At 43.8% G+C, this 50,255-nt stretch carries 48 protein-coding genes and 4 pseudogenes; 17 read left to right on the forward strand and 35 right to left on the reverse strand.

Annotated features, from left to right (window positions below; genetic code table 11):
* Positions 1-336, forward strand: a pseudogene (locus tag NCCP2222_RS12635) (hypothetical protein); the annotation flags it as partial.
* 168 nt (positions 337-504) lie between these two features.
* On the opposite strand, the gene NCCP2222_RS12640 reads toward NCCP2222_RS12635, so the two are convergent.
* A complete protein-coding gene (locus tag NCCP2222_RS12640; RefSeq protein WP_248512709.1) occupies positions 505-945 on the reverse strand; it encodes a hypothetical protein in 441 nt (146 codons plus the stop codon).
* A 290-nt stretch (positions 946-1,235) separates the two neighbouring features.
* Here NCCP2222_RS12640 and NCCP2222_RS12645 point away from each other — a divergent pair, with 290 nt between their 5' ends.
* A complete protein-coding gene (locus tag NCCP2222_RS12645; protein ID WP_248512710.1) occupies positions 1,236-1,655 on the forward strand; it encodes a hypothetical protein in 420 nt (139 codons plus the stop codon).
* 54 nt (positions 1,656-1,709) lie between these two features.
* Here NCCP2222_RS12645 and NCCP2222_RS12650 read toward each other — a convergent pair whose 3' ends face one another.
* Both NCCP2222_RS12650 and NCCP2222_RS12655 read right to left on the reverse strand, forming a co-directional pair.
* Complete coding sequence (locus tag NCCP2222_RS12650; RefSeq protein ID WP_248512711.1) at positions 1,710-2,348, reverse strand: FusB/FusC family EF-G-binding protein; 639 nt, start codon at positions 2,346-2,348, stop codon at positions 1,710-1,712.
* Positions 2,349-2,681: 333 nt separating this feature from the next.
* On the reverse strand, positions 2,682-3,122 hold the full coding sequence (locus NCCP2222_RS12655; protein ID WP_248512712.1) for a DUF4362 domain-containing protein: 441 nt from the start codon (positions 3,120-3,122) through the stop codon (positions 2,682-2,684).
* Positions 3,123-3,260: 138 nt separating this feature from the next.
* On the opposite strand from NCCP2222_RS12655, the gene NCCP2222_RS12660 reads away from it, so the two are divergent.
* Positions 3,261-3,713, forward strand: a complete 453-nt coding sequence (locus NCCP2222_RS12660) for a hypothetical protein (RefSeq protein ID WP_248512713.1) — start codon at positions 3,261-3,263, stop codon at positions 3,711-3,713.
* 95 nt (positions 3,714-3,808) lie between these two features.
* On the opposite strand, the gene NCCP2222_RS12665 is transcribed toward NCCP2222_RS12660, so the two are convergent.
* The 3 genes from NCCP2222_RS12665 to NCCP2222_RS12675 are packed head-to-tail and all read right to left on the reverse strand — an operon-like array spanning position 3,809 to position 6,183.
* Positions 3,809-4,405 carry a histidine phosphatase family protein gene (locus tag NCCP2222_RS12665; RefSeq protein WP_248512714.1) on the reverse strand — a complete coding sequence of 199 codons (597 nt, stop codon included), beginning with the start codon at positions 4,403-4,405 and terminating at the stop codon, positions 3,809-3,811.
* Positions 4,406-4,445: 40 nt separating this feature from the next.
* A complete protein-coding gene (locus tag NCCP2222_RS12670) occupies positions 4,446-5,222 on the reverse strand; it encodes a GNAT family N-acetyltransferase (protein WP_248512715.1) in 777 nt (258 codons plus the stop codon).
* Between the two features lie 40 nt (positions 5,223-5,262).
* On the reverse strand, positions 5,263-6,183 hold the full coding sequence (locus tag NCCP2222_RS12675; RefSeq protein ID WP_248512716.1) for a hypothetical protein: 921 nt from the start codon (positions 6,181-6,183) through the stop codon (positions 5,263-5,265).
* A 542-nt stretch (positions 6,184-6,725) separates the two neighbouring features.
* Between NCCP2222_RS12675 and NCCP2222_RS12680 the strand changes: the two genes are divergently transcribed.
* Genes NCCP2222_RS12680 through tatC form a run of 4 tightly spaced genes read left to right on the forward strand, consistent with a single transcriptional unit; the run spans position 6,726 to position 10,368 of the window.
* Positions 6,726-7,475 carry a gluconate 2-dehydrogenase subunit 3 family protein gene (locus tag NCCP2222_RS12680; protein ID WP_248512717.1) on the forward strand — a complete coding sequence of 250 codons (750 nt, stop codon included), beginning with the start codon at positions 6,726-6,728 and terminating at the stop codon, positions 7,473-7,475.
* A gap of 20 nt (positions 7,476-7,495) precedes the next feature.
* A complete protein-coding gene (locus NCCP2222_RS12685; RefSeq protein WP_248512718.1) occupies positions 7,496-9,208 on the forward strand; it encodes a GMC family oxidoreductase in 1,713 nt (570 codons plus the stop codon).
* 51 nt (positions 9,209-9,259) lie between these two features.
* Entirely contained in the window at positions 9,260-9,466 is a 207-nt protein-coding gene (gene tatA / locus NCCP2222_RS12690; protein WP_248512719.1) for a twin-arginine translocase TatA/TatE family subunit, read from the forward strand.
* A gap of 8 nt (positions 9,467-9,474) precedes the next feature.
* Positions 9,475-10,368 carry a twin-arginine translocase subunit TatC gene (tatC, locus tag NCCP2222_RS12695; protein WP_248512720.1) on the forward strand — a complete coding sequence of 298 codons (894 nt, stop codon included), beginning with the start codon at positions 9,475-9,477 and terminating at the stop codon, positions 10,366-10,368.
* 369 nt (positions 10,369-10,737) lie between these two features.
* Here the strand turns inward: tatC and NCCP2222_RS12700 are convergent, their stop codons facing one another.
* The 4 genes from NCCP2222_RS12700 to NCCP2222_RS12715 form a co-directional block, all read right to left on the reverse strand.
* Positions 10,738-11,043, reverse strand: a complete 306-nt coding sequence (locus NCCP2222_RS12700; RefSeq protein WP_248512721.1) for a DUF2628 domain-containing protein — start codon at positions 11,041-11,043, stop codon at positions 10,738-10,740.
* A 330-nt stretch (positions 11,044-11,373) separates the two neighbouring features.
* A complete protein-coding gene (locus NCCP2222_RS12705) occupies positions 11,374-11,748 on the reverse strand; it encodes a YbgA family protein (RefSeq protein ID WP_248512722.1) in 375 nt (124 codons plus the stop codon).
* A 35-nt stretch (positions 11,749-11,783) separates the two neighbouring features.
* Positions 11,784-12,317: a hypothetical protein gene (locus NCCP2222_RS12710; RefSeq protein WP_248512723.1), complete on the reverse strand. Its 534-nt coding sequence runs from the start codon at positions 12,315-12,317 to the stop codon at positions 11,784-11,786.
* Between the two features lie 28 nt (positions 12,318-12,345).
* Entirely contained in the window at positions 12,346-12,903 is a 558-nt protein-coding gene (locus tag NCCP2222_RS12715; protein WP_248512724.1) for a DUF4256 domain-containing protein, read from the reverse strand.
* A gap of 126 nt (positions 12,904-13,029) precedes the next feature.
* Between NCCP2222_RS12715 and NCCP2222_RS12720 the strand changes: the two genes are divergently transcribed.
* Positions 13,030-13,737 (forward strand): DNA alkylation repair protein, encoded by a 708-nt coding sequence (locus NCCP2222_RS12720; RefSeq protein WP_248512725.1) that lies wholly within the window; start codon positions 13,030-13,032, stop codon positions 13,735-13,737.
* 65 nt (positions 13,738-13,802) lie between these two features.
* Here NCCP2222_RS12720 and NCCP2222_RS12725 read toward each other — a convergent pair whose 3' ends face one another.
* On the reverse strand, positions 13,803-14,264 hold the full coding sequence (locus NCCP2222_RS12725) for an SRPBCC family protein (RefSeq protein WP_248512726.1): 462 nt from the start codon (positions 14,262-14,264) through the stop codon (positions 13,803-13,805).
* Positions 14,265-14,278: 14 nt separating this feature from the next.
* On the reverse strand, positions 14,279-15,958 hold the full coding sequence (locus NCCP2222_RS12730; protein WP_248512727.1) for an FAD-dependent oxidoreductase: 1,680 nt from the start codon (positions 15,956-15,958) through the stop codon (positions 14,279-14,281).
* A gap of 200 nt (positions 15,959-16,158) precedes the next feature.
* On the opposite strand from NCCP2222_RS12730, the gene NCCP2222_RS12735 reads away from it, so the two are divergent.
* Positions 16,159-16,752, forward strand: coding sequence for a TetR/AcrR family transcriptional regulator (locus NCCP2222_RS12735; protein WP_248512728.1), 594 nt, complete (start codon positions 16,159-16,161; stop codon positions 16,750-16,752).
* 54 nt (positions 16,753-16,806) lie between these two features.
* Here the strand turns inward: NCCP2222_RS12735 and NCCP2222_RS12740 are convergent, their stop codons facing one another.
* Positions 16,807-18,015, reverse strand: a complete 1,209-nt coding sequence (locus NCCP2222_RS12740; protein ID WP_248512729.1) for an MFS transporter — start codon at positions 18,013-18,015, stop codon at positions 16,807-16,809.
* A 371-nt stretch (positions 18,016-18,386) separates the two neighbouring features.
* Positions 18,387-18,923 (reverse strand): HXXEE domain-containing protein, encoded by a 537-nt coding sequence (locus NCCP2222_RS12745; RefSeq protein WP_248512730.1) that lies wholly within the window; start codon positions 18,921-18,923, stop codon positions 18,387-18,389.
* 386 nt (positions 18,924-19,309) lie between these two features.
* On the opposite strand from NCCP2222_RS12745, the gene hpaB reads away from it, so the two are divergent.
* Positions 19,310-20,761 carry a 4-hydroxyphenylacetate 3-monooxygenase, oxygenase component gene (hpaB, locus tag NCCP2222_RS12750; protein WP_248512731.1) on the forward strand — a complete coding sequence of 484 codons (1,452 nt, stop codon included), beginning with the start codon at positions 19,310-19,312 and terminating at the stop codon, positions 20,759-20,761.
* A gap of 159 nt (positions 20,762-20,920) precedes the next feature.
* On the opposite strand, the gene NCCP2222_RS12755 is transcribed toward hpaB, so the two are convergent.
* The 6 genes and pseudogenes from NCCP2222_RS12755 to NCCP2222_RS12780 form a co-directional block, all read right to left on the reverse strand.
* A complete protein-coding gene (locus NCCP2222_RS12755; RefSeq protein WP_248512732.1) occupies positions 20,921-22,189 on the reverse strand; it encodes a RidA family protein in 1,269 nt (422 codons plus the stop codon).
* Positions 22,190-22,467: 278 nt separating this feature from the next.
* Positions 22,468-23,179, reverse strand: a pseudogene (locus NCCP2222_RS12760) (MFS transporter); the annotation flags it as partial.
* Between the two features lie 241 nt (positions 23,180-23,420).
* Positions 23,421-24,821: a 23S rRNA (uracil(1939)-C(5))-methyltransferase RlmD gene (gene rlmD / locus NCCP2222_RS12765; protein ID WP_248512733.1), complete on the reverse strand. Its 1,401-nt coding sequence runs from the start codon at positions 24,819-24,821 to the stop codon at positions 23,421-23,423.
* 196 nt (positions 24,822-25,017) lie between these two features.
* Entirely contained in the window at positions 25,018-25,533 is a 516-nt protein-coding gene (locus NCCP2222_RS12770) for a GrpB family protein (RefSeq protein WP_248512734.1), read from the reverse strand.
* A 32-nt stretch (positions 25,534-25,565) separates the two neighbouring features.
* A complete protein-coding gene (locus NCCP2222_RS12775) occupies positions 25,566-26,429 on the reverse strand; it encodes a phosphotransferase family protein (RefSeq protein ID WP_248512735.1) in 864 nt (287 codons plus the stop codon).
* A gap of 121 nt (positions 26,430-26,550) precedes the next feature.
* Entirely contained in the window at positions 26,551-27,432 is an 882-nt protein-coding gene (locus NCCP2222_RS12780; RefSeq protein ID WP_248512862.1) for a LysR family transcriptional regulator, read from the reverse strand.
* Between the two features lie 132 nt (positions 27,433-27,564).
* On the opposite strand from NCCP2222_RS12780, the gene hutG reads away from it, so the two are divergent.
* Together hutG and gltS are read left to right on the forward strand one after the other, a co-directional pair.
* Positions 27,565-28,512: a formimidoylglutamase gene (hutG, locus tag NCCP2222_RS12785; protein WP_248512736.1), complete on the forward strand. Its 948-nt coding sequence runs from the start codon at positions 27,565-27,567 to the stop codon at positions 28,510-28,512.
* Between the two features lie 3 nt (positions 28,513-28,515).
* Positions 28,516-29,709, forward strand: a complete 1,194-nt coding sequence (gene gltS / locus NCCP2222_RS12790) for a sodium/glutamate symporter (protein WP_248512737.1) — start codon at positions 28,516-28,518, stop codon at positions 29,707-29,709.
* A gap of 105 nt (positions 29,710-29,814) precedes the next feature.
* On the opposite strand, the gene NCCP2222_RS12795 is transcribed toward gltS, so the two are convergent.
* The 10 genes and pseudogenes from NCCP2222_RS12795 to NCCP2222_RS12840 form a co-directional block, all read right to left on the reverse strand.
* Complete coding sequence (locus NCCP2222_RS12795; protein WP_248512738.1) at positions 29,815-30,405, reverse strand: hypothetical protein; 591 nt, start codon at positions 30,403-30,405, stop codon at positions 29,815-29,817.
* Positions 30,406-30,526: 121 nt separating this feature from the next.
* Positions 30,527-31,522: a tRNA dihydrouridine synthase gene (locus NCCP2222_RS12800; RefSeq protein WP_248512739.1), complete on the reverse strand. Its 996-nt coding sequence runs from the start codon at positions 31,520-31,522 to the stop codon at positions 30,527-30,529.
* Positions 31,523-31,713: 191 nt separating this feature from the next.
* Positions 31,714-32,778: an alanine/ornithine racemase family PLP-dependent enzyme gene (locus tag NCCP2222_RS12805; protein WP_248512740.1), complete on the reverse strand. Its 1,065-nt coding sequence runs from the start codon at positions 32,776-32,778 to the stop codon at positions 31,714-31,716.
* Between the two features lie 23 nt (positions 32,779-32,801).
* Entirely contained in the window at positions 32,802-34,211 is a 1,410-nt protein-coding gene (locus tag NCCP2222_RS12810; RefSeq protein WP_248512741.1) for an alanine/glycine:cation symporter family protein, read from the reverse strand.
* 926 nt (positions 34,212-35,137) lie between these two features.
* Positions 35,138-36,211: a S26 family signal peptidase gene (locus tag NCCP2222_RS12815; RefSeq protein ID WP_248512742.1), complete on the reverse strand. Its 1,074-nt coding sequence runs from the start codon at positions 36,209-36,211 to the stop codon at positions 35,138-35,140.
* Positions 36,204-36,710: a sigma-70 family RNA polymerase sigma factor gene (locus NCCP2222_RS12820; RefSeq protein ID WP_248512743.1), complete on the reverse strand. Its 507-nt coding sequence runs from the start codon at positions 36,708-36,710 to the stop codon at positions 36,204-36,206. Before NCCP2222_RS12820 ends, NCCP2222_RS12815 begins: the two co-directional genes overlap by 8 nt.
* 316 nt (positions 36,711-37,026) lie before the next feature.
* Positions 37,027-37,464, reverse strand: coding sequence for a VOC family protein (locus NCCP2222_RS12825; protein WP_248512744.1), 438 nt, complete (start codon positions 37,462-37,464; stop codon positions 37,027-37,029).
* Positions 37,465-37,664: 200 nt separating this feature from the next.
* A complete protein-coding gene (locus tag NCCP2222_RS12830; protein WP_248512745.1) occupies positions 37,665-38,066 on the reverse strand; it encodes a hypothetical protein in 402 nt (133 codons plus the stop codon).
* Positions 38,067-38,109: 43 nt separating this feature from the next.
* Positions 38,110-38,226, reverse strand: a pseudogene (locus NCCP2222_RS12835) (IS1595 family transposase); the annotation flags it as partial.
* A 76-nt stretch (positions 38,227-38,302) separates the two neighbouring features.
* Positions 38,303-39,064: a glucose 1-dehydrogenase gene (locus NCCP2222_RS12840; protein ID WP_248512746.1), complete on the reverse strand. Its 762-nt coding sequence runs from the start codon at positions 39,062-39,064 to the stop codon at positions 38,303-38,305.
* A gap of 251 nt (positions 39,065-39,315) precedes the next feature.
* On the opposite strand from NCCP2222_RS12840, the gene NCCP2222_RS12845 reads away from it, so the two are divergent.
* Complete coding sequence (locus NCCP2222_RS12845; RefSeq protein ID WP_248512747.1) at positions 39,316-39,843, forward strand: sigma-70 family RNA polymerase sigma factor; 528 nt, start codon at positions 39,316-39,318, stop codon at positions 39,841-39,843.
* Positions 39,836-41,170, forward strand: a complete 1,335-nt coding sequence (locus NCCP2222_RS12850; RefSeq protein WP_248512748.1) for a DUF4179 domain-containing protein — start codon at positions 39,836-39,838, stop codon at positions 41,168-41,170. The genes NCCP2222_RS12845 and NCCP2222_RS12850 overlap by 8 nt, the downstream gene beginning before the upstream one ends.
* Positions 41,171-41,330: 160 nt before the next feature.
* On the opposite strand, the gene NCCP2222_RS12855 is transcribed toward NCCP2222_RS12850, so the two are convergent.
* Together NCCP2222_RS12855 and NCCP2222_RS12860 are read right to left on the reverse strand one after the other, a co-directional pair.
* Positions 41,331-41,852 carry a GNAT family N-acetyltransferase gene (locus tag NCCP2222_RS12855; RefSeq protein ID WP_248512749.1) on the reverse strand — a complete coding sequence of 174 codons (522 nt, stop codon included), beginning with the start codon at positions 41,850-41,852 and terminating at the stop codon, positions 41,331-41,333.
* A gap of 423 nt (positions 41,853-42,275) precedes the next feature.
* A complete protein-coding gene (locus NCCP2222_RS12860; protein WP_248512750.1) occupies positions 42,276-43,634 on the reverse strand; it encodes an amidohydrolase family protein in 1,359 nt (452 codons plus the stop codon).
* A gap of 104 nt (positions 43,635-43,738) precedes the next feature.
* Here NCCP2222_RS12860 and NCCP2222_RS12865 point away from each other — a divergent pair, with 104 nt between their 5' ends.
* The 3 genes from NCCP2222_RS12865 (at position 43,739) to NCCP2222_RS12875 (ending at position 47,502) form a co-directional block, all read left to right on the forward strand.
* Complete coding sequence (locus tag NCCP2222_RS12865) at positions 43,739-44,638, forward strand: helix-turn-helix domain-containing protein (RefSeq protein ID WP_248512751.1); 900 nt, start codon at positions 43,739-43,741, stop codon at positions 44,636-44,638.
* Positions 44,639-45,371: 733 nt separating this feature from the next.
* Positions 45,372-45,896: a sigma-70 family RNA polymerase sigma factor gene (locus NCCP2222_RS12870; RefSeq protein ID WP_248512752.1), complete on the forward strand. Its 525-nt coding sequence runs from the start codon at positions 45,372-45,374 to the stop codon at positions 45,894-45,896.
* The gene (locus NCCP2222_RS12875) at positions 45,889-47,502 is read left to right on the forward strand and encodes a hypothetical protein (protein ID WP_248512753.1); all 1,614 of its coding nucleotides are present in this window, start codon (positions 45,889-45,891) and stop codon (positions 47,500-47,502) included. Before NCCP2222_RS12870 ends, NCCP2222_RS12875 begins: the two co-directional genes overlap by 8 nt.
* A 330-nt stretch (positions 47,503-47,832) precedes the next feature.
* On the opposite strand, the gene NCCP2222_RS12880 is transcribed toward NCCP2222_RS12875, so the two are convergent.
* From NCCP2222_RS12880 to NCCP2222_RS12890, 3 genes and pseudogenes are all read right to left on the reverse strand, one after another.
* Entirely contained in the window at positions 47,833-48,096 is a 264-nt protein-coding gene (locus tag NCCP2222_RS12880) for a DUF7662 domain-containing protein (RefSeq protein ID WP_248512754.1), read from the reverse strand.
* 284 nt (positions 48,097-48,380) lie between these two features.
* Positions 48,381-49,256: an NERD domain-containing protein gene (locus NCCP2222_RS12885; RefSeq protein ID WP_248512755.1), complete on the reverse strand. Its 876-nt coding sequence runs from the start codon at positions 49,254-49,256 to the stop codon at positions 48,381-48,383.
* Positions 49,257-49,419: 163 nt separating this feature from the next.
* Positions 49,420-50,255 (reverse strand): annotated as a pseudogene (locus tag NCCP2222_RS12890) (hypothetical protein); the annotation flags it as partial.

Raw genomic sequence — 50,255 nt, forward strand, 5'->3', positions numbered from 1 at the left:
GCTGAAAAACCGGCTGCTGACGAAAACGCTGCTGAAACTCCAGCTACAGACGAAGTCGTTGCCGAAGAACCAGCTGCTGAGGAGGATGCAACTGAAACACCAGCTAACGAGGAAGCTACTGATGACAAACCGGCTGCTGACGAAAATGCTGCTGAAACTCCAGCTACAGACGAGGCCGCTGATGACAGCGTAACCGAAGCACCTGTGGATACTGAAGATACAGTTGAAGTTCCAAGTGCAGAAACTGTCCAAACAACGGTATGGGACAAGTTAGTTGGATATTACCAGCAAGTTGTTTCTGCATACAGCTCACTATTTGGTTTTTTGAAAAAGTAAGTTTGTGAACCAACACAATTGAATAGCAATACTTCCACCAGGGATTTGATGAGAAATTCCTGTCTCACCGGATAACCTCCGGATTGTAAAATATCTACATTGATTGACCATCGAATAAGCCCTTGGAAACTTCACTGTGAAGCATTCCAAGGGCTTTTTTCTACTGTCTTATTTCAGAAGCACATTAAAAATCAGCCCCATGGAGGCCATGAAGAACAGCATGATTGATGCGCCCATAATCAGCAAATATTTAAGTCGCAATTGAAACAAGCCTTTATGGTCCCGCACAGAGTTAGTTTGCCGAAACCAGCGCTTTTTCCCGCATTCATCACAATAAAAGTGATAGCGTGTTTTATGGACAGTGGCAGAAGCCGGGCCTGCATTGACCGTGGTTCTCAGCTCTTTTTTCATTGTGAAGTGAAATTTCCAATTTGTGTCCGATAGTTTAATTGCCTTCTTATGTGGACAGTCAACGGACTCGAATTCATATTGAAATTCGTCATACCAATCCGCACTTCTCAGTTCCTTTTGATAGCGCTTGGAGATGAAGACGATCATGGTGACTAACAGTACGACGAGAATGCCGATGACGATTAATAGCAATTTCAAACAGACGCCTCCTTTTATTGATAGGAAATCGGCCTAAGAAGATACTCTCTAGGCTATCATACACGCTATTTAGCTTCAAGTAATCTTTTAGGCTTGTTCTATCAAATAATGAAAAGATGCCTCTTTCACTGGTATGGTTACCGGTTTATCCCGTTATCAATTATTTGATCGGGTTTATCATCATTTAATAAGTACTGAACCTTCACGTGAGAGCTTCCTGCTCTTTGAAAAAAATTATCCCTATGATTATACTTACTATGTTAGGAATCCAAAATCTAGGAGTGTAACCGATGGTAAAACGACAGAAGCAAGGATATCATAACGTGTTCCTTATCACTCTTGCATCAGTTATCGGAATACTTCTCTTCCTCGCGCTATATATAAATCTTCAGTACTCTCAGCCCCTTTTACTCGATTTCAGCAATCAAAACCGAGATGAGAAAAATCATCTTGCAGCGAATCAATTTTTGGATAAAGGAAACGACAGAATCAAGGTCATCGGTGCAACAGGGGAGAAATTTTTTGAATTGCAACGGGAGAGTTCCGGCATTGAAGTGGCTGAATACAATCAGCAGAATGATTTGATAAGAGAACTAACCTGCGGCGGCTTCTCCTCTTCAGATATTGATTATGGCGGCAGAATGATTCTTTTAGAAAAATGCGGAGAATCCGGTTCAGAAACCATTCTTCTTGGTACGCTTCCTTATTAATCAATTATAAAAACCCCCGCCACACAGGACATGTGTGGCAAGGGGCTCTCTAGCTTACTTTATATTCTCCACAAACGTTTCGATCTTCTCCAGCGACTGTACATGCTGGTTGCAATCTTCCGCGTCTTGGCAAATGTAATTCCCTTTTTTCGTATAGGTACCGATGCTATCGCCTTTTGTTTTCGTCATAAACATACAAACAGGTGTGAGCCGGTTACAAATGGAACAAATTTGTTTGGTCCTTGTTTCTTCATATGTGCCTGCCAGTCCAACCAGGCCCTTTGAAGTTGGCACAATCATATATCTCTTTTTCGTTCCGATATCGTCAAAACTAATAAATGTCATTCGTCGAAAGTTCAATTTTTCCTTTGGCAGCTTCATCTTCTTCACTTTCGGGAAAAGCTTTTTCAGCTTTTGCTCCGAAGGCTCCTGAAATGGAATGATAGATTTCTCCAACTCCATCAAGTACTGTTCGGCTGTCTCTTTATCTGCGACTTGTACCATTTTGTTGAGAATCTCCCGTTGCGCATCCGTCAACATCGGAAACGATTCGACCACTTTTTCAACCGAAAGTGTTTCCATCGCGTCGATGACATGTGGGTCATTCACCGTTGCATGGCCATTCACCAAGTGGAGTACTTGCCGTTTAATTAAATTGAATTGATCATTTCGAATAAAGGGTTCTCTTTTCATTTCTGTCAGCTCCTCTGTTTTGATTGTTTCTAAAACAAAGCGCAAAGCCTTCCGTTCAGAAATGGAGAAACTCCCATCAAGCGATTAACCTATCGTTCGCCCCATGCAAAGAATCGCCTTTTCATCTTCTGGCTTTGCATGAGTCATTGTTGAAGCTGGCAATGCCATTTGTCTTGCCATCTTCACATCACCTCCCGATGATTCGCCCTGTCTCTTCCCAGGCTACATCCTCTATCATACTGCTATCTTTTTTCCGTGGCAAGAATGGAAATGTTCCATTTGAGAAAGAAGTTTGCCTATTAAAGAGCATTTACATAATGAGCTTTGATCGGCCTAGTGCTCATGGTCCAGCTCTTGCTCCTTTAGGATATTCAGCAAGGTAAAGCTGGAGTCTGAATCGCAGCCTTGCAGTGAATACATAAACAATTGCTGTCCTTCCTCACGCGTAAGCTCCGTACAGGACAAGCTCTCCTTAGCCGGCTTGTCCCCCCGTTCCTTATCCCTCGATCGGTCAATTTCCAAATCAAATTCCTCTCCTTCAAATGTCACATTGTACAGAATTGCTTTGCCTTCAAGGGTGAAATTCGCAATCCGCACGAAGGCAGATTCCTCCGCTTCAACCTTCTCCATGAATTCCTCAAAGTGAACAAAATTATAGATCGGTCCATGCATATTAATAACGTCTCCATTTTTGAGCGCCTTCTCACTGTCATATGAACAAGCCCCCAGCAAACAGACCCCAAGAAGCAGAAGCCCATAAAAGATTTTTTTCATTTGATTCCCCCAGTGTACTACGTAATTCTTCCACTTCACTTTATGCGTTCAGGCAGAAATTTATCCGATAAACATAATTAATGAATTTTCCTACCTTCAAAAGATGTATAATAAAGGAAATTAGAATTAGGAGGGCTTATGAGAAAGAAAATACTTTTGTTAGTATCTGTAGCTTTAATTATGACCAGTTGCAGTAATATTCTGGAACACCAAGCTGGCAACAGTATTAATAAATATTACAAAGCTCTTAAAGACCAAGATTATGAAGAAGCTTTTAAGCACCTATATTTGTTTGACAAAGATCCGTCAGAAGGAGAAACTTCACTGTCCAGTAATGAAGCGAAGGCCGTCTTTCTAAATAAAATAAAGAACTTGGAAAACGAAAACTATCGAGTAGTGGATTTTAAAATAAAGGATATTGAATATGAAGATGGGCACTCTTTCTGGCATGAGATCGTTATTACAATCGAACATAATGGCAGTGCTTTTGATTATAGTGAGAACGCCTTTTATCATGATGGAAAACTACAAATTAGCGGAGAAGATCCATTCATTCAATTTAGAGATGGTAAAATGGACACCTCACTGTAATTCATCCGCCTTTAAATAAGGGCAATCTCCTTGAAATAGGAAGATTACTGCTAGGGCACATACGCTTTTCGTATATACCCTTTTTGATTATGGAGTTATAACAAATGATCTTGTCGATTCAGGAACCGGACAAAGCGCATATCTTCTTGCTGCTCGAGTAAATGAATTCCGGTATCTCCCGTGGAAAATGCGAACTTGCCATTCGGTTGAAGGAGAAACGCTTTGATTAGATTGGATATAAGTCCTCCATGAGACACGATGGCAATCCGCCGCACATCCCGATATTCATATAAAACATGGTGGAGCATCCATTCCGCACGATAGCGGAACTCAAGTTCTGATTCTCCATCCTGAATCGGGATGTGGGCGGGCCTTCCCCCTTTAGGCAAAGGATGCGTAATTGCCGCTTCTTTTTTCGATAATCCCGCCAACACGCCATTGTTATATTCCTTGAGTTCATCATAATATTGGATCTCGCATCCAATCGTTTGCTGTAAAATCCGTGCGGTGGCACTTGCCCTTTTCAGCGGACTGGCGAGGATCAAATCCGGCGGAAGATTTTCCGCAAGATAGATAGCCATCTTTCCGGCTTGTTTCCTCCCCAATTCTGTCAATGGAAAATCGGCACGCCCTTCGTGTACACCGAGTAAATCGGCTTCTGATTGTCCATGTCGGATAATTACTAATTCCATCCCTGTCCCCCCATCATTCCTCTTCTTCCGAATGAAACCATTATTCCAACTCCGGTGATTGACAGCCATAACAGTACGCAAGGCGCCAAAAGCCGTGTTTCTCTAAAATCGGCTGGCTCGTCGGCCTGGCATCCACCGTGAGGAAGGGATATCCCCTCTCGAATGCCTTTTTAGCACGTACCGCCAGCAGCTCAGTATAATAGCCTCTTCCCCTATAGTCCGGGAGTGTGGACCCTCCCCATAAACTTGCAAAGGACGAGTTGTCCTCGAAATACATCCAAGCTGCACTAACGAGCCGATCTCCGTCGTAAATTCCGTAAATATACAGCGATTCCGGATCATGCTGTTTATCCCGCCATAGACGATTTCCTAGCTCCTCATGCGAGTCATTCCAAATGAAATCGATTAATGCAATCATCTCACGGATACCCTTCTCATCGACGATTTCTCTGAGATGCGAAGAAACGCTCCAACTGACAAAAGGATGATTCTCTTTGATTTCCATCACCATCAGAGCCTCCCGTGGCTCAACGGCAAAGTTCTCTTGTTCCAATAACTCGACCAAGTTCTCAGGCTTGTCATAGCTGTACACTTTCCACTCGAACCCAACACCCAGTTGCCGGAAATAGTCCATTTCCTCTTGAATGACACGCTTGGCATTCTCTTCATTCACGTTGGATGAAATGATGAAGCCTCTCTCTCCATTCAGCGATACATGCCGAACGACATGTTCTGTTTCTTCCCGGCGACTGCCTGGTGATTGTAAATTTTTTCGAAGTTCCTTATCAAATAAATCAAGCATTTCGGTTTGATTCACAATCTAACACCCCTCTCTCCCTAAAACCTATGCCAGTGGTTTAGTCCCCTAGCTCATATCGAAATAATTCCGTGCCGTCCAAAAATAATAGCTGCCTGCCACGATTGCTCGTAGCTTGCGGACGAAGCAGTGACCCGTTCGGCTTGCGGAACTGGACAAACCGTTTTGTCACATAGCGCGAGCCGTTTCGCTCCAATTCAAAGAATTGTTCTTGGTCGCCATAGCCGCCATTCATGAGCAGCTTATCCCCATGCATGGCAAAGTGGCTGGCACCTTCCACGTCGGGCATGTAATAGACGGACTGCCCCGCCTTGCGAACACCCAGTTCGAAATCCATATAATAATAAAACCAAACTTCCTCATCAGACACGACATTCATCGCATAGCAATCACTGATATGATGATCTCCTGAGGAATCATGGTGCTCCAACTGTCTACCCTCATCATCCCAGCGAATTAATCCATGCCTGCCGATCGGGGTATCCCAGCCAAAATTCCCATATACCCCTTCGTCAAAATAACTCGTCCAAATGGAATTGTCCGGGGCCACATACAAATCTTCAATTCCGTCGCCCAAGCAAAACGATCGGACACACTCACCTTCCATCGTAAATACGCGTGCATTCTCTTCGATATGATCTGCGCTATGATATTCCGACCGAGCCCCTGCAAGAAGGATGTGCCCATGATCTAGCTGTTGTATAAAGTGGTAATTCCAATGCTCGTTTGGCAGGTGAAGAACCTGTGTACCCGCCTCTTGCAATATAACAATCTTGTAGTCATATGCCTCCTCCGTAACCGTCTGCGGAAACATGCCTTGTTGGAGCGGCGGCTGTTCATTCGTCAATAACACACATGGCTCACCGCCTGGTCCGATGGAAATGGAGACAGGCATATATGATTGCATCTCTTCCGCCAAATCAGCAATCGGTATTAGAGAAATGATGTTGGTCTCTTTCATAGTTTGTCTCCCTTTCTCCTACTTTTGTTATCTCTCAAATTTATTTAAGTGTACCATAAGGACACCTTAGAAAGCCGTAGGTATCCCACAGAGCGAAGTCTCCACAACCCTATTATTCTTTTATTATCAATATTTTTATGTTTGCGAAGTAAGCAGGCAGGGTACATATATTTCGTTACTCTAAAAGCCTGAATTTAAAGTATTTCCAAATGGCTGGCAGTACTCCTTGCAAACGAATATTGGATGCAAGAGTTCTTATACATATTTACATAACGAAATGGTCGCATAGCGACTTCCCATTCCTCCGTTATCTTGGTCGCTACCATCTTGAAGGTGTGACTTATTATAATCGCGACTTTGTTGTAAGAGGCTAAATAGAAAAATTGATGCTGCATGTAACTTTATTCATCTTGCTAGCATGTATTTATTCACGCTATCAACTTCCATTTTCAAGAAGATTGATAGGGTGTTTAGATAAATTTTATCTTTTCGACTAATGCCGGAGAGGTAAACTACTATTTCAAATCAGAGGAGGAAGAGCAGTGACAGAAACGAAAAAAGGAGTTTCCAGACGGGATTTCTTAAAAACAACTGGGATTGCGGCCGGCACACTCGTTGGCGGAGGCTTGATCGGCGGGCTGGTCGGTTATAACGCCAAAAAGGGAAATTCAAATGTTGCCACCGCCCCTGCCGACAACGAGCACGATGCCGATATCAACCGAGGCTTGATGTTTTTTACGAAGCGGCATGATTTTGAAGTGCTTTCGCAGGCAACGGAACGGATTTTCCCTGAGGATGAATTAGGACCCGGTGCCATTGGATTAGGAGTGCCTTATTTCATTGACAATCAGCTGGCCGGCAACTATGGCAGCAATGCTAGAGAGTATATGCAAGGTCCTTTTTATGAAGGTGGGCCGACGCAAGGCTATCAGACTCGTCTGACGCGGGCAGAGCTTTTTATGAACGGCATTCAGACAATGGATCAGGAGGCCAATAAGCGCTTCGGCAAAAGTTTTGCTGATATTGAAGGCGAACAGATGGACGAAATATTGACGGATTTGCAAAAGGATAGCATTAAGATGAAAGGCGTCTCATCTGCGTTCTTCTTCAAGCTGCTTCGCAGTGCAACACTAGAAGGTGCCTATGCGGATCCTATTTACAACGGAAATGTAAACATGGAAGGCTGGAAAATGAAAGGCTTCCCTGGACACCAAATGTCCTACATCAATCAAATTGAAGATGAGAAATTCCATAAGATCGATCCAAAATCCATCAGCATCATGCAACATTAACGACTACAGGGGGCATTCGAATGGCTAAAACACTTGATAAAGTAGATGTGGTAACGGTAGGAGTCGGCTGGACAGGCGGGATTATCGCAGCGGAATGTGCGAAAGCTGGCATGAAAGTACGTGGACTGGAACGCGGGCAAAACCGAGGAACTGAAGATTATTCTTTGGTCCATGATGAATATCGCTATGCGATACGGTATGAATTAATGCAAGATCTCTCAAAAGAAACAATCACTTTCCGAAATAATGTGAAACAACGGGCACTTCCGATGCGGCAAATGGGTTCTTTCCTTCTCGGTGAAGGACTTGGCGGAGCCGGAACACATTGGAACGGCATGACCTATCGTTTCTTTCCATATGACTTTCAAATTAAGACAGAAACCGAAAAAAAATACGGCAAGAACAAACTATCAAGTGACTATTTAATCCAAGACTGGGGCATTACATACGATGAATTGGAACCGTACTATGATCGGTTCGAAAAAACAATGGGACTCTCAGGTGAAGACACCAACCCATTCTGGGGCAAACGGTCATCTGACTTTCCAACACCTCCCATGAAGAAAATGCCGCTACTCAAAAAGTTTGAGAAAGCGACAAAGGATCTCGGGTATCACCCATACATGGTTCCATCCGCAAACCTCTCAGAGCCTTATGAAAATCCGGACGGTTCCCAACTTAACGCATGCCAATATTGCGGATTCTGTGAACGGTTCGGCTGCGAATACGGAGCAAAGGCAAGCCCGGAAGTCACGGTCATCCCGGCGGCCCAAAAGACAGGCAACTACGATATTATCTTTAATGCGAATGTCGTAGAGATTTTGACTAAAGGCAATAAGACGACCGGTGTCCGCTATATCGACACACAAACCGGTGAAGAAGTTATTCAACCAGCCGATGTCGTCGTGCTGACGAGCTATATGATGAACAACGCAAAACTATTGATGGTTTCCAATATCGGAGATCAATATGATCCGGAGACCGGCAAAGGGACGCTTGGCAGAAACTATTGCTATCAAATTGAACCGGGTGCAACCGGCTTCTTCGACGAACAGATGAATACGTTCATGGGAGCCGGCGCGCTTGGCATGACAATCGACGATTTTAATGCCGACAATTTTGATCATAGCGATTTGGATTTCATTCACGGCGCCAGCATCTCCTTTGTCCAGTCTGGAAGCCGTCCGATCGGTACAAATCCCGTTCCATCTGATGTGCCGCTTTGGGGAGCTGAATTCAAAAAGGCTTCCATCGAAAACTTCACGCGAACGCTGGATGTATTCGGACAAGGCGCTTCCATGCCGCATAAACATAATTATTTGTCTCTTGACCCGACATACAAGGACAAATACGGCGTTCCGCTTTTGCAAATGACGTATAACTTCACTGAGCAGGATCGCAACTTGCACAAGTTCATCACGAAAAAGACAGTGGAAGTCATGGAAAAAATGGGAGCCAAAAAGACAGAAGGCGGCGGCCCATTGGCGGAATATGATATCGTGCCGTACCAGTCGACACACAACACCGGCGGAACTAGCATGGGAAATGATCCAAATACGAGCGTTGTGAACACGTACTTGCAGCATTGGGACGTGGAAAATCTGTTCGTTGTCGGCGCAGGGAATTTCAACCACAACAGTGGATACAATCCGACTGCGACGGTGGGTGCCCTTGCGTATCGAACGGCTGAGGGAATTCAGAAATACCGTCAAAAAGGCGGTTCGCTTGTTTAATTCCGCCTGCCATCCTTCAAAAAAATATAAAAAGAAGAAAGGTTGATCACTATGAATCTTGCAGCGATCGGAGTACCAGGTCTCATTATCATTCTCGTCATCGTCTTAATCCTGTTCGGACCGCGGAAATTGCCTGAAGTGGGATCCGCAGTCGGCAAGACACTGGCGGAATTCAAAAAGTCCGCAAAAGAAGTCATGGACGATGAAGAGAAAAACGACAACGGAGAAGTCAAAAAGATTACCAGTACTGAAAAGTAGGTGATAGCATGGATCCATACCGCGATCACAACAGACAAGTTCTCAGCCCATTAGACAAAAAACGGAAGGAAGACTCGGCACCCGTCGAGACTTCCGCTCCACCTAATGAACAGGCACCTATACCGCCTGCCGCTAAAAAAACACCTGCCGAACAACCGGAAACAAATGCGCAAGAACCTCTAACCGCATTCTTTGAAGAACCGACTTTCTTTGAACACTTAGGTGATTTACGCAAGCAGCTGATCAAAAGCGTCGCCGTGTTTCTGGTGTTTTTCATTGCCACCTTCAGTACGATCAATCTCTGGTTCCCCTACATCACGCGGGGCTATAAATTAATCGTATTGAGCCCAATGGAAGTCATTTCATTTTATACGACGATTTCCGCCGCATTAGCTTTTGGCCTGGCGATTCCGTTCCTTTGCCATTTCCTATGGCAGTTTGTGAAACCCGGACTGACGGAGAAGGAAGGACGATTCCTAAGTTTGTACTCCCCATTCATCCTATTGCTCTTTGTAGCGGGTCTCGCATTCGGATACTATATCGTCAATCCATTGAGTTACAATTTCTTAGTGAAACTCGGGAAAATGAATTTTGAAGTCATGATTTCAGCAAAAGAATACGCACGTTTTCTATTGCTGACAACCATGCCGATCGGATTGCTTTTTGAACTGCCCATCGTGGCACTCTTCTTATCATCCATCGGCATCCTGACATCCGACACGTTGAAGAAAGTCAGAAAGTGGTCCTACGTGGTTTTGGCGGTCGTCTCCGCCCTCATCACCCCACCTGACTTCTTCAGCCAACTCATCATTCTGATCCCAATGATCGGTCTCTACGAAGCCAGCATCTTCCTTGTCACCCGGACCGAAACCCGGCTGGCCTCTGCAGATTTGGCATCATAAAAGGAAAAGCGTTCAATGGCTATTAGCAGCCGTTGATCGCTTTTTTATTCGTATCGGCTATCAACAGATGATACCAATGTAACTTTTCAATGTCTGAAAACAATCAGTTAAAATTTTTAAACTTCTTAAAGAGAACAGCCCAACTGCTTTGAGACCTTTACAAAGAGTGTCCAATTCGAAATTGCAATTATATGTTTTTTTAATACTGCCACCCGTATAAACAAAAAACGATAGTGTAATCAAAAAAGGCTGACAGAAAACTATCATAGGTTTTCCATGCAGCCCTTTTTTATAAAATAAATAACTTATAAATACAAGTAGTACGATATGCTATGTAACTTGATACATAGAAATTTCTTTCAAGCTATATTAAGCGGCTAAAATTTGGTTGTTCACTAATACGGAACGTGATTGCTCATCAGCGGGATAATAACCTTTTTCAATAAGTTCTTTGATATAAATTTTATTATAGATGAAACAAAATACCAAACTAGTAACCCATGCCCCGATACCGAAAGTAAAAGAACCTAATACACAGGCAATAATAAACATAATAACAGCCCATTTTAAATCACCGCGAAATAGTGCTGGCAAAAACCCAAAGAAAAATGTCGTCCAGCTAAATCCTACTTTCACTCTCTTTGACAATCCTGCTTTGTTTGTCATTGTAATCATTCCATTCCCCCCTTTCTCTAACATGATAGGTAATTTCTCATAGTGTTTAAAAATACCATCCTGCCGAGCACTATATTAATTAGCACAGGCAGCAAACACTTAATCAGTCATCGCTGTAATATCATTCCAATGACTAAGTACATATTATCAACGAGATTAAAAAGTATCAATACTTATTTGTAATAGTAAATTTGATATAGTTATAGATTGTCTTTTGAAATTATCTGTTTGGTTAAGGCAGAGGACAAAATACCCCCTACACTGTACTTTAAGCATGCAAAAAACGCTACCCTACATACATTTAGCCTGTAAGTACACCTAATTAAACTGCTATCTTTCCACTAAAATCGTACTTTTCAGCAAATACTCAACCTTATACCTGAGGGCAAGCTGGCGTAAAAAAGAAAGCAATTCTTCGCTGCCCAATTGATCATCCATGAAAGCATCCAGCTTCGAACGGTATGCCTCCTTCTCTTCCTCAGTCGCATATTTCTTGAAGTAGCCCCACATATGCTGATACGCATTACAGACGGAGCCCTTTGTCGGATTGATCTTTCCCGCTTCCTCAATGAGTTGATCGACCCGCGCCATGTCCGTCCCCTGCTTCAATACTTCTCTTATTTCGTTATAATGCTTCTGGCTATGAAACATGACACGATATTTCTCCCGGCTCCATCGCTGCTGTCTCTTTGCTAGGTCGTTCATCCAATCACTCCTGAATCAATGAAAGTAAGAGCTTTCTATCTTCCATAGGATTCTAAATACGCCATTATATCATCAGATCCTAAACTATCACGATCTGTACTTACTGCATGTGCCACTAATAAAACTCGATTATTAACCGCGAAATAATCAACAGTCAAATCAAAATCGTCTGGACTGCCTATATCCACTTTCTCATCATTCGCCAAATAATAAGCGACGATGCTATGTTTTTCAAAACGGCCAAGCTCTTCTGTTGGTCTTGCAAATGCTACTGTAATGATTTGTTCAGCGGCCGGCCGTTCTGCTATTGAACTGGTAACCCCGTCTTCCCGAATGCCCCATTTCTTTGATTTGGAATATATGAGTCCGATCCTGTCTGAATTGGCCAACATGAAAAGCGTTCCCGTTTCATCTTTCAGCACAGCATACTTTTCTTGCTGTAAAATATCTTCTTTCGAAAAGCCCTCATCTTTTAAAACATAGACGACACTACCATATCTGTAATAGAAAAGACTCAACAATCCCAGGCTTATGAATAAAACAACTCCCCCAAGAAAAGCCCTTTTCATAATTTCCCCCTATCCATTCAGCCTTAATTTACACTCTCAATGAACCGCGGAAGCCCCTTGCAGCATAATAGGAGTCCGCCCCATTATGATAGACAAAGACCGTATCGTAGCGTCGATCACAAAATAGCGCCCCGCCCAGTTTTCGAATCATCGATGTTGTTTGTACCCAGCTTGATGTTTTTAAATCAAATGCCCCGAGTTCCTGCAGTTTCCGATATTCCGCTTCCGAAAGGATTTCGATTCCCATGGCAGCCGCCAGATCCATCGCACTGTTCTCCGGCTTATTCTTCTTCCGTGCTTCCAACGCCTTGCGATCATAACAAAGGCTTCTACGACCTGCTGGGCTTTCTTTTGAACAATCATAAAATATGATTTCACCTGACTCCGGGTCCTGCCCTACTACATCCGGCTCCCCGCCGGTTCTTTCCATTTCATAAAGAGAACCCAGTTTTTCTGAATTTGCTTTCAATCTCGCTTCGACCGCCGCCCACTCCAGCTCCTCATGACGCTCTTTGTTTTGTTCAAAACGGGTTTGCAATGTTTGAAGCAGTTCTCCAATTTCTTCAGCTGATAAATTATTTTTCATACGATATGCTCCTTCTTCTCTTATTACGTATCACTATTATGCTTGACGTGTACGCATTTCGCCATTCTTAATGTTAAGATAGTACATATAAAATCGGGAACAGCTGTTAGAAAGGGAGTGTGGGCATTGGACTTTGAAACTGTGATGCAGGAACTGGAAGCCCTCGGCAAGGAGCGTACGAAAAAAATATATCTATCCAACGGAGCGCACGAGCCTGTTTTCGGCGTAGCTACCGGGGCGATGAAACCGATCGCAAAGAAAATAAAAATCAATCAGCCATTAGCTGAAGAACTGTATGCGACCGGAAACTACGATGCCATGTACTTCGCTGGCATTATTGCAGACCCAAATGGTATGACGGAATCCGATTATAATCGCTGGATCGAAGGCGCGTATTTCTACATGCTTTCTGACTATGTCGTAGCGGTCACCTTATCTGAGTCAAAGATTGCCCAAGAAGTTGCAGACCGATGGATCGCAAGCGGCGATGAACTTCGCATGTCGGCTGGTTGGAGCTGTTACTGCTGGCTGTTAGGGAACCGGAAGGACCATGAATTTTCGGAGAGTAAAATTTCCAAGATGCTCGAGATCGTGAAAGATACGATTCACGATTCCCCTGAACGGACGAAATCATCTATGAATAACTTTCTCTATACAGTTGGCATTTCTTATGTACCCTTGCATGAAAAGGCACTCGAAAAGGCAAAGGATGTCGGTAGCGTGGAAATCAAACGGGAGAATAAAAAACCTAGCCTGCTGAATCCCTTTGAGAGTATCCAAAAAGATTTGGATAAAGGAAGGCTTGGTTTTAAGCGGAAGTATGTAAGATGTTAAGGTAAGAGCGGCCTTCCTGGAATATAGGAAGGCCGCTCTGGTTTTCTGTTCATTAAAAAGGCTTTTTACACTTGAACACCTTTCAGTTCAATGCTCGTAATCTCCTCCGCAATCGCTTTGGTGAGATCTTCCGCTGTTTTCGGAACAAAAGATTTCAAAATGGCATTGATCATTGGGCCCATTACCCCTTTTGCCGTGATGTCCAAGTTCCCGTGCATCTCCGTTTCGGAATCCGAAATGGCTACTGCTTTAAAATACCCTTCGCCTGCAAAGTTTTCATTGATTCCTGTTAAGTTAAAGGTAACGAGGGATGGCTCTTTCCATTCAGTAATGTCAATTTGCAGTTTTACTGTTTTTTGCATAATCCCGATGTCACCTTTGAATGTCCAGGTGGATTGTGTGTCACTTAAGATTTCATGCTCCATATACCCCGGGACGAGTGGCGCCCATCTATTCATATCACTGACGAAATGCCACACCTTTTCAATCGGGACATCTAGTTTGATCACATGAGTTCCGCTTGGCATATTATGTTCCTCCTTTACGGTTGTAGTACTTCTTCCAACTCGCTAATCTCGCGGGACGCCACATTGCCGACATGCTTTCCAGCCAAGTAGCCGAATGTCAATGCAGGTCCTATCGTTCCGCCTGCTCCTGGATAAGCGCCACCCAAAATGCCCATTGCTGCATTTCCAGCAGCGTACAGTCCCGGAATGGCTTCTCCGCGCAGACTCATTACTTGCCCATTTTCATTAATGCGCGGGCCGCCATTTGTACCTAAGGAGCCTGGATAGATCGGCAACGCGTAGAATGGTCCCTTTTCAATCGGGCCAAGCATTGCTTCCGGTCCTTGGAATCCTGTTGCAAATTTTTCAAAGTGCAGCGAGCCACGGTTAAAGTCAGGATCCTCCTGGTTTCGCGCATGCTCATTAAATCGCTCGACGGTCGCTTCCAATTGATCCGGATCCAATCCGATTTGTCCAGCGAGTTCCCGTATGCTGTCTGCCTGAGCAATCCAGTCTGGCGCTTTTTCGCCTGGCGCCATCGTTACGATTAGTGTGCGGTCTTTCAATTGTTGATCAAAAATCATATACACATTTGATTGATTTGGAAGCGACTGCGTATTTTGATCATATGTGTAGAATGACTTCGGTAGATCCATATAAGTCGAACCTTCATTCACAAAGCGCTTTCCGTGTTGATTCACAATAATTGAATTTGCCATCGTACGCGCCTGCGAATCGATTTGATTGTAAACTCTGCCCTCATATTCAACGGTAGGATCTACAAACGCCGGAGACCACCAAGCTTCACTCATGTTACCCAGTGCAGCTCCCGCTTCCATCGCCATGATTAATCCGTCCCCTTCGTTGTAGGCCGGTGTATGCGGATGCGTAATGGCACCTTTTAAGAATGAACGGACGAGCTCTTTGTTCCATTCGAAACCGCCAGAAGCGATCATGACACCTTTCCGTGCACCGATAAAGCAATTGGTTCCATCCTCTTTTTCTGCACGGACGCCGATGACGGCCCCTTCCTCATTCATCACGAGTTCTTTTCCAGGCGTTAACGTGAGTGTGACAATCTTCCGATCGAGCACCGCTTTAAAAAGACTTCCAGCCAGGGCCCGTCCCATTGTGGTAATGTTCTTCTCCATCCGGGAAGCGACAAGTGTAAAATCAATATCAGCCGGATCCACAGCTCCGCCCTCTTCCAACGTCAATGGAGGAAAAATCGGGTTACGCCTAATTTTCTCTGACCAATCTCCCAAATCATTCAGTGGAAATGGCAGCGGATCGAGAGAGCGTCCTTCCTTCACTCCCCCTGGCAGATCCGCGTAATAATCACCATAGCCTTTCGGGACAGAAAATTTAACAGGCGTATGCTCATGCAAGTAATCGATCATTTTCGCCCCGTTTTCAATGAAAACATCAATTAAATCAGGATTCGGCTCACTGCCGTGCGTCAATTTTGTTATATACTTTTTGGCGTCTTCATGTGAATCTTCTAAACCTAATTCCTTCATATAGCGGTTATTCGGAATCCAAGGAATGCCCCCTGAAAATGCAGTCGTACCACCAATTTGATCTGATTTTTCTAGAATGATGACTTCGGCTCCTTGATCGTGTGCAAGAATGGCTGTTGTTAAGGCTGCACCTCCACTGCCTATTACAACAACATCCGTTTCTACATCCCATTTCATTGTAGTTTTTAAGATCAACTCGATTCCTCCCCTTCCCATTTCAGAAAACGCTTACATGACCATGAATAAATTGTATTTATTGACATGGCGTTGTCTTGTATAATTATAGATAAGACAATATGTAACACAATAAACATTTTTCAGATAAATGACGAGTTATAGACAAACATAATGAGAATGTCAAAAAACAAACGTACAAATCGACAGGGGGATGTGAATTGTCTAGTAAAATCGATCCAAGGATCCAAAGAACAAAAGCGATGTTTGAAGAGGCACTGCTAGAACTGATGGAAGAAAAGGAGTATAAAAAGATCACAGTTCGGGAAATCTCCGAACGATCCACTTTGAATCGGGCCACCTTCTACTTGCATTACTATGATAAGGATGAATTGCTCGAACAAATGCTGGAGGATGCGCTGGAAAAATTACGGGTTTGCGTTCAAGTCAATGAGATTGAATTCAAATACGACAGCGAAAACCCGCATCCGATCTTTGTTCGGTTATTCAATAAATTAATGGACAGGCAACGTTTTTACAAAGTAATGCTCGTCAATGAAAAAGCGCCTTACTTTACCGAGTCCGTCAAAGACATCATTGAAATTTTAGTCAGAAGAGGCTCACAGCATATGATCGATGACGGAACCGAGTTTACCGTGCCGGTCGAAATTTCAATTGCATATATTACAACCGCCTATTTGGGTGTCATTATGTGGTGGCTGCGAAATGATATGCCGTACACCCCCTCATATATGGCCAAGCAGCTGACGAGAATGTCAACAATCGGTCCCTTCGCGGAGAATCCTTACCTATGAAAAAAAAAAATTGCCAGGCACTCAAACCTTATGAGTACCTGGCATTTTTATTTGTTAAGCAACCGCTTCAGTAACTTTTTGAGCACTCGCTCTTTTCACCGTCAGCATCACTACGAAGGAGATGCAATACAAGCCTGCTAAGTAAAGCATCGCCACTTTCATATCGTAGCTTTGCAAAATATAGCCGACCAGGATCGGAGAAAATCCACCGACTGCCCGTCCGATATTGAAAATCGTATTCGTCGCTGTGCTCCGGATTTCCACTGGATACAAGCTGCCGATCAAGGCACCATACCCTGCGAACATTCCGTTTGAGAAGAAACCGACAATGGCTCCGCCTACGAGTACCATGACAGCGCCTGTCGCACTAGCATACAGAAACACTGCGCATGCAGAAGCAAGTAAGAACATACCGTACGCACGCTTCGCTCCAAATCGGTCCATAATCCGGCCAAACGTCAGCATCCCGATAATCATGCCGACTGCCGTACTGATTGTCCAAAGCGCAGAACCGGAAACCGACAAGCCCTGCGACTTCTGCAACATGGATGGAAGCCAAATCATCAAGCCGTTGTAGCCTGCAATTTGCACCGTCGCCATGAGGATCAGCGCAAGTGTTGTACAAGTCGTTCTTGGATTTTCAAACAACTGAAGCAGCTTGCCTTTATCCGCTTTAGTTGTCTTTTTCATTTTCTGTGCAGCAAGCCATTCTGGCGATTCGTCCAAATTCTTGCGGACGATAAAAGCGAAGATGACAGGCAGTACGCCGACAAAGAACAACGCTCTCCATCCGAAAGCCGGCAAAATCATAGCGCTGAGCAACGCTGCCAAAATAACTCCGTATTGCGCACCGACACTGACATAAGAGGAAGCACGTCCTTGCTTATTCTTCGGCCATGCCTCTGCTACAAGCGCCATCCCGATTCCATACTCACCACCAGCACCAATTCCGGCAATAAACCGGAACACATACACTTGCTCAATACTTGTCGCAAGTCCCGTCAACGCTGTCCCGACCGCAAACAAAATAATCGTATACGTAAACACTTTTACGCGGCCATACTTATCCGCCAGCACGCCAAACACAATACCGCCGAGCAGCATGCCTATATTCGTAATTGATGAAATCAACCCGCCTGTCGCAAGGTCGATGTGAAATTCTGCAATGATCAACGACATGGCAAATGAGATAAACATGATGTCCATGCCTTCCAGCGTCAAACCTGTAACCGACGCCACAACCGTCTTCTTCCGATAATCCATTCAGTATTCCTCCAGTGTACTCAAGATGTACTGCGCCTCTTTTTGAAAGAATGGATTGATCCAATTCCCCTTACCGGCCTCACAGAACCGGTTTAAAAAGAGCTGCCTTTAGGTTCAGGCAAAATAAAATACCCTTCCGTCTCTGCAAGGACAAAAGGGCATGAATAAACAAGATATCGATATTTGAACTCAGCAGACGATCTTCTCTCCACCATCCCGAATTCAAATCAACACGGCTATTCAGCTACTCTTTTCGGCCTCACAGGACCGGCTTAAAGTATTTTTTTATAGTGTAGCAGAAAAGCATGGTCCTTTACTACTGGAAATTACGGTGAAATAAAAAGTTCTATTTGTCTGTCAATACCGCAATTCTAGACTACTTTTTTCCCTACCCAATGAGCAAACAGCACAACGGGAATGATGAATATAATGAAAGGCAAACTGATAAAAATCGTATTCCAAGTAATCACTCGATGCTCAAACAAGGTTATGTACAAAATCAACGTATAAGGAAGCACAATGAAAACAGAAGTAACCACGCCAGGTGTCAGGGATCTAAGAAGAACGGACTGGCCAATGTGCGTAAATACATGGACAAAGAAAACGGTGATCATGGTAGTAAAGAAATAAATGCTGCCAATCGGCCCTTCATTCACATATTGGCTCGCCAAATAAGTGGAGCTACTGACAAATAGAAAAATAACAACGACCGCTACGGCGAATTGGGCCGTTGTCATAGAAAACTGTTTCATCACCCGGTCAGCCAACTTTTTTGGCAGCTTGTCATAAATGACATTAGAATTCTTCGCCATCCATTTTTCAACCATTATGATTTCTTCCAGATCATGTAGCACAAACACGATCGGAAAGAGCCAAATTAGCGTCTGGACATTTAACCATTGCTCCATCCCATTTCCCCCTCTTCCTTCTCTACTATTATACTCAAAGATTTCACCAGAAATGGTAGTCGCACAAAGAATACGCCATTTATACTTTTTCGTGCAACCGCGCATAAATCCTCTTCAAGTACGCATAACTTAGCACAGCCAAGCATACTACTCCCGTAACCGAGCATAACCCAGGCAAAACCGAGCATAAGCTCACTGCATCCGCGCATAAGTGGTCCAGAATCGATATGGGTCTCCTTTTACTCGGAAAACACTAGTCCTTGCAAACGGAGCTCACCAAATAGATACTCCAACCACAGCCATGAAAAAGGTATATAAACAAGCTATATACTCATAGAGTAATTTTATAAAAGATGATGCACTTGTTTAAAAATGGAGAGTGGAATATGGGAGCGATCAACGGGAATGATTATATAAACCGATTAAATCAGTTACATAACGAAATTTGGTACGACGGTAAAAAAGTAAAGGGTCTAATCTCTGAACATCCTGCCTTCAAGGGATTGATTCAGTCGAAAGCGGCTCTTTATGACATGCAGCTTGACCCTAGATTCATTGACGAAATGACATATATTTCACCGGAATCCGGAGAACGCATCGGCCTTTCCTATTTGCAGCCAAAAACGAAAGAGGACCTACTCAAACGAAGAAAAATGATGGAACGTTGGGCTCGATATTCAGGAGGGATTATGGGGAGAACCCCAGACTATTTAAACACGGTGCTTATGAGTTTCGCTTCTTCAGCCTCTTTTTTCACTAACAAAGACTACTGTTTCCCCAATCACCTGCAAGCATTTTATGAAATGGCCCGGGAAAAAGACTTGTCCTTTACTCACACCTTCATTTCGCCACAAGTGAATCGTTCAGCAATCTATATTGAAAATACCGATGAGCCCATCGCTGCAAAAGTTATTGAGAAAAATGAAAAGGGACTCATTATTAAAGGCGCTCGTCTGCTAGCGACGCAGGGCGGATTAACAGATGAGGTATTAGTATTCAGCGTTGGGAAGTTTCTATTTAATGAAGACGAAGCGTTCGCTTTTTCGATTCCTTCGAATACGAAAGGGCTCAAATTCATTTGTAGAGATAGCTTCATCGGTGGAACATCTTCTTTTGATCACCCGTTAAGCTCGCGGTTTGAGGAGATGGACTCCATTGTTGTCTTTGATCATGTCTTAGTTCCGTGGAATAGAGTATTTTATTACAACAATGCCATAGCAGCTGAAGAGTTCCCGGTTCAAAGTTCGTTCCATGCCTTTACGAAACATCAAGTTGTCACTCGCCAAATTGTTAAAACAGAGTTCATCCTAGGGATTGCTGAGCTTCTGGTCCAAACAATTAAAATTAGCGAATACCCGCATATTCAAGAAAAGATGTCCGAAATCATCACAGGCCTCGAAACAATGAGAGCTTTGCTGGTGAAGTCGGAAAACAATGCAGCGGTAGATGAATGGGGGTATATGCGCCCTGAACTTTCCCCGCTTCAAGTTGCAGGAACCATCTTCCCTAAAATCTATCCTCGATTCACCGAAATTATCCAGCTGATCGGTGCAAGCGGAATGATTAATCTGCCAACCGAAAATGCCTTTCAATCGGCCATACGAAGTGACCTCGATTTATATCTTCAAGGAGCCACGAAGACCGCAGAGGAACGGGTCAAAATCTTCCGGTTAGCGTGGGATCTGACGATGAGCTCATTCGGAACAAGACAAACCCAATACGAACGGTACTTTTTCGGTGACCCCATTCGATTGTCGAGCGAGTTATATAAGAAATATCCGAAGAGTGAGTATGTAAAAACAGTTAGTACTTTCCTAAATATAAAAAAGGAAGATTAACAACAGCAACGAAGTCCCGGGAGTCCATATTGTTATACTCGGCAACTAAAAAAGCATCAAGATTTCTGCCATCATCGGCAAAATCTAGATGCTTTTTCAACTTCACTGTTAAATATCGAAAGCTGTCTCAAGTATCATTTGAGGCAGCCCCCTAGCCTATTATGCTTTTGGAGGTGTTCCTTCAGCGTTTGATACTACTGCATCAATTTGGATTAAAGCATCTTCAGATAAAGCTGAGACGCCAACTACTCTTCTTGCAGGAGTACCTTGTGGGAAGAATGTTTTGTAAGCCTCATCTACAGCATCAATGTCCGCAATATTCTTCAAGTAGATATTCACTTTCACGACATCTTCCAAAGCGTGGTCGATGCTTTCTACGATTGCCTTAATATTTTTCAAGCATTGTTCAGCCTGCTCTTTTGCACCACCAGCTACCAATTTACCCGTTTGTGGATCCAAGGGCAATTGAGCTGAAAGGTGGTTGTAATGAGAGAATGCTACAGTTTGTGTAGAAAGTGAATCTTGTGGTGCGTTTTCAGTGTTGTTCGCCCAGATCACGATACCATGTCTGTCTTCAATAGCCTGTGGCGGTGTACCGTCACCATGAGATACAACTGCCTCAATTTGAACAGAAGCGCCAAATGGCAATGCAGCAGCTTGAACTGTTGTACGTGCAGGAACGTAAGCTACAGCTCTAGCGATTGATGAATCTGGGAAGAATCTCGAATACACTTCATTTACAGCTTCCACATTAGCCAAGTCTGTAAGGAAGACGTTGATTTTAACGATATCGTCAAATGGAACGTCGATGCTTTCCAGAATCGCCTTAATATTTTTCAAACACTGTGCAGTCTGCTCTTTAACATCGCCAACTACCAAACGGCCAGTCTTTGGATCGATTGGCAATTGAGCTGAAAGGTTGTTGTAGTGAGAGAACGCTACAGTCTGTGTAGAAAGAGGGCTTGTTGGTGCATTAGCCGTGTTGTTTGTAAGCTTGATCAGATCGCCTGCTTGTGGGGCGTTTGGAATTGTACCTTCGCCGTGTGAAACAAGTGCTTCAATTTGAACAGACGCACCCTTAGGAAGATCTGCAACTGCAACTGTTGTACGGGAAGGAACATAAGTTGGAAAGTATGTTTTATACACTTCATCAACAGCGTCAACGTCTTGGATATCCTTAACGAAAACAGAGATTCTTACAATGTCGCTCATTACATGATTGATGCTTTCGACAATGGCCTTGATGTTTTCAAAGCATTGTTCAGCCTGTGCTTTGATACCGCCAGCTACCAATTCGCCAGTCTTCGGATCAATTGGCAATTGAGCTGAAAGATTGTTGTAATGTGAGAATGCTGCAGAATGTGAAGATAGACCGTTACTTGGAGCATTTTTCGTGTTTCTTGCTGATACTGCGTTATAACCGCTCATAATAGTATTCTCCTTTTAAATACTTTTTCAAAAGATATATTTACTAACTCATGTTTCGCACCAAAAAAGCCGATCTAAACCAGTTCCCTTGATTGCAAAGACGAAAAACGATTTCGCCGTGGGCATTATGAACTTTTGTTAGTAACCCCTCTTGTCGTTGCCCGTTTGCAATTATAGCAGTCTTTAGTCTCTTTTACTAACATTACTAGTTTAATAGAATTTATTTATCAATTGCGGTGGCTGGATTTGTTACCGCATCTCTGAACTATTCTGCAAAACTAGATATTCCCCATCAATGCCTTACTACTAGAGCTTCGTTCAAAAGAAACTAATATTAAGGTCATTAGGAAAGCGAGAGCAACTGTAACAGCACTGACCCAACTCAGATTCAATACAGAGGTGCCACTTATCACAAGACCCCCCTACTCCAGAACCGAGGGCAAATCCAAATTGAATAAATGAAGTATTCACACTCAAAGCGATATCAGGAGATTTTGGTACCAACGTAACTAAATATAGCTGCTGGGCTGGAGAAGTACTCCATGTAGCTATCATCCAAATCATGATAACGGAAACAATGCCGATTAGATTCCCTCCGATGATTGCCAGTAATATCAACATGAGTATTTGTAATAGTAGTCCAGCAATAATCGTAAACTTTGGACCTTTTTTATCCGCAGCTATCCCTCCAATGCTAGAGCCGATGAAGCTGCGAACTCCCGCAAGTAATAAAATACCACTAATTTCTGCAATTGTGAGACTTGCTGAAGCTTGTAAGAATGGTGTTAAATAGGTGAATAATGCGGAATAACCACCTACATAAAACAACGTTACTGCCACCGCTAGCACAATCCTTTTATCTTTTAATATGGATAATTGCATACCAATCGTGACTGGTTCTTGCTCCTTAATAGTAGGTACACTCCTATAAACAACGAATACTGGATTAATGGTGAGCAAACCAATTAATACGAATAACGCCCTCCACCCCATAAATTCCGCCATATCCAAATAACCCCACCAGATATGACGCTGAATTATCTTCTGCCTATTCTTACTCTGTGTGCATTGGCTGATCAACTGTAACGATGCACAAATAGTTGATGTCGAGGCATACTCACTGTATCCCTCCTTCGTGGTCGTCCGATAAGGTAAAACCTATCCTTCCAGACAGAGATAGCACCGTTTGATACGAAAAAGAAGACAACTGGTTAGCTGTCTTCTTAAAGGCTTAGTTCTCTTCTTTTAGAATGAGGAGGGCGACACACTCCACATGCACCGTATGCGGGAATAAATCCACAGGCTGCACAGTCTCCAGCGTATAGCCAAACGGCAGTAATTCCGCTACGTCTGTTGCGAATGTATCCGGGTTGCATGATACATAGACAATCCGTTTCGGTTGTGCGCGGCCTATTCGGCGCATTACTTTACCACCGGCTCCACTGCGCGGCGGGTCGATGAGCAAGAGATCCGCGAGGCCCCAGCTTTCGTGCACTTCGTCGATGCCCCGTCGAGCGTCTCGAGCGAGGAAGGTCGTGTTGTGCAAATCGTTATCGAGTGCATTCCGTTTTGCGGATTCAATCGATGTCTCCACAATTTCAATACCGGCAAGTTCCTTGACGCGCGCAGCAAATGGCAGGGAGAATGTCCCGACACCACAAAACAGGTCGATCATCTTTTCATCTTTCTGCGGCTTGCCCATATCGAGTGCCAAATCTACGAGCTTCTGCGCTTGAACCGGATTGGTTTGGAAGAAAGTATCGAACCAGAGACGGTAGCGATAGCCGCCAAGTTCGTCGTAAATGAAGTCGCGTCCTGCTAAGACAAAGGTTTCCTCCGACTGCGTACGATCCGCCCAATCGGTGTTGACGAGCCACAGCAGGCTTTTCACATTCGGATAGTTTGCCGTAATTCTAGCAATGAGATCCTCCGCTGCATTTGCCAAATCACCAGCAGGAGCTGCTGTTGCAAACAATGCCAGCATGACCTCGCCTGTCGCGAATGACTCGCGGACCATTAAATGACGAAGCAGCCCCTGGTGTGTGTCTTTGTTGTAACCATTCAGCTGATGCTCTTTCACCCATTTGCTTACTTCCATCGAAGCATCTACCATATTCCGGCCTGCAATCAGGCAAGTTTCAAGCGGAATGATCTTGCGGAAGTTTCCTTGCTCGTGAAGGCCGAGATCCCCTTCCGGCGAAAAGGTAAACTCCATTTTATTGCGATAATGCCAAGGGTTCTCCATGCCGATCGTGTTCAGCACGAGAGCTGGATCCAATCCTACACTCTCCAGCGCTTCTTGTACATGGGCCGTCTTATGCTTCAGCTGGCCTTCATACGACCAATGTTGCCAAACACAACCGCCGCAAAGCTCGAAATGCGGACAAGGCGCTTCAACGCGTTCTGGATTTGCATTCAAAATCGCCTCTGGCAATGCCTTTCGTCTTCTTTTTTCCGGCTGATCCACAACCACTTGCACCGTTTCGCCCGGCAATGTCTGCGGAATTGTCAGCTTCAGCTTTTTCGGATTGCTGCCCTGCTCGCTCTCCCGCCATAGTACCGCTTGTCCGTTCCCCTTCTTATCCAGACGGTGGACATTTGCGACTAACGTTTCTCCTATAGTAACGGTCATAATCTTACCTCCTAAACATCTGTCATCTCTATTCATCGGCTGCCGTTATACAAGGCTTCACCTGTTTTGTAAATTGGAGCACTGACCTATTATAGCGGAGTCTAGTTGGCTTCACCAGACCGAATTGCCATGTAGAGACAAGGAGTATTTTGGCTATAGACAATACCCCGGAAACTCACATTCAGATTAAATCACCCTAATCTACCTGTCCTCCAAACCATTTCAATGCCCGTTGTTCCATTTCTGTTACGAAAGTTTTTTTTGCTTTACTGTATAGAGCGGTATCATCATATCTTTGAGCCAATTCTTCTTTTAAACACTTGTAATTTTCCACTTCAGCGGGATGGTTCTTCAAATAATCCCGAAAAACTAAATGTCGTTTAATTTGGGGATTATCAATCTGGTAGACATGGATATGGTGTGTTCTGTTCTCTCCACCTTTGCGAAATAATCGCCTGCCTGGAATGCCCCATTCTCCAGCCATGTCATATCCAAGCAGACGCATTTCGTCATTGAACCTATCAATTGCTACAATGTCTTTAACTAGGCACATCATATCGATAACAGGCTTTGCGGACATACCCATAACAGAGGTACTTCCGAAATGTTCAAACCTGATTATTTCATCCCCGAATACTTCACTCAAAAATCGAGCTTCCTCTTCAAACATTCTACCCCAATTTTCATCATACTCCGATAGCCTGACTTTCAATAGTGTCTCCCCTCGCTAAAGCTTTTTGTGATTTATAGTATTACTTTCTTAAGAATTGAAAGATTTTCCTCAAAAAAGGCAGCATGCTTTTCAATTCCACGGCGTTTACACCAGCCAATACTATTAAATGCATCTGTAAATCGATAAAAAGGCAACACAACTTCTAGATCAATTAATGGTCTTATGGTTGTATAGCCTTCTTGATAGGACTGATACAAACTAGAATCGAAGCTCAAAAAATCACGATACAGTTTAGTAAAATCAATTTCTGTTGAGCCAAATCGTACACTTTCAAAATCTATCATGCCTGTCACTTTATCTTCATCCACAATTATATTGGCCGGACGAAAATCCATATGCACAAAACTCGGGCCATCTGAAGGAGGGAGCTGCAGTTTCATATTCTCGAACGTCTCAATGGCCTTTCGGTATAATCCCTCATTCAAAACTTCCTTTACATCCTCAGCAAAACTATAAAATTGACGTTCCACAAAATTTGACCAGTTCGGAAATTCATTTTGGATACCGGTTAATTTTAAGGCAGCAGGTGGTTGTATTTGATGCATAGAGGCATGAAGAATCCCAACCTGATAAGCAATTGTGGGAACATAGTTATTTGTTAACGGCCGTCCTTTTAATTCAGATAAAACGAATGCACCGGGACACTCTTCATCACCTTGCCAATAATCCAACATCTGAGGAATTGAAACTCTGTCTTTTAAAATTTCATAAGCTTCCAACTCTCGCAGATACTTCAATTTTGTGTAAGGTATTTTCAAAAATATATTTTCACCGTTATGCAACTTGCATTTATAAACTGTTGAACTATGGGAATCTTCAACCCCGTTAATTGAGACCACATTCAATTTAAATTGTTGAATGACTCGCTGTAACATCCAACCCCTCCTTTGGCTTAATTGACATCCATCATATGCCTTTGCATAACTACCATAATTTTACTTAATTGTATCAAACTAGTTGGCCTATTGGCGATTTCGGTCGTATGGCTACGAACCCTCACCGAAAAAAGGAAATGGTTTCATCAATGAAAGCACCAATCGCTGGCGCCATATACCGGTCATTCAAATACGTTAAATAGACGGTCCGCTCCAAAGATGGCGAGGCGATGGTTTTATGGACGAGACTAGCATTATGGCGGTCCGCCAAGTAATTTTCAGGGATCAGCGAAACCCCAAGATTTTCGAGAATGAGACTCAAAGCAGTTTCGAAGCGTTCCACTTCATACTTAATATAAGGCGAAATGTTTTTAGCCATGAACGTCTCCAAGACGTTTTCCCTCGTCTGGAACCCGAGGCTCGTAATGATAAATGGTTCGTCTACCAAGTCACTCAATTCAATCGTATCCTGTTTAGCGAGCCGATGGTTTTCATGCAGGACGAGAACGAGCTTTTCCTTGTATAAGGGCACCGTTTGAATATCCTCTTCATTAATTAACTGATTCGTAATAATCGCATGGCATTTATATTGCCGCAAGGAACGCTTCACGTCTTCCCCACTAAGGACTTCGGTGAGAAACAAATTCATATCGGAAAATGTCTCTTCATATTTCCGGAAGACTTTAGGAATCCAATGTTTCACAGACTCAATCATGCCTAATCGAAGTTCGCCTTTCCCGACTAGACCCGCTTCCTGCATTTCTTTTTCCAATATACTCATGTCCAGCAAAATGTGGAGGGCTCGTTCATATAGCAACTGTCCAGATTCTGTAAGTCCGATGTTCCGCGTATTGCGTTCAAGCAACTTAAATCCTACCTCGTCTTCCAAATTCTTTATGGCATTACTTAGAGAGGGCTGTGATATATGTAGAACACTCGCAGCTTTCGAAAAGCTTTTCTGCTCAACGATCGTGACAAAATACGTTAACTGTTTCAAATCCATTTTCATTTCTCACCTACCTATTTATAGTTTCAAGCTATCGTATCATAGAAATTACATATTAGTATTTATAAGTATAGCATTTATAATTGAATCTAGAAGGAATTTTCAGCCTTTGAAAGGGATGTGAATACAATGCGAAGTAAAGTGGATAAAACGATATGGACAGGACGTACAGACCATGATTCCAATAGAGCAAGTTTCCGTTATCATCAAATCATTGAATTTGAAGCTGTAAAGAAAGCGGATTCACAATGTGCACTTATCGGCTTTGTATGTGAAGAAGGCGTTCGTCGGAACAAAGGACGTTTAGGTGCAGCTGCTGGACCGAATGCCATGAGGGCTGAGCTTGCAAAATTGCCTTGGCGGATGGATGAAAGAAAAAGCGTAGCGGACATAGGAAACGTGATCTGTGAAGGCGAACGTTTGGAAGAAGCACAAGGCGAGTTAGGCGATGCTGTAGCAGAAGTGCTATCGAACGGTTCGATTCCGGTTGTTCTTGGCGGCGGACATGAAACAGCATACGGCCACTATCTCGGAATTCGAAAATTCATTGGAAGCGAAGCGACACTTGGCATCATTAATATCGATGCACATTTCGACTTGCGTTCCTACGAGGAACAGCCTTCATCCGGAACAATGTTTAAGCAAATTTTGGAGCATGATATGAACAGCGATTACTTAGTGCTCGGCATCCAGCGTTACGGCAACACGCAGGAACTGTTCGATACAGCGGATCAGCTCGGTGTCACGTATGTGCATGAAGAGGATATGACGAACAACTCAATGGAAGACACCACTCGCACGTTGGAGTCATTCATAGCAAACCACGACTACGTCATGCTGACGTTGTGCACGGATGTATTAAACGCCGCGTTTGCCCCTGGCGTCAGTGCCCCTTCTCCATTTGGACTGGATCCGTTCGTCGTACGTAACATCATTCGTACTGTTACCTCCAAAAAGAATACGCTTTCATTCGACATTTCGGAAGTCAACCCGCTCGTGGATGAAAACAACCGTACCGTTAAACTCGGTGCATATTTTGTGAATGAAGCCATCATGGCCTTTTTAGGGAGGGAATAATAGATGACACTCGAATTAAACCAAGTAACTACAATCTTCTTGGCAATCGCCTTGCTTGTATTAGGCCGTCTACTGGTCAATAAAGTCGGCGTATTGCAGAAGTTCTGCATACCGGCTCCTGTTGTCGGGGGGTTGCTATTTGCCATTCTCGCAACCGTTTGCAAAGCGGCAGGGCTCGTCACTTTTTCATTGGATACGTCTCTGCAAAGCCTTTTCATGCTGACGTTCTTCACAACTGTCGGGCTTGGCGCAAGCTTCAAGCTCGTTAAGCTCGGCGGGAAGCTCCTCATCATTTACTGGCTCGCTTGTGGCTTTTTGGCCCTCATGCAAAACGTCATCGGTGTTTCCATGGCCTCACTCTTTAACATTCACCCACTCATCGGGATGATGGCAGGAGCTGTTTCCATGGAAGGAGGACATGGCGCTGCCACTGCGTTTGGCCAAACAGTCGAAGATCTTGGCATCGATTCGGCTCTGTCCATCGGAGTAGCGGCCGCCACATTTGGGCTTGTAGCCGGCGGACTCATTGGAGGGCCTGTCGTTAAGTTTCTCATCTCCAAATACAATTTGAAACCGACAGAAACAGATGAAATGGCTGGAGAATTCTCCGTTGAAAAAGATGAAGCAGAAATTCAAACGAACACGTTCTTTACGCAAATCTTGCTAATTACGTTCTGTATGGCACTTGGCACGTATTTAGGTGACCTGTTCTCCTCTGCTACCGGATTTGTCCTTCCGGGTTATGTTGGCGCGATGTTTGTCGCCGTCATCGTGCGGAATATTGTCGATAAGTTCAACCCAAAGGCTATTCATATGAAGAGCGTTGGTTTAATTGGAGACATTACGTTAGGTATATTCCTCTCCATGGCACTCATGAGCATCAAGCTTTGGGAAGTTGCTGGACTTGCTCTTCCGTTGCTCGTCATCGTCTTTGTACAAGTCGTCTTTATTGTCTTGTTTGGCATCTTTGTTTTATTCCGCCTGCTTGGCAAAAACTACGACGCCGCTGTTATGGTAGCCGGCTTTACGGGACATGGGCTCGGCGCGACGCCGAATGCTATGGCTAATATGGCAGCCGTTACCGAAAGGTTTGGACCTTCGCGCAAAGCGTACCTAGTGGTTCCAATCGTTGGCGCGTTTCTCATTGATGTATTCGCTATGCCGATTATTATTACGACCATCAACTTGTTTCAATAACTAGAAGGATGCTCAAGTCTAGACGTTCAGGAGGACGCCGATCGGCTCCGCTTCCTCGGAAAGACCTAAAAGATGCCAGGCACTGAATATGTGCCTGGCATTTCCTTATTCTTGTATTAATTCAACGTTAATAATGGTTTTTGTCGCATCTAAATAAGCAAAACGGTAGGTCTGGCCTTTTTGCACCCTAAATCTCTCCCAATGCAAGACCATTTCCCCTTCAGCTGTATTAATAAGGATGATTTTCGACGGTTTCGATCCCCTATATACATCCGTTACACCCAAGTCTTTTACTTGCCAGTCGGCATTTGCATATGCGTTCATATCTTCTAGTGATTTTCTTGCTTCATTGACACCCCAAAAAAGTAGGAAGATGACTATGGATAAAGTAATAATCCCGCCAACCGCAAACTTCGCAACCGAAGATTTTTTAATTTGCTGCGGATTTTTAAAGACGATTATAGCAATGAGATGGAGAAAAAATACACAAAGGGCTACTCCTCCCGCAATGAGAAGAGAGGTTCCAACGAAATTAATAACGAACGCTTTATATAAATCTTTTTCAATAAGCCAATTCCATGAAATAAAACCGGTTGCCAGCAAAATAAGAACACCCGTGACAATTAAAATGCCATATGACACCCGCTGCCTTCTTTTGTTATCTGCTTCTGTCACCGCTGCACGTTTCTTCTTCATCTCATCCCCCTCCCTCCGTAGTAATGGATACGAATAGAGTCCGGCAAAGTTTCAAAGTGAAAAAGAAACCAGGCACTCCGTGAGTTGTCATTCATGGATTGCCTGGCTTCTTGTATACCAATTATTCTTCTATGGGCTCAGTCAGATTGATTTTAGACTGAAACTCCGCGAGCATCTGCCGCACTTCATCCGTTGAGCTCGTATCCATCAATTGATGACGCAGCTCGCTCGCTCCCCGGAATCCTTTCACGTAAATCTTGAAAAAGCGGCGCAGCGGTTTGAATGGACGCGGCTCTAGTTCGTCGGAGTATTTATCAAACAAGTCAAGATGCAGCCGTAAGAGATCCAGCAATTCCTCAGGGCTATGTTCGCGCTTCTCCACCTCAAAGGCGAACGGGTTTTTGAAAATCCCCCGTCCGATCATGACACCATCCACGCCATACTTCAATGCGAGCTCCATGCCCTTTTCGCGATCTGGAATATCTCCATTGATTGTCAACATGGTGTGCGGTGCAATCTCATCCCGCAGTTTCTTAATTTCCGGAATCAATTCCCAGTGTGCATCGACATTGCTCATTTCTTTTCGTGTGCGCAGATGGATCGAAAGATTGGCGATATCCTGCTTCAATACATGTGTCAGCCAATCCCGCCACTCGTCGACTTCGGTGTAGCCCAAACGCGTTTTCACGCTGACTGGCAATCCGCCTGCTTTCGCAGCCTGAATGATTTCTGCTGCCGTCTCTGGATGATTGATTAACCCGCTGCCTTTCCCTTTCGAAGCAACGTTCGGCACTGGACAGCCCATATTAATGTCCACGCCTTTAAAGCCCATCTCCGCCATCCCGATGCTCATATCACGGAAATGATCCGGCTTGTCCCCCCAAATATGCGCCACAATCGGCTGCTCATCTTCAGTAAATGTCAGACGGCCGCGAACGCTAAAGATTCCTTCCGGGTGACAAAAGCTCTCCGTATTCGTAAACTCCGTGAAAAACACATCCGGCCGGGCCGCTTCACTTACGACATGGCGAAACACCACATCCGTCACATCTTCCATAGGTGCCAATATAAAAAACGGCTTCGGTAAATCGAGCCAGAAATTATCGTTTGTCATCATAAACCCTCTCCTAGTTGACTTGTCCTTGCACAAGTACGTTCATGGCAATTGCCAGCCTTCCTATTATACAAAAATCACGGCGGTATGTTCCACTATCTTGGAACTTTCCGTGCGGGTTATTTTGAGGTATTCACCAATGCAGCCTTTATAAAAAGACACCAGACGCTCCTATGTCGTCTGGTGTCTTCCGCTTACCCAATATATTGCTTTGTCACATATTTGGAAGTAAAGGCCCGCATCGTGGAAAAATACCCTAAGTGAAACTCGATGAGATCCCCAACCTGGTAGTCCTTTTCACTGTCCGTCACATCTACCATCAGATGATCGGAGCTGGCTCCGAGCACAATAAGTCCAGAATCGGTGGATGTCGATGTTTCCACATCAAAGTCTTGCTTTCCAATAGCGCAAATCGCTTTTTTCCTCATGCCTCTATCAATGAAAGACGGCGTGTTTCCATACGAATCAACGCCAATTTCCCCCCATGGCATAGAAGGCTTCTCCTTCACTTCGACAATCTCACATTGAAGAGTGAAAACGTCTCGGTGAGTTCCAGGCAAATACGTATACTTGGCCCGTTCCTTACCGAAAAGGAGGGACTCGCCCAGCCGTAAATTATTGACGCCTGCTGGGATGCCGTCTCGCAACATGAGGTCCAGCGTAGCCGAGTTCCCGCCGCTGACCACTTCTAACTCTCTGCCGATCCGTTCGCTAATGGCAGCCGCTAATTTCTCAAGCGTCCCCATCTTTTCTTCATCGGATTGGACGAATGAAAAACAAGTCAGGTTCACACCGATACCGTACAGGTGAACTCCCGGCATCTTTTCAGTTTCTGCCGCTACTTCGAGTAGCTCGTCATGGTCAATAAAGCCTTCTCGAATATCACCAAGGTCCACCATAAGAATGATGCGATGCTGTGTGCCCTTTTTCATTGCGGCGTCATTAATCGCCTGAATCGTAACAAGCTCCGAATTCAGTGAAGCATCAGCAAAGGCAACCAGATCTTCGACTTCCGACAGCATTGGCGGACGGATCAGCCATTTTTCTACCTCACCGCCTTGCAGCTGTTTCAAATTCTCGATTCGAGAATCGCCAAGCCGTTTAACGCCGCCTTCCACATAGACGCTTGCAATTTGAGGATCAGCGCCAAACACCTTTGTTACACCTGTCACTTCTATATTTTTCTCTGCACAGAGTGCCGTAACTGCACGGACATTTTCAAGCAGATGTTGTTTATTCACACAAACCAATGGATACATGGTACAAACCCTCTAATCCGAATTTAATTCCAGAAATCAGTTTTCTCTTTAAGCCCGATTGATTTCGCTTTGAAGACCGGGTTTTTGCCTTCCTTCTTCTGTTTCGTATAATCATCCAAACATTTGAAGGCTGTGCGTCCGAGAATCAAGATAATTGGAATATTGATCAAAGCCATAATCCCCATCAAGACATCTGCAGTATCCCAAGCAATGGAGAAGTCGAGCTGTGCGCCGAAGAATACAATGACAACCGCAGCCAAACGGAAAATCATGAGTCCTGTTTTCCCTACACTCTTCTTGTTCAGGTACTTAAGATTCGATTCTGCGTAGAAGAAATTTCCGATAATCGTTGTGAAGGCGAAACAGAATAACGCAAAGGTAATGAACCAAATACCAAAATCACCAAATGTCGTAGAAACTGCTGCTTGTGCAAATGGCACACCTTTCAGTTCCTCTGTCGGTGTAACACCTGAGCTCAAAAGCATGAAAGCAGTAGCTGTACAAATCAACAATGTATCGATGAAAACAGATAGCATTTGGACAAGCCCTTGTTTCACTGGGTGGGATACACTTGCAGATGCAGCAGCGTTCGGAGCAGAACCTACCCCCGCTTCGTTCGAATAAAGACCACGTTTGATACCGTGCATGATAGCAGAACCTGCAAAACCGCCAAATGCGGATTTAAAATCAAATGCTTGTTCAAAGATTGAGACAAACATGCTTGGCACAAGGTTCAAGTGAGTCACTACAATGATCAATGCAACGACAATATAAGAAATTGCCATGACAGGAACGAGGATACTTGTAATCTTGCTCAGCGTTTTGCCGCCTCTAAAAATACTGAGTCCTGTAAGCACCGCCAAGATAGCACCAACAATCACTGGTGTAGAAGAATTATAAAAGCCAAAACCTTCAAATGCAGAAGAAATATTAAATGCGGCAACCATGTTGAAACCGCCCATATACGTCAAAATCAAGGCCACTGCGAAGACAACGCCTAAGAAACGGCTCTTGAGTGCCGCTTGGATATAATAAGCCGGCCCACCAAACGAGCCTCCATCCTTATCACGAACTTTATAAATTTGAGCCAACGTACTTTCAATGAATGCCGAAGCGCCTCCGATAATGGCGATCATCCACATCCAAAATACAGAGCCTGCGCCCCCTAACACAATCGCAGTAGATACCCCTGCGATATTCCCAACACCAACGCGGGAGGCAGTGGATACCATCAGTGCCTCAAATGCGGAAATCGAGTTTTTATCCTCTTTCGGCTCCGCTACCAGCTTGATGGATTCTTTAAAGAAACGGAACTGGACAAACTTTGTACGGATTGTGAAGTACAAGCCTGCACCAATTAACAAGATAATGAGAATGTAACTATACAGCCACGTACTGAAACTCCCAATAAAACTCTGATAGATGTCATACATGTTGAAACACTTCGCTTTCTATAATCAGAATAAATGTAGCATTCAAGTATGAATCCGTTTTCACGACATGATTCGTTGCTTGAACATATTTTATTATTTTATCTTAATTTCGCTATTTTACAATAGTAAATCCTGACAAGCCAAACAAAATCAGCATCGAAAGTACGAGAAAAAGGCCGTATGAATACTCCTTTTTTCCTGTCGCAGGATCATTCGGCGAGTTACATAATCTTTTATTAAAACGAGGCGGGCCATTTGAGACGAGTTGCTTGTTGGGGCTCAATACATACTGGAGGCAGAGCAAGCTTAGGATCGGGGAGTATGCGCGGATTTTAGGTGTTATGCGTGGATTGAAGGGAGTTATGCGCGGGTGGATGAAACTTATGCGCGAATGGAACAAACTTATGAGCGAATTTGGTGGGGGTATGCGCGGGTACCAGTAATTTTTGAGCGGAAAGGTTGATTGGAAGAAGAGTATGGGCGATGAGGGTTCTGGTCTTTGAGTACTTTACATTGCGCGGAATGTTTTTGGTTCAATAGTATAGCTGCTCTTCAAATCCGTTCGACTCTAACAAAAATTCCGCCGGCTTGTTCCATTTTCATGAACAAAGCCGGCGGATTATCATAAAACCGTGGTATGAGGTTCTCAAGTATCCAATGTCGTGACGGGCATATAATCCTTGCAAAGCAGACTGCATGGCTTCCTTTGATATATCGCAACACAACTCCCATGAGCAGCTTCCCTTAATGAAATACTGCGTATCGTGTTACGAATCACACTTGTAAATGCTGCAAACCAGATTGACATTCCCATATGATGAGCGGTTGGTTGACGGCTTGTTTTACTGGACAGCGTCAAACTGATTTACAAAAGATAGTGACTTCCGGAAGCCCGTACGGCAACCACCCCCTTTCCGGTTTCTTTCCTATTCTTCAATCATCCACTGACCTGAGCCTGGATCCTGTGTCATAGAAAACGCACGGTCAGCGACACCTTCACGTCCATACTGATAACGAATTTCTATTTGATTGCCAGCTACTTGCGTCACATTCCGGTAAGACGCCTCTACAAACAACTCCCCTAACCGAGTTGTGTTCGAAAGTGCAGTTGGTTGCGGCCATCTCTTGTCACCCAACAGTGCATCATACAAATAGAGATCAAAATATTGCTCCGGCGAGTAGACACCATCCTGCCGCTCTACAAGATAATCCATATAGATTGAAGTCGTGCGCTCTTCTGTTGCGATGCCGGCCACTTGTCCATAAATTTTATGTACAGGCGTGATGGTCGCCCCCTGCACGGTTCGATCCGCAGGGAAATGGTTCAGGAGCAGATACTCTCGAGCATTCAGCACTTGATCATAGCCTCCTGCAATTCGCACGTTATGCTCTTTGTAACGATCCATCAGTTCAGTTTGGAGAGGTTCGCCATTAATCTTCAGCACCCCGTCCTGCAACTTAACCCGGTCTCCGGGTACCGCAATCACTTCATAATAGACATCTTTATATGTCGGCAAATGACTTGTCGTATCGGTCATTGTCCGCACTACATCGCCCGCCTGGTAGGCTGCTCGATCATAGATATCCGCTTTGCGTTCGATAACTGTATGGAACGTTTCGGAACTTCCCTTCCTGCTGAAAGGTTCAGGATCCACGTAATACAGACCATCCACTGCATCAAAATTCGGCAGTTTGGCAAACTCCTCAACATCAACAGCGGATAGCTGCTGCTTTTTTTGAAAAGCGGAGATCCGCGCTAAATCGTCTAGCGGATCATACGGCGTTCCTGGCCCCTGGTCAGAAGAAAACAGATTGGCAGGGTTCATTGAAATGAATAATAGCAGTGCGATGGCCGGAAGCGCTAGTGAGACCATCGCCACCTTCCACGAAGACTTTCTGGCAGACGGCCGTAATCTATTTTGCACACCTTGTTTGATGCGCCTTTCCTGCTCGGATGTATCCCCCATCATCCGATCCAGTTTGCGTTTCATATCACTCATTGCTCGTCACCTCCTCGTCTTCTTCCTCAAAAAACTCCTTGAGCTGCTGTTTCGCTCTCCGCAATCTCGTTTTCACGGTGTTTTCATTCAGCTCCAAATAACTCGCAATTTCCGCGATGGACTGCTCGTCGTAATAATATAAAATCAACGGCTCCCGGTACTTCAGCGGAAGTTGGAAAAGATGTTTCCGGAGAGATATCAGCTGCTCCTGTTCAAGCAATTCATCTTCCGCCCCTTTAGTAGAAGAGAAAGCTGCGCTAAGAAGCATATCTTTCTTATGCTTCCATGAACGCAAATAATCCTTTGACCGATTGGCTGTCATTTTTGTCAAATACGTTTTGAGAGATGCATCCTTGCGAAACTGGTCGCTCTTTTGAAAATAGGTCACAAACACTTCTTGCACAATATCCTCGGCAGTCGACCAATTCTTTACATACAAATAAGCGATTCGCACCAAATAGCGCGTATGCTCATTCATCACTTGCTCCATTTCATGCATTTCGTTACTCACTCATTTCTATAGCCATGGCAAGTACCTATTTTTCTATCACGCCATACCGGCATATTTCCTCCATTAAACCATATTAAAGTCACTCCGAAAAACTAAGCACCCTACAGACGGCGTTTTTCAGAAAAAGTTTCAAATCTTTTAAAAGAAATTTTAGTTGAAGCAACTTGCGGACTCGCCTCAGTAAGAGAGACTAGTTGCCTGTCCACCAAGCTGTAATATTACTTATGTTCCTTGTTTCGCCTACAGATTGAATCCTGCAGAACACAGATAAAGACACTTGGCCTTTTTTCGGCCAAGTGTCTTTTTACTTGATTTCCTCCGCCAGCTCTAAAATAATGCCCTCTGGACCACGAACGTAGCATAACTTATAGCTTTGTTCATATTGCTCGATCTCACTAAAGATTTCCGCGCCGTTCTTTTGCAGCTTTTCGACAATGCCATCAATATCCTCAACAGCAAAGCAAATATGCCGGAGGCCCAGCGTATTGGCTAAGGGTTGTTGCATCTTTTGTTCGTCCGACGGCGAATAAAATTTAACCAGCTCGATCCATGTCTGACCATCCGGCGTCCCCAAACCTACGCAAGCCGTTCTTACATTTGTCAGTCCAACAATCCGGTCCAACTGTTCCCCGTCTAATTCCCATTCCGCTTGCACTTCAAGCCCTAACTCAACGAAAAACGCTTTCGCCGCTGACAGATCATGCACGTTTATGCTCACATGATCTATTCTATTGATTTTCAAATCCCATACCTCCTTGAAATGAAATGCCACTTCTTAATCAAAATTTACTTTTATAATAGGCTCTGTTAATTAATATTGTTGATAAATCTATTATTATGAAAAAGGACCGTAAATATGTCCTTTTCTTTATTGTTATTCAGCTATTGAAGTGTCGATTTTATTGTGCGAATACTCCAAGATAACTCCCTTATCCCCCAAATTCAATATTGTTTCTTCACATCGTTATATATTTCCATTGCTTGTTCGTATATAGTATTATTTGGTTCAATTTGATAATTTACAGAACTATCTTTCAGATGAAAAATCCCCTTATCATCTATCACTAAAATGCCTGAAATTTGGTCACTATAGATAAATGTTATCGTGATCGCCTTTTCATTATTAATTTGTTGGTTTGTTTGTCCACTATATTCTATTTGATTGTAAGCCTTCACAAGTGACTGAACAGTTTCTTTATCTATTTTGTTATATCCCTCGTACAAACTCTGTCCAAAACCAATATCAAAGTAATCCGCTTTAATTTGATTTACAGAGTTATTATTACATCCGCTTACAAGTAAAGATGCAATTAGTATAATAAACATAAATAATAATTTCTTCACAATTTCACTCCATCCATTTGTACACTGATGAACAACAACAGATCTAAAATTGATACGTTCTCAATGAGTTATAAGTTTCATTAATGGGTAATAAACAAGTCTCTACTATCATTTTGCTTATAGAATCATTGTCGCTTTGATGGTTCACAATTTCTAAGAATTAATATAATAAAAAGCTTCCCGGATAACCGAACATTTCCGGTTTCCGAAAAGCTTTTCATTTATTCTAGCTGAACTTAGTATGCACTCCAGCCCGCGTCTGCCGCCAACGCAACCCCGTTAATATAAGCCGATTCATCGGATGCGAGGAACAAAGCAATGTTGGCAATGTCCTGAACTTGTCCAGATTTCGGCAGCAATTTAATGCCGCGTATTGCGACTTCCATGCCAAACGGATCCACGTTCGTCATCGTCTGTGCAAATCCCGTATCAATATTCGCTGGAGCGATTGCGTTGCAGCGGATGTTTTGCGGTCCGTACTGGGATGCCACGTTTTTCGTCATCCCGACAACCGCATGCTTCGCAGCTGTATATGCAAGACCTCCGCGTCCGCCTGTCAAACCGGCAATCGAAGCCATATTCAATATCGTGCCGCCCCCGTTTTCAATGAAATGAGGAATGATACTACGAAGTCCGTGCATGACCCCATTTACATTAATGTCCATTACACGGTTCCAAGTCGCATCCTCCACATTCGCAGCCGCCTGCATATTATCGCCAACACCCGCGTTATTGACGAGAATATCCGCTTTGCCAAACGTTTCAATCGTCTCCTGCACCATGCGTTCCACGTCTTCCCGCTTCGCTACGTTCACCGCAACGCCATGCACCCCAAACCCGATTTCCTTAAATTCTTCCACCGTCTGCTTCATCGCTTCTTCATTGAAATCAGCAATGACCACTTTCGCGCCCTCTTTCGCAAACGCTTTGGCAATCTCTTTCCCGATGCCTGCGGCACTTCCCGTAATGATAGCTACTTTGCCCTGTAAACGCTCCATTATGATCACCTGTCCTTTTGATATACTACTTCTTTCATTATATCAAAAAGGTTTAACGTTTAAATGATTTGGAATTGTAATTCAAGTAATGTTCACTGGCAATACATAAATTTGACATCAAATTGCTAGAGTACAGATGTAAAAAGCCAGATACTTGATGTAATCACTTTTGCAGAGAATAACCAAATTCTTTTGAAACGAAAATGGTCCGCTGCGGGTCTAACTGGTGTCCGGACGAAAGGAGTGGCCTCATGAAGTATGAAAAATTACTGAAGAAAGCCCAGACAGGCAATGAAGAGGCTTTCTTGAAACTGATTGATGTGGAAAAGGATAAATTATATCGTATGGCATTTATTTACGTACGAAATGAAACAGATGCTCTCGATATCGTGCAAGAGACGATTTATAAAGCTTACCGGGGAGTGGGGAGTGTAAAAGAATCGGCCTATTTTTCAACATGGCTCACAAGAATTCTAATTAATTCCGCACTCGATTTCATTCAAAAAAACAGCAAAGTAGTACCAATCGAGAAGGACATGTTGGAAAGGATCGAAGCCGAACCTCCCAAGTCGCAGGAAGACGTACTCGATTTACAAAAAGCCATTGGGCAACTGGAGGAAAAATATAAGTCAGTTATCTTACTGAGATTCTATCAGGATTTAACTATCCCGCAAATTGCGGATGTACTGGATTGTCCAGAAGGCACGGTAAAGACAAATCTACATCGTGCCGTCAACCAATTGAGAATGACATATAAGGAGGTTTGCAGCAATGAATGAACCAAGTCACGAGGTCAAACGGGCAATTGAGAAAATTGAGGTGCCGGAAGGGAAATTGGATCAGGCCATCCTAACAGGAATAGGCAAGGCGAAAGACCAGCAGAAGAAACCACCTAGGAAGCTGTATCCTTTCTTTATCGCCGCAACCGTTGCTGTTTTCCTGACAGCCGGTTCAGCATTCGTCTCCCCCGCCATGGCGAGGATGCTGTCGTCAGTGCCTGTCTTCGATTCCATTTTCGAGTTCGCTGGTGATTTAGGATTGGTCATCGCCAGTGAACGAGGGCTTTCACAAGGCATCGGCCAAACTGTGACGGATCAAGGGATTAGCCTGACAATCGAGGATGTCTATTATGACGGAACTCGACTGTCCCTAAGTTACCTTCAAGAAGGTACCGAAGAGAAAGGCCGAATTGACCAGTTAGGGGAATTGCAATTATTCGTAGACGGCAAGGAAATCAATTTTGGCGACAGCAGGACAGGAAAGCAACTAGCCGAGACACAATATGCCGGGGTTATCAACATCCACACAGTGGAAAGCCTGCCAGATTCATTTGAACTGAAGATAGGAGTAAGGTATATAGACGACGTACAAGGCTCATGGAATTTCACAATACCTGTGAAGAAAGCAAAGGAAGCTGTGACGACTATTTCGTCTGGAGAAACCGTAACCTACAAGGACCAGATCATTACTGTAAATGATGTGAAGATTGGTCCCGCAGGCACGAAGCTGTCATTGTCTATCTCTGCCCCGGATGCTTCTTCGTTGATGATGGTCGATGATCACCTTCTACAGTTCAACTTACTGGATGAACAGGGAAATGCACTCACATTACTCGACGCTTATGGTACAGGGGATGACTCGAAGGATGGCAGACATATAATTGAGATGGAATATCGCTATGAACCGCTATCTGATGACGTCAAAGCATTGACAGTCAGTCCGTATCTCCTGCCTGTTAATACAGGGGCCCCTGTGAAAATTGAACAAGAACTACTACCGGATCATCTGCCGCTCACAGTCGATCAAGGAGAGATGGGCTCGATCATCGTCCATTCCATCCGACATGAGGATGACGGGATGGTGCTGACATTTGAATCCGATAGTGAATTCCCATTCGATGGGTATTTCCAGTACAACACAATTTGGCTGGAAGACGAGGCTGGCAACAATTTAACGTCATCCAAGAAGGCCCTCCCAGAGCGCATCCGGCCGAATATTTATGAACAAGAGTTCAAAAAAGCTGATGGTCCACTGACGCTTGTTACGTTCGAAATGCATGAACTGAAGGTGCTAAAGGAGTACGAGGTTTCGATTCCACTTCGATGAGAGTAAGAACAACTGATGGAGCCTAGTATAAACTTAAAGCCAATCCGCTAAGTGGATTGGCTTTAAGTTTATATGAAATCTTGTCCTAGAGGATCCACTTCCTCAATGATCTCCTCAACTTCTACAATCCGAATCAGAGACTCCTTCTAAAAACTCCCCATTACAAGAAAAGCGCCATAGAAAGGCTGTCATAATAACGTTCTCCATCAAACGATTCCTGTCGGAAAATCCCTTCCTGCTGAAAACCGAGTTTTTCATACAGAGCGATCGCGCGGTCATTGTCCGCGCGCGTGACGAGGGTGATTTTCTTCGTCAGACCATTTCCTTTTGACCAATCAATCAAAGCGTTCATCAGCTGGCGGCCCAGTCCGTTGCCACAATGCGATAGGCGGATAACAATACCGAGGACCCCCACATGCTTGAATCGAAATTTCGGGCTGGAATGGATGGTACCGATGCCGATAATCCGTTCCCCCTCCTTCATGAGGAGCATGCAGCTGCCACTAGAGTTGGCCGTTCCTTCAATTGAACGAACGACCTCATCGGCAGTTTGAGGATACTCCCCCTGTCCGAAAGACAAATAATCCGTTTCCCCGCCGACTTCATTATAAAACTCAACAATGGCTGCTCCGTCCTCAGGTCGAGCATGGCGGATCGCTAGTTCTTCGATGCTTTGTGTCATAAGAGGTTCCTTCTTTCGTATCGTATCATTTCGTTCTTTCTATGATCCCCATTCAACTATCGTAGCATCCCAATTTTAAAAATTCACCCCGCGCTTTTTACTTCGTCTTTATTCTGCGACTCGTCCCGCGTTCCATGAGTAAAATCGGCCGACTTTTTGAAGGGACAACCGGTGGTAAACTCTTGAGGGTCGGTGGTAAATCCCCGAAGGTCGATGGTAATGATCTGAGAAACGGTGGTAATCCCCTGAAAGTCGGTGGTAATACTCCGAGAAACGGTGGTAAACTCCCCAGAGTCGGTGGTAACCCCCTACTGTGGAACTTGATAATGCAGCCATTAGTAAGGACGGACGGGCTAAAAGGTAGAGATCTACACAATTTCGTTCAGCTCGACCGCTTACTTATTCTTAGTTGCGGCTGCTTATTTAATCAACCATTTCCACCTGCCCCATCACAGCATTCCATCTCTCTTGGAATCCTGCCATTTTCTTCTCTACCGTCTCTTTGCTTGGAACATGCTGCAGAATCTCTTCTTGGGTATACATTCTCCCACCTTTCATAATGCGATGAATACTTTTAGTATGCTGGATTGCTTCCAACGGATTTTCATTCAATACGAGCAAATCGGCGATGTATCCTTCTTTAATTGCTCCCATGTTGTCGAGTTTGATGGATCGGGCCGCATGGATTGTGGTTGACTGGAGCGCTTCCATTTCAGTCATCCCGATTTCATGGAACAGTTCCAATTCTCGATGCAGCGCCATTCCTGGGAAGGTGTATAGGAGCGCAGGCGTATCCGTCCCAGCCACAATTGTGCCGCCAAGTTCAAAATAGGTTTTTGCCACTATCTTCGTGAAAGTATGCTGTTGGCCAAGCTGCTGTTTGATTAACTCTGCGTGTTCCTCCATCTTGCTCCAATGGCTCATTAAAATATCATGTTCCTTAAGTGAATTGGTTACCACATTATTCGGATGCCAGATGTTTGGATATTGATTCGTCTGATCAATCAGGACAAGTGTCGGACAGAGCTTCACATTGTATCGAAGCATCTGTTCACACAAATCTCTAATCTTCTCCTCATCGGGCTCTTCCCAATTGATATGGCTCCATTCCCCTTGGTCAGCAGATGGATACCAACCTGGATAGATCGCCTGCACAAATCCGGAAGCATGTTCGAACCACGTCACACCCAGCTTCGCAGCATCCAACGCGCTAACGTGTTGGGAATGAATCAAGTCGCAGGCCACTTCTAAATCAAATTTTCTCGCCTCTTCCACAGTTGCCTGGATTACTTCTTTATTCGCCAAGCCATAGACTTTGATAAAATTTGCACCGACTGTAGCCTGTCTTCTCACTTCCTGTCTATCTTCTTCAGGGTCCTCCGTGACCAGGTTCCCAAAGCTTGTCGGCCCCCAAAGACCAGGCTCCCCATCAATCATCCGATCTGCTGTAAAAACACGTGGCGTCGGCGCATCTAGCGGAGCCCCAAGCAAGTCCTTGATCATGAATACATTACTCGCTGGATTTCGTACTGTCGTCACGCCAGACGCCAAAAAGTGCGGTGCAAACCCCTCTTGGATATGACAATGCATATCGATCAGGCCCGGGATGATATAGGTGCCAGTTGCATCGATTGTTCGAATGCTTTCTGGCAAACTTTCACCCGCCTTGTATATCTTCTTAATCTTCGTCCCTTCAATTTCAATCGATCCGAGAAATGATCTCCCATTTTCCACATCAATAATGGTTCCGTTTTTTACAATATATTGGTTTTCGTCAGCCATTGTAGCCGCCTCCTTCTGTATAATGGAATTATCTTAAAGTCATTGTATAGTGAATCTTTACAGGGATTTATTTAATTTTCATATAGTGGAATTGAGGAGAACAAATGCGAACGTACGGGGAAACACTTCGGCAAATCAGGGAACAAAAAAGCTTGACGATGAAGGAATTGGCAGAGGGAATTTGCTCGATTTCATTCCTGTCTAAATTTGAACGGGGCGATTCTGATATGACCCTTGGGCTGTTTTCGATGATCTTGGAAAAATTGATGATGAGTTTTGATGAGTTTTTATTCGTACACAATGAATTCCAGCCAAGCCAGCTCGAACAGTTTTTCAAAGCGGTCAGCCTTGCATATAAACAGAGCGATTCCGCGGAGTTACGAAAATTAAGAGTGCAGGAAATGAAAAAGTGGAAGAAATCCGGCGTGGACATGTACCAATATCATGTCTTGATGTTAGATGTGTACGAAAGCATCATCGACAACAAAACGATGGGTGAGGAAGAAATACAAAAAGAGGACATTCAAAAGCTATCCGATTACTTCTTCGCAGTTGAAGTGTGGGGCCATTATGAATTTTTGCTCTATAATGCGACGATGCTATTTCTGGAGCCAGAATTGGTGCTCCAGCTCTCTCGTACCGCATACGAAAAAAGCATCCGGTACCAGGATTACCAAAAGGTGAATGAAATCATCGGCACCATCCTTATGAATACCATTATATATCTATTGGGACCTGTCCATCATTTCTCCAGAGAGATGCGATTTAAGGATGAATTGGCCGAGTTCTTTATCTATCTGAACAAGCTCGCACTCCCCGAAAACAAACTATTCGAGCGCACGAACCTAATCTATCTGAAAGGTGCCTATGAATGGCGATTGGGAAATAAAGAAGAGGGTCTTGCCACCATGCGCAAGGCCATTCAACTATTTACGGAATTAGGATCTGTTGGGCAAGCCAATCGTATTGAGAATTATATTGAGCAGATTTTGATTCGTAATTGAACAAGTACCAGGCACTAGAACAGTGCCTGGTATCGTACTGATTAATTCTCAAGGGAGTCTCACCCAGCCCTCCTCTTACCAACAAGTTTCATTGACAAGTACATACTTAGCAAGGCAGAGACAAATAAAACAAGAAAAGGAATAAGGGCCAGTCCAGGAATTACGACCGACCAATAAAGAGCGTAGGCACTTAAAGCAAATAGTAACCAACTTATTATGAGTAATAAGCTTGATGCAAACTCTTTCAATACCATATCTTTCAACCTCTCAAGTCTTTTATTTCTACCATAATTATCTTCTCTAAAGGACGTTCATAAGAAATGGAAGTTTCTTACATTACTGATATAATCATGAGCTGAAACTAACACATAGCTTCTTAAATGCTTCATTATCTGTGTACCGAATCATAGTACCTCTATCGCCCGCTGAACCTGTACAAGCAATTCATCAAACTTATAGCTGCGCCATAGCAGCTTTCATCTCAGCCACATCCTCCATAATCGTCGGGGAAATTTCCTCCCCCTTCACATGCACGTACGCGCTGGAATGCCTTGTTTCTCAAGTCATTGAAGAAATGCGTTCCTCTCTTCCTTATCCCTTCAACACTTTCTATATGTATTTTTTCAGGTCAGGCATGCAAAAGAGTCTAGTCATTCTTCTGGCCTCTCCCCCCTGGCAAATGTAACCGCTATGTGTTCTGCTCCGTCTAACATATAAGCAAGGGGGCAGAGGCATGAAGCGGGAACTGGACATTGAACAACTCATGACAGATTATGGCGAAGAGATCAAACGCCTTGTCTATACGTATGTGAAAGACCATGCCGCCACGGAGGACGTAACCCAGGAGATCTTTCTGACGGTCTATTTAAAAATGGATTCGTTTAAGGGTGACTCGTCCGTTAAGACGTGGATTTATTCAATTGCGGTGAATAAATGCAAGGATTACTTGCGCAGTTGGCATGTACGGAAACTATCGATTCAAGAAAATATAATGGATTTATTGAAATCAAGCAGGCATAGTCCTGATGAAGAAACAGTTATAAAGATGGAAAATGCACAACTTGTAGAGGAAGTGCTTCGATTGCCGGTCAAGTACCGAGAAGTAGTTCTACTGTATTACTATCGAGATTTGGCAGTACGAGAAATTAGCGAAATTCTTCAACTCGGGGAAAGTGCGGTGAAGTTGCGGCTCCATCGTGGACGACAAAAGCTACGTAAAATACTCGAGCAATCAGAGAGGAGCGAGGCGAATGGATAAAAACGCAAAGGATTTAAAGAAGGAAATTGATGATGTCATTTCACCAACTGCGTATTTTACGGAACTCGACAAACAGAGAATACGCGCAGGCATCCGCAGAATAGAAAACGGTACGACACGTATACGGCTGCGTCCTTGGCCTTTGCTTTTAACAGGAGCTGCAGTCTGTGCATTCGTCATTATTCTTGGCGGTCTTGTAGGGAAGGAGCTCGGTTTCTTCACAAACGCGGAACCTACCCAGAAGGCACCTCCTCAAAGCGATGCACCCTCTGTACCTGATCCTACTAGCCCGAAAGGTGACATCCCAATACTTGGCGATATCGAAACAGATATGCTTAACATCCTTTTCCAAGATATTCACGGGGACACGGCGATCTGGTCTGGCAATAATGAAACGACTGAATCTGATTCTGGGGGATTGGAACTCTATGTATACAGTTTACATGATAAAAAAATTGTCGATTCCATTAGTCCCAAAAGCGGATTTCAAGTGTACGGTGGGCAAATCAACGCGGAATGGCTTACTTGGGTAGAAGCAGGAAAGAAAAATGGGAGGAAGGAATGGCGAATTTATGGTATGAACCGGAAGACTCATAAAAAAATTGTCATCCGCGATTCTAGTGATGTTCCACTTACCGCTATATCTAACGGTGAAAAACCATGGATTACAATGAGCACTGGAGCGAATCAGCTCGCTTGGGCGGAACCTGCCAAGGGAACAGAAGAAATGCTCATCCAATTGTATGACTTGGAAACAGGTAAACTTGAAACAGCCGGGAAATCAGAAATATCCCAACCAATGCCAAAACTGTCCGACCAATATCTGGCCTGGTCGAATACATCCAAAGAGTTTATTGTCTATTCAATTGAAGAGAAAAAAACAAAATCCACGTTCGTCAATAAAGTCGAAACACTATCAGCGAAGCTAAACGATAAATATGTTGTTTGGATGGAACATGTCGGAAATAACGACTTCCGGCTACTCATGGGCGCCATTGCTGGATCGCGAGAAACGGAATTGTTCCGAGGTGAAATCAACACTTATGAGATTGGTGAGGACTATGTCATCTGGGAAAGCGGCGGATGGATCTATTCATATTCATGGGCTTACCGTCAAACGATAGAGCAGGTAGGTCTAGCTGAATCCCCAGCAATCCGCGGTAACACAATCATTTGGCGCCAAACGAAGGAAGTCGAAAATAAACCCATTCTTACCTTTCAACAGCTTGAAAAACCAGAATTCATGGAGTACCAAGATAAAATCTTTAAGACAAGTGAATTGGGAGAGCGGAACCAAGAGCTAGAGAAGAATGTGGATGCGTGGCTTGCTGATAATAACATCTTCGGCTCTGATCTAAAAAACGGTCTATACGGCATTTATCTTGATAAAACAGGAACAGTCGTCGTCGACTTCGTCCCATTTGGAAATCTTATTGGCGTTCCAGCTTGGGAAGAACGGCGTGTCTTGATCGATACGTTGAACGAAATTCTATTTAGCACCCCGCAAGTGAAGGAAATTTACTACACTTTCAACCTCAACTTCACGGCATTCGGTGACTGGACAGAGAGAGGCGAGCATGTATATAAGAGAGACAATAAAGAATAGATTTCCCACAAGGGAGATCAGTTCCGTAGATAAAATAATCCATCCTTTATGAGCTAGCACTCAAGGATGGATTATTTCTTAATAATGGAACACAATATGACGACAAAATACGTTGCGGTTTAATCTATTATTTACTAATTGCATGCCTCAAAAGCTTGGCCACTTATAAAAATCCCCAATACTAAAATCGTTTAATGACTTCTTCACTTCATCAATGAGCTGCTGTTATTCATTCATGATACAGCCTGCTTTCTTCGTGAAAAATCTCTGTATAGAATCCTTCTCCAAAATAAACCGATTAATGATGTATATAGATATCCATCGTGTAATTTATATAGTAATTTTACAAAATATTATTTTGTGCAGTGCATATGTATCTGTAACAAAATCGGTTTCATAGCCTGCATCCATCCAAGCAATTGCCTGAGAATGTTCATAATTGTTTGACCACCAAGGTTCAGGATGTTTGTATGCTGACTGAGGTAAAATCCGACCAATTATCCCCTCTATTTGTTCAAAGGTAAGGATAATTCGTTCTTTATTACGTCTTTTCAAGTACTCTCCTAATTGTTTATATGCCTCGCCTTTAGCCATTTCATTTCCTCCTTATATATAAATTCGTTGTCAGGTTAAAACAAGACAAACAAAATCGCCTATTAACTTTGTATATCAAATATTACATAAATCCTTTTCCTTCTGTATAACCAGCTATAGTTTTTAATAGAATAAATTAAAAGATGAAAGGATGAAGAATTGAAAAGTAAACCCTGGGAATTAATAGCTGCCGTCTTAGTTGGTATGGCCATTGGATTACTTGTCAATTTCATTGGAACACTTTGAGATTGAGCTTAGGCTCAGTCTCTAATTTTGGTTAAACTCTATCCTAGTTTCTCCGTATGCCGGCACACCGGAAACCCACTACACCCGTAAAACTTTCCATACCTGCCCGACTTTAATGTTAAATGCCCATCGCATTTCGGACACCTTTTCGGTTTATCTGAAACAACCTGTTTTTTCGTTTCAGCTATATTCATAGGGACCGCTGACATTCTTATCTTTGCTTGTCTCACCTTTTTCATATGTTCAGCTTTACGCTCTTTCCTATCCTTCTTTTCTAGTGAGGAGAGTTCAGTTAGTTTATCATTGATGTGCTGGAGTTCCATTTTGCTAATTCGATGCTCTTTGAATTGTGAAATCGTTCTTAGTAATTCTGGAAATTGTATTACATGAGCTGTTGTAAATTTCTTGTTGAATTTAAAAGTGGAATTCGATGAGAATGCGATTACGGAGTGGATGTCTGCTGTATTTTCTTTTCCTATGTATGCTGCTAAAGCCTGGATATGGCCGTAGTTTTGCCGAATCGGATTGTAAAACTTCGATTTCCGTCTATAGATCACTTGTGTCCAAAACGGTTTATATTCATCACCAAAAATCCAACCACTGTAATGCTTCGTTTCAATAACAAAGAGGCCGTATGCAGATGTCACAATATGGTCTACTTGGGTCAGTCCATGTTCCCCGTTTGGAATATAGATATTATGAAAAACCTTATATTCCTCACCTAAGCTGCGGAGCTTTGACTTGACCTTCCACTCCCCCACTATTCCTTTGATAACCGGCATTTTCCATTGCACTAAAGCTGACAGTATGATGAATACCGCGAAGAAAGGAAATACACTAGAAGCAAGAAACAATTTAATGGCAACAAAAAACCCCTCATAAAACTCTGCCATCATACTATTATCCACTTTCATGAACTCCCCCCAATAGGCACTTACATTATTTTCTAATTAATTAAATAGTATCATATAATATGAAATAAGTTCCTTTTATTAAAGAAAAAGTTTATTCCACCTAAATTCAGTAAAGAAAAAGAGTGCGGATCCTTGCAGACTCGCACTCTTTAAAATGACCATATTAGATTAACTTCTCAATCGCCCGCTGAACCTGCCCACGCAACATCTCAAACTCATGGCTCCGAACTAACTGCTCCATAGCCCCTCTCAACTCAGCCGCATCCTCCAAATTCGCTACCGGTACTGCACGCGAATAAATTCGTGTATACTTCCTTCCCTCTTCATAAGCCAGAGCCCGTACCGGAATGCCCTGTTCCTCGAGTCTCTGCAGGAAGGCGTTCCTCTTTTCAGACGGCAATGGCCCGACTTCTACAATCAAACGGACCGTAGTACTTCTTCTGCTGAACCAGGCGATAAGCGGTTGGCCGAGCCAATATCTTTCGGTCATTTCATAGTCCATAGGAAAGTCTGTCCATTCCGGCTCAATAAAACATGGCAGGCTCGGATGAACGAGGAAATGGTCAGTCTGGATGTGATGTTCCTCTGCGAATGCCTGAAATGCTTTGGCCAGGGGTGCTTCGTGCATGACGAAAGCTACTGGCTCCTGCTGCGTATCCATTTGAAGAGCCTCTGCAATTTGCTTCAATAAAATCTGAAATGTCTCTTTCTCATATAACCGCTCCATCGTTTGAATCAGCGAATCTACGTCATCCCAGGAGGCCGGACACTCGGCATCCATGTAGATGCGCGTGTATTGGCGCCCTTCTTCAAATGCCTGCTCCTTCACATCGATCCCCTTTACCTGAAGTGCCTTCAGAAGCTTCACTCGTTTTTCATGCTCCAGCGGGCCAACCTCCACGCGCAGCTTCATCCGATGATCTGCCCGTTCGAACCAAGCAATCAGCCCCCGGTTCATCCACCATGCTTTGCGTAAATCCTCTTCTTCGAAGTGGTCGT

The organism is Sporosarcina sp. NCCP-2222 (genome assembly GCF_023168145.1).
Classification (GTDB): Bacteria; Bacillota; Bacilli; order Bacillales_A; family Planococcaceae; genus Sporosarcina.

Bases quoted from the DNA above. Each gene is read 5' to 3' on its own strand.
- NCCP2222_RS12645 (WP_248512710.1), top strand. From the start codon at position 1,236: ATGGTAAAACGACAGAAGCAAGGATATCATAACGTGTTCCTTATCACT.
- NCCP2222_RS12650 (WP_248512711.1), bottom strand. From the start codon at position 2,348: ATGAAAAGAGAACCCTTTATTCGAAATGATCAATTCAATTTAATTAAA.
- NCCP2222_RS12655 (WP_248512712.1), bottom strand. From the start codon at position 3,122: ATGAAAAAAATCTTTTATGGGCTTCTGCTTCTTGGGGTCTGTTTGCTG.
- NCCP2222_RS12660 (WP_248512713.1), top strand. From the start codon at position 3,261: ATGAGAAAGAAAATACTTTTGTTAGTATCTGTAGCTTTAATTATGACC.
- NCCP2222_RS12665 (WP_248512714.1), bottom strand. From the start codon at position 4,405: ATGGAATTAGTAATTATCCGACATGGACAATCAGAAGCCGATTTACTC.
- NCCP2222_RS12675 (WP_248512716.1), bottom strand. From the start codon at position 6,183: ATGAAAGAGACCAACATCATTTCTCTAATACCGATTGCTGATTTGGCG.
- NCCP2222_RS12685 (WP_248512718.1), top strand. From the start codon at position 7,496: ATGGCTAAAACACTTGATAAAGTAGATGTGGTAACGGTAGGAGTCGGC.
- tatA (WP_248512719.1), top strand. From the start codon at position 9,260: ATGAATCTTGCAGCGATCGGAGTACCAGGTCTCATTATCATTCTCGTC.
- tatC (WP_248512720.1), top strand. From the start codon at position 9,475: ATGGATCCATACCGCGATCACAACAGACAAGTTCTCAGCCCATTAGAC.
- NCCP2222_RS12700 (WP_248512721.1), bottom strand. From the start codon at position 11,043: ATGATTACAATGACAAACAAAGCAGGATTGTCAAAGAGAGTGAAAGTA.
- NCCP2222_RS12705 (WP_248512722.1), bottom strand. From the start codon at position 11,748: ATGAACGACCTAGCAAAGAGACAGCAGCGATGGAGCCGGGAGAAATAT.
- NCCP2222_RS12710 (WP_248512723.1), bottom strand. From the start codon at position 12,317: ATGAAAAGGGCTTTTCTTGGGGGAGTTGTTTTATTCATAAGCCTGGGA.
- NCCP2222_RS12715 (WP_248512724.1), bottom strand. From the start codon at position 12,903: ATGAAAAATAATTTATCAGCTGAAGAAATTGGAGAACTGCTTCAAACA.
- NCCP2222_RS12725 (WP_248512726.1), bottom strand. From the start codon at position 14,264: ATGCCAAGCGGAACTCATGTGATCAAACTAGATGTCCCGATTGAAAAG.
- NCCP2222_RS12740 (WP_248512729.1), bottom strand. From the start codon at position 18,015: ATGGATTATCGGAAGAAGACGGTTGTGGCGTCGGTTACAGGTTTGACG.
- NCCP2222_RS12745 (WP_248512730.1), bottom strand. From the start codon at position 18,923: ATGGAGCAATGGTTAAATGTCCAGACGCTAATTTGGCTCTTTCCGATC.
- hpaB (WP_248512731.1), top strand. From the start codon at position 19,310: ATGGGAGCGATCAACGGGAATGATTATATAAACCGATTAAATCAGTTA.
- NCCP2222_RS12755 (WP_248512732.1), bottom strand. From the start codon at position 22,189: ATGAGCGGTTATAACGCAGTATCAGCAAGAAACACGAAAAATGCTCCA.
- rlmD (WP_248512733.1), bottom strand. From the start codon at position 24,821: ATGACCGTTACTATAGGAGAAACGTTAGTCGCAAATGTCCACCGTCTG.
- NCCP2222_RS12775 (WP_248512735.1), bottom strand. From the start codon at position 26,429: ATGTTACAGCGAGTCATTCAACAATTTAAATTGAATGTGGTCTCAATT.
- NCCP2222_RS12780 (WP_248512862.1), bottom strand. From the start codon at position 27,432: ATGGATTTGAAACAGTTAACGTATTTTGTCACGATCGTTGAGCAGAAA.
- hutG (WP_248512736.1), top strand. From the start codon at position 27,565: ATGCGAAGTAAAGTGGATAAAACGATATGGACAGGACGTACAGACCAT.
- gltS (WP_248512737.1), top strand. From the start codon at position 28,516: ATGACACTCGAATTAAACCAAGTAACTACAATCTTCTTGGCAATCGCC.
- NCCP2222_RS12795 (WP_248512738.1), bottom strand. From the start codon at position 30,405: ATGAAGAAGAAACGTGCAGCGGTGACAGAAGCAGATAACAAAAGAAGG.
- NCCP2222_RS12800 (WP_248512739.1), bottom strand. From the start codon at position 31,522: ATGATGACAAACGATAATTTCTGGCTCGATTTACCGAAGCCGTTTTTT.
- NCCP2222_RS12805 (WP_248512740.1), bottom strand. From the start codon at position 32,778: ATGTATCCATTGGTTTGTGTGAATAAACAACATCTGCTTGAAAATGTC.
- NCCP2222_RS12810 (WP_248512741.1), bottom strand. From the start codon at position 34,211: ATGTATGACATCTATCAGAGTTTTATTGGGAGTTTCAGTACGTGGCTG.
- NCCP2222_RS12815 (WP_248512742.1), bottom strand. From the start codon at position 36,211: ATGAGTGATATGAAACGCAAACTGGATCGGATGATGGGGGATACATCC.
- NCCP2222_RS12820 (WP_248512743.1), bottom strand. From the start codon at position 36,710: ATGCATGAAATGGAGCAAGTGATGAATGAGCATACGCGCTATTTGGTG.
- NCCP2222_RS12840 (WP_248512746.1), bottom strand. From the start codon at position 39,064: ATGGAGCGTTTACAGGGCAAAGTAGCTATCATTACGGGAAGTGCCGCA.
- NCCP2222_RS12845 (WP_248512747.1), top strand. From the start codon at position 39,316: ATGAAGTATGAAAAATTACTGAAGAAAGCCCAGACAGGCAATGAAGAG.
- NCCP2222_RS12850 (WP_248512748.1), top strand. From the start codon at position 39,836: ATGAATGAACCAAGTCACGAGGTCAAACGGGCAATTGAGAAAATTGAG.
- NCCP2222_RS12855 (WP_248512749.1), bottom strand. From the start codon at position 41,852: ATGACACAAAGCATCGAAGAACTAGCGATCCGCCATGCTCGACCTGAG.
- NCCP2222_RS12860 (WP_248512750.1), bottom strand. From the start codon at position 43,634: ATGGCTGACGAAAACCAATATATTGTAAAAAACGGAACCATTATTGAT.
- NCCP2222_RS12865 (WP_248512751.1), top strand. From the start codon at position 43,739: ATGCGAACGTACGGGGAAACACTTCGGCAAATCAGGGAACAAAAAAGC.
- NCCP2222_RS12870 (WP_248512752.1), top strand. From the start codon at position 45,372: ATGAAGCGGGAACTGGACATTGAACAACTCATGACAGATTATGGCGAA.
- NCCP2222_RS12875 (WP_248512753.1), top strand. From the start codon at position 45,889: ATGGATAAAAACGCAAAGGATTTAAAGAAGGAAATTGATGATGTCATT.
- NCCP2222_RS12880 (WP_248512754.1), bottom strand. From the start codon at position 48,096: ATGGCTAAAGGCGAGGCATATAAACAATTAGGAGAGTACTTGAAAAGA.
- NCCP2222_RS12885 (WP_248512755.1), bottom strand. From the start codon at position 49,256: ATGAAAGTGGATAATAGTATGATGGCAGAGTTTTATGAGGGGTTTTTT.